We start from the raw sequence: 53,958 nt of genomic DNA, 5'->3' as shown, positions 1-53,958 counted from the left end.
TCGCCTGCGGTGGTGGCGGTGCCGACGGCGGGGAGCTCGACGTAGACGACGTCACCGAGCTGCTCGGCGGCGTGGTCGGTGATGCCGACGGTGACGGTGTCGCCCTCGACGAGCAGCCACTCGTGGTCGGCCGTGTACTGGAGTGCGGTCTGGTCGGTCATGGGATCAGCCTTTCGAGGCGCGGCGGTAGAAGGGGAACGCGGAGACGGTGCTGGGGACGGCCGTCCCGCGGACGTCGATGTGGAGGACCTGTGCCCCGTCCAATACGGCGGCGAGCGCGGCCGGGTCGACGAAGGCCATCGCGACGGGGTGTCCGAGCGTCGGCGAGAGCGCACCAGAGGTCACGGTGCCGACGACCGTGCCGTCGAGCACGACGTCGTAGCCGGCCCGTGGAGCACGGCGACCCTCGGTCACCAGGCCGACGAGCACGCGGGCGTCCGCGGACGGGGTGACGCCGGCCGCACCGACGAAGTCGCCGTCCTTCGCGACGACGCGGCCGAGGCCGGCCTGGGCCGGACGGACGTCGGTGCCGAGCTCGTGCCCGTAGAGGGGCATGCCGGCCTCGAGCCGCAGGGTGTCGCGGGCCGCGAGCCCGGCGGGGACGACCCCTCGGTCGGCGCCGGCCTCGAGCAGGGCGTCCCAGAGGACCGGGGCGGTGTCCGGGTCGAGGTAGACCTCGAAGCCGTCCTCGCCGGTGTACCCGGTGCGCGCGACGAGCACGTCGGCGCCGTCGAACAGGGCGTGCAGGACGCGGTAGTAGCCGAGCTCGTCGAGCGGGGTCTCGGGCTGCAGACGGTCGGCGACGACGAGGGCGTCGAGCGTGCCGGCCGCCGCGGGTCCCTGGATCGCGACGAGGGCGGTGGTGTCGGAGTCGTCGGAGACCTCGACGTCGAAGCCCGCGGCCCGGGTGGTCAGCGCGTCGACCGCCACGTCACGGTTGGACGCGTTGGCGACGACGAGGAAGACGTCGTCGTCGGTGCGGTACACGACGAGGTCGTCGAGGATCCCGCCGTCCTCGGCGAGCAGCAGCGAGTACTTGGCGCGGCCGACGGGCATCGCACCGAACGAGCCGGCGAGCGCGTGGTCGAGGAAGGCGACGGCGTCGGTGCCGGTCACCCCGATCTCGGCCATGTGCGACAGGTCGAAGACGCCGGCGGCCTGGCGCACGGCGTGGTGCTCGGCCAGGTCGGACGAGTAGCGCACGGGCATGCGGTAGCCGGCGAAGTCGGTGAAGGTGGCACCGGCTGCTTCGTGAGCAGACTCGAGTGGGGACGAACGCATGGCGGAGTTCTCCTGGCATCGGCAGGGCCCGGCGACGATCGCCGGGTGGAACTCCCCCTCTGTCATGGGCCTGAGAGTTTCACCGCGGCCCGTGAGGTCCGGCGGCTTTCACCGTGGGCGAGACGACCGAGCGTCTGCTTTTCAGAGTGGCCTGTCCGCTGCGGTGTGGGACCTGAGAGATTGACGGGGGGATTGCTCCTTCGGTGCCGTGCGTGCGCCCGGGGGCACGACGTACCCGGGGGCACGTGCACGGCGTCTCCCGCGACGGATGAGCGGCCGGTGTGTTCAGTTGTCCGCCCAGAGCATACCGAGGCCGCGTTACGAGCGTGTGTCGTGGCCCGGTCTTCGACATCTCGTAGAATGCGGGGATGGCCGGACAACGATCGCGCCCCAGGGGGCAGCTGGAACAGGCGGTGCTCGAGGCACTCCGCTCCGCCGACGCCGGGCTCACCGCACGCCAGGTGCTCGACGCGTTCCCCGAGCCCCGCCCCGCACTGACGACCGTCCTCACCGTGCTCGACCGCCTCGGCCGCAAGGGCCAGGTGGAACGGGAGCAGCACGACGACGCTCCCCTGACGTTCCGCGCCGTGCACAGTCGCGACGAGCAGACCGCGTCCCTGATGTCGAGCGCGCTGGCAGCCTCGTCCGATCGCGAGGCAGCGCTGCTGCAGTTCACCGGCTCGCTCGCCTCGGACGACCTCGAGGCCCTGCGCCGCGCCCTCGACGCCCGCGCCCGCTCCTGACCGGCTGCGCACCGTGGTCGTCGCCGGCATCGCGCTCATCGTCCTCGCACTCGCGGTGGTGGTGTTCGCGCCCCGGGTCCTGACCCGCTCCGCATGGACGATCGACCTGCCCCGCACCGCGCTGGTCTGCTGGTCGGTCGCGGTCCTGCTCGGCGTCGTGGGCTTCGTGGCCGGCATCACCCTGGTGGTGCTCGCCGACCGCCCGGTCACCGAGCTGTTCGGCGGTGACGGTTCCCCAACGCACGGGTTCAACGTCGGCGTCGCCCTGCTGGCCGTCATCGCGTTCGTCGTCGCCGTGCGCGTCCGCCCGGGCCCCGAGCACGAGGCCGTCCGTCAGGCGATGCGCTCCGGCGTCGCACCGCACCGGGAGATCGACGGCACCCCCGTCGCCGTCGTCGAGGCCGACCACGCGCTGGCGTGCGCCGTGCCGGGGCGGAGCGGTGGCGTCCTCGTCAGCACTGGCTTGGCAGACCGGTTGCGCACCGACGAACTGGAGGCCGTGGTCGCCCACGAACGCGCCCACCTGACCCAGCACCACGCGGCTGCGGTCGCGGTCGCCGAATCGATCGAGCGTGCGGTCCCGTGGGTGCCCGGGGCGCGCGCCATGGCGCGGTCGACGCGCGTGCTCGTGGAGTTCGCCGCGGACGACGCGGCGGCCCGTCGTGTCGGACGCGACGCCCTGCGCCGGGCGGTGCTGGTGGCGGACGGGAGCAGCGCGCTCGGGGCGATCCGCGCCTCCAGGCTGTCGTAGCGCCCCTGTCGGAGGCGAGGAATAGGGTGTCAGCACCGTGAAGCCACTGACCGAAGCCGACATCCGATCGTCGTTCGTGAACGCCACCCCCGACGAACTCGCCCAGCTGCCGATCCCCGGCCTGCACGAGATGCTCTGGGACGAACGCGAGTTCCTGGGCTGGCGCGACCCGCAGGCCGCCCGCCGCGGGTACATCGTGTCCTGGATCGACGAGCGCCCGGTGGGCATCGTCGTCCGCTCCGCCGGTGGTTCCCTGCGCCCGGGCATCGCCGCGATGTGCTCGTTCTGCCACTCGCCGCAGCCCGCGACCCAGGTCCGCCTGTTCTCGGCCGCGCGTGCCGGTGAGTCCGGCCGCAACGGCAACACGATCGGCACGTACATCTGCGAGGACCTCGGGTGCTCGATGCTCATCCGCACCGCGCCGCCGCACCTCAACCCACCGGCGACCATCGCGATGCGCGGCGCCGCCCTGCTCCAGCGCGTGCAGAACTTCACCGCGGACATCATGAAGTCGGCGTGAGCCGGTTCGGCACCGCTCGCTGGGCCGTGGTCGAGGAACTGGGCGACGGCCGGTGGCGGCTCACCCTGCGTGACGAGGCCGACGACGAACTCGGCGCGTTCGGGCTGGGCGTCGAGGGGCCGTGGGACCCGGACGTCGAACCGCACGTCGGGTTCGTGCTCGTGCAACTCGGGTTGACACTGCGGGGCGCACGGCCGTGGCGGATCGACGAGCTCGGTGACCACCGGGCGCCCGTCCTGTCGCTCGGCTGAGCGGGATCGTCCAGCCGACGTCGGTCCGCTCGGTCAGTCCGCGGTGACGAAGTTCCGCAGGATCTCACGGTCGTCATCGGCGCGCATCGCCCAGGCGAGTTCGCTCCGGTGCGTGCTGCTCTCGAGCGGCAGCAGAACGACGGCGTCCGGGGCGGCGAGCGCCGCGCTCTCCGGCACCACCGTCACGCCGAGACCGACGCCGACCAGGTGCAGCACGGTCGCCCAGGTCGTGGCCTCCTGCACGATGACGGGTCGGCGCCCACCGGCGGTGACCGGTGCGAGGTTGCGCTCGGTCGCCAGTGCCCCCGCGACCGACGGGAAGAACACGAACGGCTCGTCGACCAGCTCGGTCCCCCGGATGTGCTCGCGGTCGGCCAGACGGTGCCCGCGCGGGACGGCGGCGACGAAGGCCTCGGAGCGGAACGGCAGCAGGCGCACGGCGGGGTCCGGGTCGGCGTCGCGCACCACCGCCAGGTCGAGTTCACCGCGGACGATCCGGGCGAGCAGCGTCGACGAGTACCCCTCGGTCAGTTCCACCCGGACCAGGGGGTAGCGCTCCCGGAACGCCTGCACCCGTTCGATCGGACCGAGGGGCAGCGCGGAGACGACGAACCCGACGTCGAGCCGACCGACCTCGCCCCGACCGACCCGCACCGTCTCGTCGAGGTCCCGTCGCACCTGGCCGAGCAGCGAGCGAGCACGACCCTGCAGTACCCGGCCGGCGGGGGTCAGCGCGACGCTCCGGCTCGTCCGGACGAACAGCTCGACACCGAGCGAGCGCTCCGTACGGCGGATCTGCTGGGACAGTGCGGGCTGGGCGATCCGCAGCTGTTCGGCCGCTCGCCCGAAGTGCAGCTCGTCGGCGACGGCCAGGAACGCCCGCAGCTGCCGGAGGTCGACGTCGGATTCTCGATCCATGCACACAGCGTATCGATCAGCGCGAACGAGTATTGGACGTGACTGCATCGACAGCCGACGATGGATGCATGCCCGAAGCGACCTCCACCGTCACCATCACCGACCTCGCCACCCCCGCGGACGCCGAGGCGTTCCGCACGCTCAACGAAGCCTGGATCACCCGGTACTTCACCCTGGAGGACGAGGACCGCGTGTTCCTCGGCGACCCCGTCGGCCGCGTGGTGGAGCGGGGTGGCGCCGTCCTGGTGGCCCGGCTCGACGGCCGGGTCATCGGGTGCATCGGGGTCGTGCCCACCACCCCGGGCGTGTTCGAGCTCGTGAAGATGGCCGTCTCCCCCGACCACCAGGGGCACGGCACCGGACGGAAGCTCATCGCCGCGGCGCTCGACCGGGCGCGCGAACTCGGCGCCCACCGGGTCGACCTGGAGAGCAACGCGCAGCTCACCAGCGCCGTGCACCTGTACGAGGCGTTCGGCTTCCGGCACCTGCGCGAGGACGAGATCGCCCCGAGCCCGTACGTGCGGGCCGACGTGCACATGACGCTCGACCTGCACTGATGCTCGACCTGCACTGACGGCGGCCCGGTCCCGGTACGCTCGCGGCATGGCGACGTACGAGGTGCAGGCGGTCCGCGAGGCCGGCGCGTGGCAGGTGTTCATCGACGGCTTCATGGTGACCGAGGTGTCCCGGTGGCCGTCTGTCGGGTTCGTGGCCCGAGAGCTCCTCGCGATGGACCGTGACGACGACCTGCGCATCCGCGTCGTCGGTCGCAACCAGTACGTGGCCTGACCCCGGCGGGCTCGAGTGAGCAGAAGACATCGAGTGCGTGCCGCCGACCCGACGTCTTGTACTCACTCGGTGCCGCGTAGCCGGCAAACGACGCCGCTCCGCAGGTCACGCGACGTGCCAGACCAGCCCCTCCTGCGCACTCGACGGGTACGCCGAGGCGATCCGGAACACGGCCTCGCGCAGGGTCTCCGGTGAGCACGCCAGGTTGAGCCGGACGAACCCGCGCCCCTCGGACCCGAACCCCAGACCGGAGTTCAGTGCGACGTAGGCGTTCTCGCGCAGCGGCACCGCCGGGTCGTCCCCGAGGCCGATCCCGCGGAAGTCGAGCCACGCCAGGTACCCGGCGCGCGGCCGGGTGTAGACGACTCCGGGCAGGTGCTCGGCGAGCAGCTTGGCGAGGAGTCGGTCGTTCGCCACGATGCGTGCCACGACGTCGTCGAGCCAGTCGGTCGCAAGGGTGAACGCCGCCAGATTCGCGTGCAGCCCGAGGATGCTCGTGCGGCAGGCGACCTCTTCCCACAGCGTGTCGAGCAGCGCGGCGGTCCGGGGATCCCCGGCGACGATGACCGAGCACTTGACGCCGGCGAGGTTCCACCCCTTGCTCGCCGAGGTCACGCACACGCTCCGGACACCGAGCGGTTCGGCGACGGCGGCGAACGGGGTGAACTGCACACCCGGGTGGGTCAGGGGGGCGTGGATCTCGTCGCTGATGACGAGGACGTCGTACTTCGCGGCCAGTTCGGCGATCGCGACGAGGTCGGCCCGGTCGTGCACGAGTCCGACGGGGTTGTGCGGGTTGCAGAGCAGGAAGACGCCGACCCCGTCGGCGAACGCCCGCTCGAGGCCCTCCAGGTCGAGCCGGTACTGCCCCCACTGCTCGAGCAGCGGGACCTCCTCGACCTGACATCGAGCCTCTTCGACGAGCTCGAAGAACGGCGGGTACACCGGCGGTGTGATCGCGACGCGACCGCCGTCGGGCAGCGCGAGCCGGAGCGACTCGACGATCCCGACGCTGACGTCGGTGGCCAGGTGGATCCGCGACGGGTCGATCTCCCAGCCCCAGCGGTCCAGCGCGAACTGCGCGAAGGCGGGAGCGAGCGGACCGGGGCCGTCGAGGTACCCGAGGTCGGACTGCGAGACCCGTTCGATCAGGGCCTGCCGGATCGCCGGCGCGACGTCGTGGTCCATCTCGGCGACGAACAGGGGCAGCACGTCGGGCGCGTACCGCGTCCACTTGATGCTCGTCCGGACCCCGCGGAGCGTGCCGACCGGGTCCTGCTCGTCGCTCGCCATGCGTCCCAGCATGCCCCTGCCCGGAGGCCCGGCGCGACTCCCGACGTCATCCCGCGTCGTCTTCGGCTGGGCTCGCGGCCGGGGGCCGCCCCGTCGGCCTACGCTCGGCCGCATGAGTACGAGCACCGCCGACAAGGCCGTCACCCTCAAGCAGCTGCACGAAGCCCCCGAGATCCTGCGGGTCGTGAACGTGTGGGACGCGATCACCGCCAAGGTCGTCAGCGACCTGCCCGGCACGAAGGCGATCGCCACCGCCGGGCACTCGATCGCTGCGTCGTACGGGTACGAGGACGGCGGCATGCCCCTCGACCTCGCCCTGTCCGGGGCAGCGGTCGTCGCCGCCGCCACGGACCTGCCGGTCACCGCCGACCTGGACGACGGCTACGAGGACCCCGCCGAGACGATCCGCCGCGCCATCGGCTCGGGCATCGTGGGTGCCAACGTCGAGGACCGGCTGCGGCCCTTCGACGAGGCCGTCGCCCGCGTCGCCGCGATCACCGCTGCGGCACAGGCCGAGGGCGTCGACTTCCAGCTGAACGCCCGCACCGACGCGATCGTGCGCGGCGGCGAGCGCCCGATCGACGAGAGCATCGAGGACGCGATCACCCGCGGCACGGCGTTCCTGGACAACGGCGCCGCCCTGGTCTTCGTGCCCGGCGCGATCGAGCGTTCCGTGGTCGAGCGGCTCGTCGCCGGTCTCGGCCGCGGCAAGCTCTCGGTCATCGGGCTGCCCGGCGCCCTGCCCGCCGCCGAGTACGAGGCGCTCGGCGTCGCCCGCATCTCGTACGGCCCCCTCACGCAGCGGGTCGCGCTGCGCGCGCTCCGCGACCTGGCGACCGATCTGTACGCCGACGGCGTCGTACCGGAGGACACCCCGGTCCTGAACTGACGGAGCGGACGGACGGGAGGCCCGGTGCCAGCTGACACCGGGCCTCCCGTCCGTCCTGTGGTCGCGATCGCGACCCGCTCAGCTCAGCCGAGCGCGGGGTACAGCGCGGGAGCGGTGCGCGCATGCGTCTCCTGCTCGAAGGCGTAGCCGAGGCCGATGACCGTGCTCTCGTCGAACGAGCGGCCGAGGAACTCCAGGTTCACGCCGGCACCGGTGATCGTGTTGTCGGCGGCGATCGCCTGGCCCATCGGGACGGTGACCGCCGGCATGCCGGTGTTCGGGCTGAGGCGCATGTTCGTCGACTGCGTGCCGTACGGCGTGCCCGACGGGTAGACGAGCGCGTCGAGGTCCTGGTCGTCGAGCATCTGCGTCACGAGCTGCTTGCCGGTGGCGAGCTGCGTCGTGTGCGACCCCGACGGCCCGGCCCACGCCTGGTACTGCGCGTCGGTGATCAGGTCGCGCGACTGGTAGGTGCTCTTGCGGCTCGGCACGTACTCGCCCGAGGCCAGGATGCCCTGCAGCGAACGCGCGGTGACGTCCGGGTCGAGGTGCTTCGCGACGTACTCGTCCAGGTCGTGCTTGAACTCGTTCGTGCTGCCGCTGCCCTCGGACAGGACCCGGTTGAAGGCCGTCGTCGCCGTGATCGGGACCACGGTGGCGCCGGCGGCCTGCAGCTTCGCGAGGGAGGCGTCGAACAGGCGCTTCGTCGTGGCGTTCGTGCCGACCATGCTCGTCACGTAGCCGAGGCGGGCGCCCTGCAGGGAGTCGACATCGAGCGACGACGTGTACGACGTCGGCACCTTGCCGGCCTGCGCACTCGTCGCCGGGTCCGCCGCGTCCACGCCGGTGACGGCGTCGAGCGCGACCGCCGCGTCGGTCACCGAGCGCGTGATCGGGCCGCCCGTGTCCTGCGACAGCGCGAGCGGGATGATCCCGTCACGGCTGGTCAGCCCGACCGTGGGCCGGATGCCGACGAGCTGGTTGTAGGTCGACGGCACGCGGATCGAGCCGCCGGTGTCGGTGCCGAAACCGATCCCAGCGAGGTTCGCAGAGATCGCCGCACCGGTGCCGCCGCTCGAGCCGCCGGCGGTCTGCGCCGTGTTGTACGGGCTGGCGACCAGGAGTGACGAGCCGGCGGGCTGCTTCGACGAGAACTCGGAGACGAAGCCGAAGGCGAACTCGTCGAGGCTGGCCTTCGCCAGGATCACGGCGCCGGCGTCGCGCAGACCGGTGACCATGGCGGCGTCGGTGTCGGTCTGGTTGTCGTCCCAGCAGCCGCAGCCACCGGTGGTCGGCATGTCCTTCGTGTCGTAGTTGTCCTTCACCGCGATCGGCACGCCGAGCAGCATGCTCGTCATCCCGTGCTCGGCACGCTCGGCGTCCGCGGTCTTCGCGGCGGCCAGGGCGTCGGCGTTGGTGGTGACGATCGAGTTGAGCGGGCGACCGGTCGACGCGGTGTCGACCTTCGCGCGGTCGTACGCGGCGATGCGGTCGAGGTAGTCCTCCGTGATCGCGACCGACGTGGTGACGCCGGCGTTCATCGCGGCCTGCATGTCGATGGTCGACGCCTCGACGAGCTGGAACGGGCCGTCGTCGTAGATCATCCGCTGGGAGAGGCCGGCCAGGTCGGCGACGGTGATGGTGCCGTCGGCGTCGGTGTCCGCGGCGCTGACCGTCGCCCAGTCGGTGCTCGTGGTCGTCGCACCGAGGTGGTCGGTGAGGACGGTCAGGTCGGCCTTCGTCACCTGGTCGTCGCCGGTCAGGTCGAGGTCCGTGTAGTACGGCGCGAGCATGGCGGCGGGGCTGGCGTCGACGGCCGCGGGTGCTGCGGTGGCCGTGATCGCGGGGGTCGCGGCGAGGACGGTGCTGACGAGGGCGATGAGCGATGCGCCGGCGACGGTGGTGCGCTTCTTGCTGGAGGCCCGCTTCGCGGTGGCCTGCTTGCCGGAGGTCTGCTTCGTGGCGGCCTGCTTCGTGGCGGTCATGCGGATGCTCCGGTGCGGTCGCGGCGGGCACGACGTGCCCGGAGGGTGATCAGGGTGCCGCCGGCTGCGAGCAGGGCGATGGACGCGGCGATCCACGGCGCGACGTCGGCGCCGGTCCAGGCGAGGTCGCCTCCGATCGGACGGTCGTCCCCACCGGCAGCGGCCACGGCGGTGGCGCCGCTGGTCGGGTCGGCGCCGGGCATGGTGGGGGCCGCGGGGTCGCCGGTGGCGCCGCCACCGCCACCGCCTCCGGGCGGCGTGGTCGCACCGGGGGTGGGTGTGGCCGTCGGGGCGGCGGTCGCGGCCGCGGCGACCACGACGGTGGTGCTCGCCGGGTCGTCGAGGGTCGTCCACGTGCCGTCGGAGCCGACGAGGGCGATGCTCGTGACGTCGAGGTCGACGCTGCCGACCGCCGTCGGGGTCAGCGAGATCGAGGTGGCCAGGTCGCCGTCGAGTGCCGGTGAGGTGCCGAGGCGGGTGTGCACGATCGTCAGGGTGTCGCCGTCCTGCTCGACGCTGTCGAAGCCACCGTCCGGGCCGGTGACGCTGTCGTCCCGGTACTGCACGGAGTCGGCCTCGAGCGTGATCTCGTACGCGTAGACGTCGGCGGTGTCCGGGATCGTCAGGTCGACGTCGAACGCCGTGCCGACGGTCGCGGTGGCCGGGGCGTCGATGGTTGCGGTGGTGGCGGTGGGCGCTGCCTGGGCCGGAGCGGCCGTCAGGACGGCGAGGCCGAACGCCCCGGCGGCGGCGAGCGTCGAGGAGACGATCGTCGCGCGGGGGCGCAGCCGTGGTCGGTGCTGCATGGGCGCAGTTCCTTCGGGTGGGGTGGAGGGGTGCTGAGCGGGTACTCAGTGAACCGAAAGCTAACGGGGCGCTGTTTCCGGTTCTGGCCCGGCACGTTTCCGCCCCGTTACGGCTCGCTCCTGCCGCTACTGTCGTGCCATGTCGGTCGACGTCGAAGCCCTGCTCACCCCGCCCTCCCCCGTCGCTGCGCGCGCGCTGGACGTCGTGCGGGCATGGTCATCCCCGGCCCTCGTCAACCACTGCCTACGGTCGTGGGCCTGGGCCGTCCTGCTCGCCCCGACGGTCGACCTCGAACCGGACCCCGAGCTGCTCTTCGTCGCGACGATGCTCCACGACCTCGGCGTGACCCCGTCGTTCGACGCCCACCGGGTGCCCTTCGAGGACGCCGGCGGCGCCGTGGGCTCGGTCTTCGCGCTCGGTGCCGGTTGGGATGCCGCACGTGCGCGTCGGGTCGGCGAGATCATCGAGCGGCACATGTGGACCACCGTCGACCCGGAGCTCGATGCCGAGGGGCACCTGCTCGAGGTCGCGACCTCGCTCGACGTCTCCGGTGCGGGCTTCGACAAGTGGTCGTCGGACGACCTGCGGGACGTCACGGCCGCGCTGCCCCGCCTGGACTTCTCGGCGACGTTCGACGGGCTGATCCACGAGCAGGCTGCGCGCAAGCCGTCATCCGCGGCCGCTCGTCTGGACGGCTCGGGCAACGTCGCCGCAGGCGGAGACCGCTGGGCGGCCTTCCTGGCGTCCTGACGCTCGGTCCGGTCGCTCGCTGGACTTCTCGGCGGGGTGGGCGTATAGTCTCTGGTTGGTGCACTGCAGCGAACCCATCTGACTCGCGCACACCAACCTCTCGACACCGACTCACCCGAGTCGCATTCCACTCGAGACACCGCTCGATCCGAACGGACGAGCTGCACGTTGAAACTCGACGTGCGCGCCCCGCACTCGATGCGTCGCGCTGGACTGAGACGTCCGCCGACACCGAGTCGCCCTGGCGCCGAATGACCAGGAAGTACAGCACCATGACCAGCAACGAACGAATCACCGTGTTCGGGACCGCACTCGCGGCCCCGACGATCACCCCCGACCGCATCGCCGAGTTCCCGGTGCGCGACGACCGCTCGCAGCGCGAGTACCTCGTGCGCATCGCGGCCGACGACCTCGGGACCTTCGTCACCCGGGGCACCCGGCTCGACGCCGTCGGCGAGGCCGGCTGGACCGTCCCGGGCCGCTCCTGGGCGGGCGAGGCCAGCCGCACCCTGCTGCAGGCACAGTCCGTGCAGGCGGGCGAGCTGGCCCTCGCGGCCTAGGTCCCACCAGCACCACCACGAAGCGCCGCCGAGTTCGCTCGGCGGCGCTTCGTCGTTCCCGGGCGGCCGTCTATAGTCGAGAGCTATAGGGGAGGTCGCCATGCGGGTCGAACGTGCTGCGGAGCTGATCCGCGCCGCCCGCGAAGACCTCGGCCTCTCGCAGACCGGTCTCGCTGCCGCCGCCGGCATGCAGCAGCCCACCATCTCGGCGTACGAGAGCGGGCGGAAGCGGCCGCGCCCGGAGTCGCTCCGGCGGATCCTCGAAGCGGCCCACACCCGCCCGAGCATCCCGCTCGCCATCTACGCCGACGCGATCCTCGACGAGGCGAAGCGCTTCCACCTCGACGACGTCCGCGTCTTCGGCTCCGCGGTGCGCGGGCAGGACACCGAACACAGTGACATCGACCTGCTGGTCCACCTGACCCCCGCGGCATCGCTGTTCGACCTCGGTGGATTCGCGCACGAGGTCGAGCGCATCACCGGTTTCGAGGTCGACGTCCTCACCGATGACCTCGAGGATGACGAGCACTTCGCCCACGTCCTCGACGAGGCCGTGCCACTGTGACGCCGACTCCCCGGTTCACGCCTCGGCCCCGCAACGACCGTGATCCTGCTGCCCTCGACGAGCGGTGGCCGTCGCTCCAGGCCAGCTTCCTCGACCTGCTCGCCGAGTGCTCCATGATCGTCGAGCACGGGCGGAGCGAGTTCGACGCGGCCCGCAGCCTCACCTACCGGGCAGCCGAAGCGGTCATCATCCACTTCGACGACCTGCTCGGTCGCATCCCCCAGGACCGGGAGGCACGGCTGCCGTCCGACCTGTCACTCGCGGCGGTCCGGAAGACCCGCAACATCCTGTCCCACGACTACCGGAAGGCGCGGAAGGAGATCGTCTGGGACGCGATCGAGCACCGCGTCCCAGCGGTGATCCGGGCGCTCGTCGACTGACCCTTCCGGGCGTCCCGACGACTCGAACCGCTCGCCTCAGTTCAGGCGCTCGAAGACCATCGTCGCCTGCACCCGATCCCCGCCGCCGAACCCAGTGCTGCCGGCCGAAGCCGTCGTGATCGTGTGCAGCCGGTACCCGAGCGCGGCCTGCGCGTTGATCGCCTTCTCGAGCTCGGTGAGGTTGCCCGAACCGGTGCCGAAGAACTTCTCCTTGAGCACCACCTGCAGCACGACGTAGCTCATGCCGTTCTGTGCCGGACGCGGCTGACCACCCGAAGCGGCTTCGGCCTGGATCCGGCCGATCACCCCACCGACGCCCGACGCCGCGGGCGCCTGCTGCTGCACCTGCTCCGTCCACGCGGAACCGTCCCACCACCGCATGGTGCCGGAGCCGTCGTCGTACCACCCTGCCTGTGCATTCGTCATGCGCTCATCCTGGCGCACGTCGAACCACGTCGGCAGGTCAGTCGTCGAAGCGGGAACCCAGAAAGCAGTTGCCGCGTCTTACGCTGAAAGCGTCTGAGAACAGCGCCTCGGGCCAGCGGATGGTGAGTCCACATGAAAGAAGCCCCGTGGCGGAGTGCTCCGGGGCTTCTTCAACGGGAGGACTACTGGGACAGTCGGAAGGACACGCTTGCGCTTGCGCTGCGAAGCGCGAGCGTTCCCAGGAGGTCAAGCTCAATTTCCGTGGGGAAAGCAATGTCAACGATCCCGAACAAGGGACCGCTCGATGCTTGCACCAAAGAGGATTCCAGCTCATTGCCGGCCTGGTCGCTGATCACGAACCGCTCTCCGCTCACCACCGGCACTTGCTGGCCATGGCGTCCGACCCACTCTGTCTGCGACGATCGGACTCGTATCGACAGCCAACCGTCGATGACTTCGGCGGACTGCACCTCCAGCGGAAGCCCGTCAGCGTGGATGGCCTGTGCTCGTCCTAGAAACATCCTGCTCCCTACTTCGAAATCCCTGAGGCCGTGTCGTAGTAGTCCACGCGACCCTCGTGAAGGAATGCCTCGACCTCCCAATGTTCACCTTTCACCGGGCAGATCGAGTTCGTCCGCGTCGACAAGTAGGTTTCGGTACCCGACGCTGAACCGCACTCGCTGAACGCGCCTCCGTTGACGCGGTACTCGCAGGTGAGCTTCTTCTGTGCCCGGGTGTTGTGTTGCGCGGTGGCAAGCCAACGAGCGAGACCAGGCGTGAGCGTGAGATGCGCAGTGACGGTCGGCGAGCTGGTGGCGCGAACCACGGCCTTGCTGGAGTTGGGGGCCACGAGATCATCTGTACCGTCGACGATGGCACCACTCGCGGGAGCATCGGGATTGGCACAGCGGAACTGCGCGTGAGCGATGAGCGCCTGCTGATCTTCGAGCGGGAGCACGGTCCCGTCTTCGGCGTTGAGGTTCACTGACTCGCCCGCGCACACCGTGACCACGCCACCCGCCGTCAATGGCGCTGGCGTTTCACTAGCGGCTGACGCGGTTTGTGCCCCCGCGAGAATCAACCCGGCAGCGAATGCTGCAACCACCACCATTGAGATTGACTTCTTCATTCGTTCCCCTCTTGTGTCCTGCCCACACATCACCGTCGCCTGTGCGCCGCTTCGATTCGGACGCTAACACTCACCTAGCACCCAAGCCCCGTCCTGTGCACCACTACAGCGGTGGCGAGCAGGCTTCAGGCAAAGGTGAAGCCTCTCGTCCCCCAAAGGGCGGACATGGCTGTGCGAAAGTGCCGACTTGGGCACCGTGTCGAAGGTCCCTGCTCCCGGCATCGACGGGGAGAGGGCGCGTCCATCATCGAAACGGACAGTCGAAGGGTCAGTGAACAGTGCCTAGGGTCAGCGGACGGTGAGTCCACACGAGGAAGACCCCGGAGTACTACCCTCGGGGGCTATCCCTCAGTCTCTTGGGCTGTGCCAGACCACGGTGCTAGATCGGCGTTGGTTCGACGATCTAGTTGTTGAAGCGGAACTAGCGTCCCTTGATTGCAACGCTCTGCACAGCGTTGCGATCCGCGGAAACTCGTGCGTGCGGTGGTTGCACGCGGTCGACTCGACCTGGCCCGATAGGTAGCTTTCGCGGACTCGCTGCGGACTCAGCGCCTGACTTTCTTGCGGCTGGGTGCAGCCCAAAGATCAACCGTGGGCGTCTCAAGTGCGCGCTTGACGTCTTCGAGCCAGAACCGCCAGCTTCGTCCAACTCTGACGCTCGGGATGGTCCCGTCCCGTGCGTACTGGTAGATGGTCTTGATTGACACCTGCAAGGCAGCCGCCAACTCGGCTGCCGTCAAAGCTACTTCGCCCATAGATGCACCGTATGGCCCAGGCGGTCGCTTCTTGGCCCTGCCGTCGACTTCCCCAAGGACTAGACGGGCAGCGTTTGCCTCCAGATCTGAAGGTAATACGTCAAATTTGACTATGGACGGTCCGCGGCCTGCCGGGTGAGCATAGAGACATGCACGAGCTCGAGCCATCCTGCACCGATCGACTCGCCTACTCGATCCCCAACTTTGCGAACGCCGTCGACCTTTCGGTTGACACGATCCGCAAAGCGATCGACAACGGCGATCTGATCCCGTCCTACCCCACGCGGGCGGGTAAGAAGCCGATCATCACGCATGAGGAAGGGCTGCGATGGCTGCGGTCGTTACCGCGGGAGTCTCCGCGTTACCGATGACGGTGGTTCCCGCACGCAGAAGGAGTTCGGGCGGTGGGCCAGGCCATGTCCGACCTGGCCCACCCGTGTGGCTACAGCACCGCTTGGGCCGTGAGGTCGTAGGCGGTCACCTGTCTTCGCGTTCAGGCTGGGCTGTTGACCGGCACGATCGGGTACGTGAACTCGGCGGCGAGTCCCAGCGCGGTGGCGTTCAGGACCCCGACCGCTCCGGTGCGCAGGCGGACCCGATCTCCGGTCGGGAGCGTCAGGTAGAACACCAGTGACATGGCCGTGACGCCGGCTGGCATGTCGAACGGGAACACAACGGGGCCGATGTCGTAAACCGCTGCGGCGTCCGCACGCCGGATTCCAACCGTTCGCTGCAACGCGGCGGCGATGGCCGCTCCGCTGTTCGCGTTCAGCACTGTCAGCCCCAACGACGCGGACCCGTCCGCGACGTGCGCCTCCCACCCGCCAGCGACGTCCTCGACCTGCACGTGCGCCGTGACGACGAGCCGGGTGCCAGCGGCTGGGGGTGTGACGGTCGGGATGGTGAATCGGCGAAACCCGCCCGCCGTGGTGGCGTCGAACTCCCACTGCGTCCAGCGGCCTGCGGGCAGTTCGCCGCTTGTGTCGACTGCAAACGAAGTTGTCACGCCCGTGTTGTTTCCGGTCAGCTCGAACCACGATGCTGCCGACGCTCGATTGCTGAGCGGGTCGTCCACAAGATTCGTCGCCGTCTTCCCCATGACGAGTCCCCGAGGTTTCCGAGAGGGGGATGCGTCGCGCATCTGCCGGGCGACCGCGGTCGCGATGACCTGGTGGCCGGCGTTGTTCGGGTGTGTGCCATCCCCGGAGTCGTAGCTCGACTTGAGGTATCCGTTGGTTGCGTCCACGAGGCCGGAGTGCGCATCGGCGAGCCGCGCCCCTAGAAGGGGGACGTGGATTCGCAGCCAGGTGTTGTATCCATCAGTGGCGGCAACGATCGCCGCCACTGTAGATGAACCCCGCGGCGGGACAGTGACGACGATCGTCGGGATCCCAGCCTTCCGCAGAGACGTGATGATCTGCGTTATGTTCGACGCGTACTGATCGATGGAGACACCCTGAGTGGCGTCGTTCGTGCCCGCGAGAAGCACGGCAGCGTCGATTCCGCTGGCGATGAACTGCGGCAGGCGGGCGAGCATCTGAGCGCTGGTCTGCCCCGATACACCCGCCTCCACAAATCCAGGCAGTGCGATCAGGTGGCCCGCCATCTGCACCGCCTGTGAGCTAAACGAGTAGGCGAAGTTGGATGCACTAGAACCATTTGTGATCGAATCGCCAAGGAAGCCGTAAGAGCGGCCTGCAAAAACTGAAGTCCGCTTCGGCTGAAGCGCTGATAGCGCGGTGCCTTCGACGGTGCTTGGATCAGAGAGATTCGCGGCCTGGACTGCCCTGACGGCGGCAGGCAGCTGCTTAGTGTCTGAATCAACAGAGACGAGAAGTGGTGAGCCCATGAGTGGCCTTCCTTTTGACCGACTGAGTAGTCGGCGAATCAACTAGCCTAATTTTACCTCGCGAATGCACAAAAACACCCCCTCTGGGGTGAATCAGAGGGGGTATTCGTGTTGGCCACTCATAGTCAACGCGGCAATCCTACCTCGCACTGGCGGAATCCGGAAGGCGCGGTGTCGGTGTGGACTGCTACAGTCCCCCCATCTTCCCACCGACCAAAGGAGACACGGTGAAGTACATCTACAAGATCAACGAGGGCGTTAGTGGATCTGGGTTCCACGCGGACATCGAGGCTGATCACTACAACCACTCAGAGGGCTACTTCGACTTTTACCAGGGCTTCGGGAGCAGCCGGGAGAAGGTGGAATCGGTCCGCGATGGGATCGTTTCTCGCATCACGCGTACGGAAAAGAAGTAGTCCGCGTGGTGGGCCAGGTTGGAGACGACCTGGCCCACCCGCGTTCCCTGCTGCAGGTGCAGGGAGTCAGCGTCCGCCGCGGATCTTCGTCCGGTAGGCGAACATCATCTCGTCGACGACCTTCGCGGGGTCGGTCGAACCAGCGAAGGTGTTGTTGAACGAAACGGAGCTGGGGCCTGAATCACCACTCCACCCCGGGAACGAGAACACAGGCGAGGCGGGCTGTGTCACCGGGACGTTGAAGCCGCCATCGGCGAACGCTTGCAGCCGCCGACCGGTTTCCTCCCAGATCGCCAGGGAACGAGTGCGCTTCGACGGCGCGAGCGGGATGTACGCCTCTCCGCCTGTTTCCGGTTCCGCCCACACGCGCATCGCTCCGGCCGGCGCGAACTGCGCGACGTGGTTCTCGTTCAGTCCGCCGTCGGCGTAGAAGTCCAGCACCGACCCATCACGGTTGTACGCAGCCTTCGCTGACCCCGGTGCCGCACCAGCCTTGACCGCCTCAGTAATGAGCTGCTGACGGACGGAGATCACACGGCCGTCGTTTCTCGTGATGAACGCATCGAGATCTGACTGCGCCTGCTTTGTGTTCGCGAGGATGTCGATTTCCTTCTCGGACGGCAGCTGGAACACACGGTCGGCGAGCTTCTTGACCTCGCCAGCGTTGAAGCCGGCTGCGGTCGCCGACTCGATGAACTTCCGCCGCTGCTCCGCCAGGGTGCTCGAGTACTTCTCGGCAGCGTCCTTCGAGCTCATAGTCGACTGGTCCACCTCGAGCTGCTTCGACGCGGCCTCCTGCGCCTTGCTGGCGAGGTCCGCAAGCATCGACGCGTTGCCCGCCCCGATGGCCGTGTTCTCTTTGAGAGACGTCGTGTAGCCGTCGGTGCTCTCCCGCTGCTGCGCCACCTGCTCATCGAGACCAGCGAGGGCTTCCTGATACGAGGCGTTCGCGCTGATGGCGTCCTGATTGGCATTGTTCACCTGCTCGAACTGAGCAATCAGGTCGGCCAGCTGGCCCGCAAGATCGGCGACCTGTGCCGACTCGGCCTGGTACTGCTCGGCAGCAGACGTAGCCGACTCACCAGACTCCGTGTTCGCTGCACTGAGATCCCCGAACGCCTCTTTGCCCTGCACCACTGAGCTGCGAACCTGATCGAGCGCGAGGCGGGACGTGTTCGCCTTGCCGGTGAACATGTTGAACCCGGCGGCGGCGGCGGTGAAGTCGTTACCGCCCAGCTTGTCTTTCACGGCGTCGTAAGCAGAACCGCCCTCGAGAATTGCGTCGGTGAGTTCCTTCTGACTGACCCCAGCGTTCTTCGCGGACTCGAAGAGCCCCTGATCGGACAGTTGCTTCGCGACCGCAGCCCGGCTGTACTTCGTGATGGCACCGGTCTGCTCGTCGAGCGTCTCGGTGAAAGCGTCCGCGTTGGCCTTCTGCTGCGCCATGAGCGAGAACGCCGCACTGATGGCGAAGGTCAGCGCCCCAAGTGCGAGCCCGGCGACACCTGCCGATGCGGCGGCACCGCGCATGCTGATGCCGAGCGTGGCTAGCTGCACCTTGAGTGCCGCCACCTTGGGGATGGCGACGAGCGCGCCGCCTCCAATGAGGGAGAGACCGGCCACGAGCGACGTAACCGCAACCCCTGCCGAGAGGACAGGCTGCGGAAGGTCGCTGATGCCGTCGACCAGGAACGTCGCCGTCTGCACAAGGTCACGGAGGCTGCCGTTAGCCGCGGAACCCGACTGGATCAGTGCGGTATCGAATGCGCCGCCCAGCTTCTCGACGTCGCCCTTCAGGTTGTCGAGCTTGATGCGGGCAGTTTCGGCCGCGTACCCGTTGTCATTGACCTTGCCCGTCCACTCAGCGATGCCCGACGCGCCTTCGCTGTAGAGCACGTTCGCGGCGCGCACCGCGTCGTTGCCGAAGATCGTCGCCAGAGCGGCGTTGCGCTGCTCATCCGACAGGCCGCCGAGCTTGTCCTGCAGCTGCGCCGCGATGCCACCGAACGACAGCATCTGACCCGACGAGTCGTACACGTCGATGCCGTACTGCTTCATCGTCGCCGCAGCGGTCGTAGACGGGTTCTGCAGGGCGATGATGGCGGTCTTGAGGGACGTACCCGCATCGGAGCCGAGCAGGCCCGCAGAAGCGAACGCAGCGAGGGTGCCCGTCGTCTCGTTGAGGCTGAACCCGGCCTGCGATGCGACCAGGCCGCCCTGGTTGAGGGCCTGCGACAGATCCTGCACGGACCCCTGAGCTTTACCTGCACCAGCCGCGAGCAGGTCGGCGATGTGCGGCACTTCCGAACCTCGAGCGTTGAACTGTGTCATCGCCGTCGCGGCGATCTGCGCAGCGTCCGCGACCTTCAGCTCGCCGGCCGATGCGAGGTCGAGTGCTCCCGATAAGCCGCCACCGAGAATGTCATTGGTGCTGACACCAGCCTTCGACAGTTCCTCGATCGCATTTGCCGCTTCCGTCGCGGTGAAGACCGTGCTGGAACCGGCCTCAATCGCCGCATCACGGAGATCGTTCATCTCCGACGTGGACGCATGAGTTGCGGCCTGAACCGACGACATGGCCGCGTCGAACTCCGCGTACCGAGCTACCGCGATTCCTACCGCAGCAGTGGCTGCAGCGCCGAACAGGACAAGCCCGCGGCCGACCTGCTCCATTGCCCGGTTCTGGTTCTCGAACCGCTTCTGCGCGTCATCCGCAGAACTACCAAGCTTCTTGTTCGCGCTTTCCGCCTGCGCAAAACCCTGAATGTAACCCGCGACCTGGGCCGTCAAGGTAACACTGGTAACTCTCTCCGTGGACATGGCGTTTCTCCAAAACGTCCGTTGCCCACGGATTCCTGCATTCCTATTCTAATGCATGAGGCGTGCATATAGGCCCGAAATAGGGAAAGCCCCCAGATCAACTAATGCTGATCTGGGGGCCGAGGTCGCGTCTAAAGAGGCAGGATGTCGGCGACCTGGTTACGCGACACCTGGTGGAAAAAAGTCGGGGAGAGATGTCGCCTAGCCCCGGAGGGCCACCGAGACTGCGCGTGGGGGACCTCCCCCACCGGGGCAACCAACGTGGAAGTTGGTTGCCCCGGCATGAGTCATCGCATGTTCGCCATCATCTGTGCGATGGATGCAGGCGAGTTCTTGCCGAGAACCTGATCGCGCTGCTGCAGCGACTGCTGCTGCCGCTCCGACTCGATGCGCTGCCAGCGGGCGTTGAACTCCGGACCGTCTGCGAGAGACAGGGCCAGGCCAGCGTGTTGCGCATCCCATGCGCTCATGCGCTGGTCGATGAGCTCGAGGAATTCCCACTGTTCGTACGTCGGGTCCGTGATGCGCAGCATCTGCAGCCGGCGGTCGTTGGGTGCGAACTGCGTCTGCATCGCGAGGATCGTCCACGATGCGGCGAGGTTGTGGATCAGCGAGTCCGCCTGCTTCGCCTCGGTCCACTGCTGGGCGGCGTCTCCACCCTGGGCGAGGATGGCGGCGGAGTCGTCCAGCCGGATCGGGCCGAGCTGCTTGGCCGTCCGTGCGATGGTCTGCACGGCAGCGTCGAACGGCTTCTGCCACGCCTTCACGATGGCGTTGGCGTTTCGGGCCACGGCCTGCAGCAGATCGTCGGTGACAATGGTTCGGAGGGCCTGCACCTGGTGCTCGTTTCCGATGAGCTGGGACGTGGCGATGCGCTGCACCTCGGGGTCTGCAGCGGGGTCGCGTCCCTCGTCGAGGGCAGTGAGGGTCGCGGCGTTGAGCTCGTGCACGTCGCGGTAGATCGTGGCGGCACCGGCCATGATCCGCTGGTACCGCTCGTGCGCCTTGGTGACGTCAGCCGGGACCTTCTGCCCCAGGTTCTCGGTAGTGGCGATGATCGACGCGATCTGGGTCACAGACGTGTTCAGCATCAGTTCCTCTTCCAGTTTTCGTTGAAGGCGGCGATTTGCGCCGCAAGGGTTTCGTTCGCTTGCTCTGCTCGAAGCTCGAGGTTCTCGAAGAAGTGGTGAAGCCCTGCCGCCGTGAGCGCTTCCACCAGCCCCTTCATCGACTCGTAGGGTGACCGGTCCGCATCGTCCATCGCCGAGTCAAGGACTGCGTCGAACTGGGTCCTGTTCCCCTCGGTCATGGCCTTCGCAAGAGCGTTCGATCGCTCGATGTCGACGCCGGTAACGCTCGGGACCATCGAACCGGCCTGGTCGTCGTCAGTCATCTGTCTTGTCCTTCCTCTGCGGCACGTAACCGCCATCGATCAACACGTCCGCCAAGCCGGCCATCAACCGGTCGAGCAACACGTTGTGCTTGTCCTGGATCTCGTCACGCTCAGCCTCAGCAGCCAAAGCGCGCTGCTGCCACTTGGCCGACGCCGAAGTCCTGCTCATCCGCTCTCCCATCACGCCGCAGCGGTGCGGTAGTGGTTGTGCTCGTCGTCCTGCCTCGGGCACCACGGCACAGGCGAGTCCGTGGGGATGCCAGTCCCACAGACCACGCACGCCCGCGACCCCCAGGCAGCAGGGACGGGGTTCGAGTCCTCGTCCTTGACCTCGCCAGTTGCTTCGTTCACGTGCCAGTTCTCAGTCCCTTTGTCCTGAGCCTCGCCTTCGCCTGTGCCTTTGCCTACGTTCCCCATCACGTCACCCGTCTCGTAACGCGTTACGTCACGGTCAGAGTCGGTGAAGCCCACACGTTTGGCCTTCTTCTCGCGTTCCCGGTCGCGCCACCGCTGCTGACGTTCACGGGCGTTCGCCTTGTATGTCTCGACCTCGTTGGCCGTGGACTGGCCAAGCGGCCCTGACCAGCCCTGTAGTCGGTATCCGCTCGGTAGCTGCTCCCAGAGGCCCGCAGCGGCGAGCTCGGCGTTCGCGTCGGCCTTGATTCCGTCGGGGTGCAGCATCTTGAGGTAGCGCGTCGGTACGAAACCGTCGGTGCCGTTCTCGTTGCACCACATGAGGGCACTGGTGAAGACCCGCCATGCAGAGTCGGACAGGTCATCGAACCTCATGCTGTTCAACCACTCGCCGCGAAGCCTCGAGTCAGTCATGCGCGCACCTCCTTCCGTATGAAGTTGTGTGGGTGGATCAGGCTGCGGCCCGCTCGGAGTACTTGCCGTAGAAGTTGGGGAGCTTCAGCCGGCGACGGATGCGTGCGACTGTCTCGGAGCAGATGCCGATGTTCTGCGCGATCTGGTTGTCGGACAGCCCGTGGGCGACACCGTTGCGGACGTCGTTCTCCCGCTCCCAGATGGAAGTTCGGGCCGTGGACCGGTTGGTGTGCGTGGACCGCACCTTCCAGTCGGACATCAGTCCGCGCTCCTGGTGCCGCGGAACACGTCCTTCGTCGACATGTTGAGGGTCTCCATGAGCCGCATCATGTCCGGCATCATGATGCGGATCCCAAGCCAGGCGAGCAGCATGCGACCTGGGCGGATCTTCGCAGTACGCGCAAGCTTGATCGGACCGGTGTTGGCGTTGCGTGATGCGTTCCGGAAGTTCGACGCAATGACGCGCTGATCCTGTCTGGCGTGACGACGACGTTCGCTGATGTCGGTGGCGTTCGGCATGGTTGGCGTAGCGTTCTTCACGATCGTTCCTCCTGGTAGGGGTTCTGGTCACTGCCCTCGTCGAGTTGCACCTCGGCGGGGGCGTTCTTCTTTTCAGACGCACGCACCACGGCACGCGTGTACTTGGCGACGAACGCCGGGTTGGGGTTGATGCGACCGCTCTCGAGCATCTCGACCCATCGGTCACTGAGGTCAAACTGTGCAGCGACGTCCATGCGTGAGAGGTCGAAGCTCTCACGCAGCGTCTGCAGCGTCGTGCCGATCGCGCTCACGACGCCTCCTGGAAGGCGCTCTCGACCCACTCGGTCACGTCTGATTCCTTGAAGAACCGACGCCCCGCAAGAAGCGCGGAGCGCGGAGCTGTGCCCTTGTGGATCATGTAGCGGAGTGCGGCGGGTGTCCGCCGGATGCGTTCAGCTGTCTCGGTCAGCGTGAGTAGAACCACGACTGCAGCCATGCTCGGTACCTCTCGTAGTTGCGGTTTCGCAGGTTCCTGCGTACTCGCAACTATACACACATCGGCGCTCATGCAATAGGCTGCAGCAATGCAATCCAACGAGTGGACGGCCGAGCAGCGCTTCGGGTCGATGGTCCTCAGCAACCGCAAGGCGCTGGGGATGAGTCAGAAGGACCTGTCGGAACACCTCGCCGACGCAGGTCTCATCCTCGACAACTCCGCCGTCTCTCGGATCGAGAAAGGGACCCGTGCGCTCCGGCTGGGCGAGTCGATCGTGATCGCCCGCGTTCTGGGGTTCTCGCTGGCTGACTTCGAGGACTCCGTTCCGCCCGCCGAAGATTTCAAACGACGCGAGGCGACGGTCGACAACGCTCTTGGCAAGGCGCACAAGTCCCTCGTCTTCGCCGCGGAAGAGCTCGACGGCCTGGCGTTCATCGCCGAACTGCATCCCGAGGTTTTGCGAGACGTCCCGTCACCGAAGCCGATCACAAGCACACAGGAGTTCCTGCAGTGGAAGGTTCGTGAGTGGCATGAAAAGTTCATCTACGACGCTCTTGGTGCGCGCTTCGAAACGGCAGAGCTCCGCGACGGCGTCCGTGAACTGCTGACCACGGTCGCGACGTCCGCTGTCGACTCCTTTGTCGGCCCGATGGACAACCGATGAGCAGCATCAGACAGCGGCCGAACGGCAAGTGGCGAGCGCGGTATCGGGACGACGAGGGGCGGGAGCACTCTCGTCACTTCAATCGCAAGCGTGACGGGCAGGACTGGCTCAACGAGGTAGCCGCGCGCCGGCACGCTGGTACTTATGTGGCCCCGTCGCGCTCCACGACGACGTTGGCGAGCTACTACGCCGACTGGTCCCCACGCCAGATCTGGGAGCCGACGACGAAGGTCGCGATGGATCTCGCCGTCACGAAGTGCTCGTTCCTCGAGGTGCCGTTCGGGAAGCTGCGGCGTTCGCACGTCGAGGCGTGGGTGAAGTCGATGTCCGACGGCCTCGCGCCTTCGACCGTGCACACGCGGGTCAACAACGTCCGTGCAGCCCTGCGCGCCGCTGTGCGGGACCGGTACCTTGCCGAGGACCCCGCAGAGGGAGTCGTGCTTCCTCGGCGACGACGGGCCGACCAAGCGATGCGGTTACCCTCCCCCGAGGAAGTACGCGCGGTCATCGATGCCGCGGAGCCGTGGTTCAAGACGTACGTGCGTCTCGCCGCGTTCGCCGGCCTGCGTCTCGGCGAGGCATCTGGGGTGCAGGTCGACGACGTCGCGTGGCTCGATCGGACCCTTCGGGTGCGCCGGCAGATTCAGCGTGGGAGTGGCGGGCAGGCGGTTCGCATCTCAGCACCGAAGTACGGATCGGAGCGGACGGTGCCGATCCCTGATGAGCTCGCTCGGCACCTGTCCTGGCACGTGTCAGAGGTAGGCGTGCGCGGCGACGAGCAGTGGCTGTTCGTCGGGTCGAGTGGACAGCCGCCACACGGGAATACGGTCTACTACCACTGGACGAAGACGATCGAGGCAGCGGGCGTGGAGCCGTTCAAGCTGCACGACTGTCGGCACTTCTTCGCATCAGGTCTGATCGCGGCCGGATGCGACGTCGTCACGGTGCAGCGGGCCCTCGGTCACCGGTCCGCATCGGTGACGCTGAACACGTACAGCCACCTCTGGCCGAACGCTGACGACCGGACCCGGTCCGCAACTGCAGGGCTCATGCGGGAGGTCGCGGGCGATTCTGCGGACTCTTTGCGGACTGCGGCGGCCGAATAGCGCCGGATCGGCGTCGTTCCGGGCGGGTTAGTTGTTGAAGCGGAACTCCACCACGTCGCCGTCCTGCATGACGTAGTCCTTGCCCTCGATGCGGGCCTTGCCGGCAGCGCGGGCCTCGGCGATCGAGCCGGCTTCCATGAGGTCGTCGAACGAGATGACCTCGGCCTTGATGAAGCCCTTCTCGAAGTCGGTGTGGATGACGCCGGCAGCCTGGGGAGCCTTCCACCCCTTGCCGATCGTCCACGCACGGGCTTCCTTCGGACCGGCCGTCAGGTAGGTCTGCAGTCCGAGGGTGTCGAACCCGATGCGGGCGAGCTGGTCGAGGCCCGACTCGGTCTGACCGGTCGACTCGAGCAGTTCGGCGGCGTCGGCCGGGTCGAGGTCGATGAGCTCCGACTCGACCTGGGCGTCGAGGAACACGGCCTGCGCGGGTGCGACGAGCGCAGCCAGTTCGGCCTTGCGGGACTCGTCGGTCAGGATCGCCTCGTCGACGTTGAAGACGAAGATGAAGGGCTTGGCGCTGAGCAGGCCGAGCTCGGCGATCGGCGACAGGTCGATCTTGGTCGCCGACAGCAGCGTGCCCTGCTCGAGCGCGGCACGGGCCTCGCGAGCGGTCTCGAGCACGATCGGCTCGGTCTGCTTGAGCTTCACGGTCTTCTCGTACCGCGGGAGCGCCTTGTCGATGGTCTCCATGTCGGCGAGGATCAGCTCGGTGTTGATGACCTCGAGGTCGTCCTTCGGGGAGACCTTGTTCGCGACGTGCACGACGTCGTCGTCGGTGAAACCACGGACGACCTGCGCGATGGCGTCGGCCTCGCGGATGTTGGCGAGGAACTTGTTGCCGAGGCCTTCACCCTCGCTCGCGCCCTTGACGATGCCCGCGATGTCGACGAACGACACGGGCGCCGGCACGGTCTTCTCCGAGTGGAAGAGCTCAGCGAGCTTGTCGAGCCGCGAGTCGGGCAAGTTCACCACCCCGACGTTCGGCTCGATCGTCGCGAACGGGTAGTTCGCGGCGAGGACCTGGTTCTTGGTCAGGGCGTTGAACAGGGTCGACTTGCCGACGTTCGGGAGACCGACGATTCCGATGGTGAGAGCCACGGAAGAACAGCCTACCGGCGGCGGCCTGTCGGAGCTGACCCGGGCCTCCAGTCCGTCCGTCAGAACAGGGGACGCGACCCGCCCAGCGTGGCCAGCCACAGGATCGCGACGAGGAGGCCATTGGCCGACCCGGTGACCGCGATCGCGACAGCGGCGCCGACCGCGACGAGCGCTGTGGCCAAGCCGACGACTCGCCGCGTGGTGTGCGGCGCAGCGTCGACGCGCTCCGCCCGTGCCAGCAGCTCGTCCATGTCCTGCGGTTCCCCCATGCGCTGAGGGTAGCCACACGCAACGCCGACGGGAACGGAGGGCGATGTCGGAACCCCGTGCGACGATCGGGACCGTGCCGTTGAACTTCACCGCGATCGACTTCGAGACCGCCAACAGCTCGCCCGCCAGCGCCTGCTCCGTCGGGCTCGTGAAGGTCCGCGCCGGCCGGGTCGTCGATCGGGCGTCGTGGTTCATCCGCCCGCCGTTCGGGCACGACGCGTTCCTGGAGTGGAATACGCGGATCCACGGCATCGTCGCCGAGGACGTCACGCACGCCAAGACGTGGGAGCAGCAGTACCCCGACCTGGTGGCCTTCGCCGAGGGTGACGTGCTGGTGGCGCACAACGCCCGGTTCGACATGGGCGTCATCGCCGGTGGCTGCTCCGCGACGGGCATCGACCTGGCCGAGCACCACTCGCTGTGCTCCCTGGCGGTGGCCCGCAAGACCTACACGCTCGACTCGTACCGCCTGCCGGTCGCCGCGATGGCCGCCGGGTTCGAGGGGTTCCAGCACCACGACGCCGCCGCCGACGCCGAGGCCTGCGCTGCGATCGTCGTGCACGCCGCCGGGCACCACGGCGTCGAGACCGTCGAGGCGCTCGGCGCGGTCACCCGGGTGACGATCGCCCCGGTGCACGCTCGTGCCGAGAAGCCGAAGGCCGCGAACCAGCCGCGGCTGTCGAACCGGCCGATGGTCTTCGCCGACTGACGCTCTTCGCCGACTGACGCAACGCCCGTTGCACGCGGCCGGAGCGGCACATCCCCGGTGGTATTGTCACGACAATGCCGTCGGCACCGACGCCGGCATACCGCACGTGTGAAGGACCGCGATGACCAACGATGGCCAGCTGCCGTCCGACCTGTTCATGGACCTGGACCGGTCGGGTCCCATGCCCCTCTACTTCCAGGTCGCCTCGCGCATCGAGGAGTCGATCCGCTCCGGCGCGATGCCACCAGGCGCCCGGCTCGAGAACGAGATCGCCCTCGGCGAGCGACTGGGTCTGTCGCGGCCGACGATCCGCCGGGCGATCCAGGACCTCGTCGACAAGGGCCTGCTGGTGCGCCGCCGTGGCATCGGGACCCAGGTCGTGCACGGGCCGGTGACCCGCAAGGTCGAGTTGACGAGCCTGTACGACGACCTGGCGCAGGGTGCGCAGGCTCCGGCGACGAAGCTCCTGCAGCGGAACGACGTGCCGGCGTCCGACGAGGTCGCCGCAGCGCTCAGCCTCGAGCCCGGCACGACCGTCGCGCACATCCGCCGCGTGCGGTTCGCTGAGGACGTGCCGATGGCGATCCTCGAGAACTTCCTGCCGCCGGAGTTCCTCGACCTGACCGACGAGGACCTGCAAGCGCACGGGCTGTACCAGCTGCTCCGCGGCCGGGGCGTCACGATGCGGGTGGCGAAGCAGCGGATCGGTGCCCGTGCGGTCACCGACGAAGAGGCCAGCCTGCTCGAGATCGAGGACGGCGACCCGGTCCTCACGATGAGCCGCACCGCGTACGACGCCTCGGGCCGTGCGGTCGAGTACGGCGTGCACTGCTACCGGCCGGACCGGTACTCGTTCGAGGTCACGCTCGTCGACAAGTAGGCCGCTCGGTCAGGTTCTGTCGGCCGGGGCTGCCTGCCGAGTGGTCACGGCGTGCTGTCGGTGGTGCTCCGAGCGGTCACGAACTGTCGCCCGGACGCCCGGCAACCGACAGTCCGTGACCACTCGGCGGACCTGAGCGGGGTGTCGTGACCACCCCGCACCCGCACCCGCACCAGCACCCCCTCACCCGAGCGCGGGCACCCCGAGCTCGCCCGTGACGTACTGCGCGCGCCCGAAGCCGAACGACCAGTCCTGCGGCCCGTTCTCGACGTAGCCGATGAAGACGTCCTCGGACGCGACACCGATCGCGGCGAGGGCGTCGTGGATCGCCCGGTACAGCGCGGCCTTCGCCTCGTCGGTCCGCCCGCGCTGCGTGAACACCTGGATGACGATGACGCCCTCGGTGCGCTCGAACCCCAGGCCGGCGTCCTCGGCGATGATCTGCTGCGCGGGGTGCTCGGTGATCACCTGGAACCGGTCCCGCACCGGGATCCCGTACACGTCGACGATGGCCTGGTGGATGGCGTCGGCGATGCCACGGACGGCCTCCGGCGTGCGGCCGGTGGCGAGGTCGATACGGACGAGCGGCATGGTGCCTCCTGGTTGCTCGGACTTTGTCATTACATACTAACAAGGAGGCGCGGCCACGTGTCTAGAACCTCGGCGTCGGCGCCCCGTACGTCAGCGGCCCGTCGACACGAGCGACGTCGTGCCAAGCGCCGTCGACCAGCGAGGCCTCTGCCGCCTCGACGATCGACGCGGCAGCGAGGCCGTCGGCGACCGAGGGTGCGAGCTGCTCCCCGCGCTGCACGCTCGCGATGAACTGCGCCGCCTCGATCGTCTTCAGGTCGTCGTAGCCCATCGCGGTGCCGGCACCCGGCTGGAACCGTCCGAACTCGCCGTCGCCGGGGGCGACGTAGTGCGTCGCGTACCCGTCGACCTCTTGCCCGTCCAGGTACACCTCGAGCTCGTTGAGCCGTTGGAAGTCCCACCGGACCGAACCGCGGGTGCCGTAGATCTCGAGCGCGTACTCGGCGTGCGGCCCGCGCATCACCCGACTCGAGTCCATCGTGCCGACCGCACCGTCCTCGAACCGGAACAGCAGCGCGGCGTAGTCCTCGTTCTCGACGGCGCCCAGCTCGCCGGTCGCCGCCGCACTGCGGTCGACGATGCCGGCACCCGGGCGGGGACGCGACTCGATGAACGTCTCGGCGAGCGCACTGACCGAGGCGATCCGCCCGACCACGTACTGCGCCAGGTCGAGTCCGTGCGACAGCAGGTCGCCGAGCACACCGGATCCGGCGCGCTCACGCTCGAAGCGCCAGGTCAGCGGGGCCGCCGGGTCGGACGAGTAGTCGGCGAGCAACGAGCCGCGCACGTTCGTGATCCGGCCGAGCCGTCCGCTCCGGACGAGTTCACGGGCGCGCTCGATCGCCGGGGCGTGCCGGTAGTTGAAGCCGACGCTCGTGATGACTCCGGCGCGCTGCACCGCCTGGTGGATGGAGCGCGAGTCACTGGCGTACCGGCCCATCGGCTTCTCGATCCAGAACGGCTTGCCCGCCTCGGCCGCGGCGACGGCCATCTCGCGGTGCAGGAAGTTCGGGGAACAGATCGACACGACGTCGACCGCCGGGTCGGCGAGGACCTCGTGGTAGTCGGCGACGGCCCGCTCGTACCCGAGCCGTGTCACCGCCTGGTCGCGCGCCGCCCCGATCGGGTCGGCGGCGACGACGAGCCGCGGCTGGACCCCGAGCTCCGGGAAGTGGTCCGGCAACGCTCGGTAGGCACGGGAGTGCAGCCGCCCCATCCAGCCGACCGAGATCAGCCCGACGCCGATGCTGTCCATGGAGAACTCCTTCGTTCAGGTGACGCGCATTGGAGCGCGACAACGAGCGTAGCCGATGCGGCTGCGCTTTGTCAGTACATGACGCAACCGCCTGGAGGCCCGGTACCGGTCTCGGGGACCGGCACCGGGCCTCCAGGCTGGTGCGTCAGCGCGCGGGGCGCGACCCGTGGTTCCGACCGCGGATCGCGCCGCGCATCAGACCGCGTCTCAGACCGCGGGGACGATGATGTCGCGGACCAGTGCGTCGAGCTTCGCGTCGGCGTCCAGGAACTGCCGGAGCGTCGTCACGGTCGCACCGAAGCGGTCGAACTCGTCGATCGTCATCCCGTCCACGTCGTAGCCGCGGGCGAACTCGGGCGTCGCGGCCCGGAGCGCCTCGATGACGTGCACGGGGACCTCGTCGTCGATGGCGTGCGGCCGGAACGGGAACGCGTTGTCGTTGATGTCCTTCGTCCACTGGAACGGCGGCGAGACGACCAGGTCACCGCCCTGGAACTCGGACCACTGCAGTGCGTTGCGGAACGCGGCGACGAGCACCCGCGAGCGGAACCCGCGCTCCTGGAAGACGCGGTAGGCGTTCTTCACCGCGGCGACACCGGCCCACTCGAGGATCCCCGGGTCCACCATCACGTGGTCACGCTTCACGACGGTCTTCAGCCAGTCGTCGAAGCGGCCGGCCATCAGGGTGACGACGTGGCCGAACTCCTGCTCCGGCAGGCCCTCGGCAGCACGGCGGTCGAGTGCCCGCTCGATGGCCTCACCCACGGCGACGACCTGCGGCACCGTGAACGACACCGTGGCGTTGATCGAGACGCCGCGGTAGGCGGCTTCCTCGATCGCGGCGATGCCGACCTTGGTGGCGGGGATCTTCACGATGATGTTCGGCGCGAGCTGCGAGAACCGGACGGCCTGCTCGACGAGCGCGTCGGCATCGCGGTGGAACCGGGGGTCGGTCTGCATCGACAGTCGACCGTTCCGTCCGCCGGACGCCTCGAACGCGGGCAGCAGCTGCGCCGCGGCGGCGATCGAGAGCTCCTCGACGGCCTTCCAGCCGATCCAGGACTCCCCCGCCGTCGGGTGCTCGGCCGCGATCTCGCGGATGCGCGGAACCCAGGTCTCCGGGTCCTGCTGGATGCACGTGTACGCGATCACCGGGTTGCAGGTGGCACCGACGGCACCGTACTCGTGGATGGCGGTCGACAGCTCGCGCGGGTCGGCGGAGTCGTTCCACAGGGCGGTCGGGGTCTGCTCCGCGGCCTGCAGGGTGACGGGACGGGAGTCGGCGTCGGTGGATGCCTGGGTCTCGAGGGTGGTGGTCATCGGTGGAGTCCCTTCGTGATCGTGTCGAGTTGGAACCGCGACACCGCATCGGCGTTCTCGTCCTCGGCGAAGACGCTCGACACCGCGACGGTGTCCTCGCGCGCCGAGAATCCGACCCGGTCGAGCGCCGCCCAGAAGGCGTCGAAGTCGACGTCCGCCTGACCGACCGGCAGGTGCTGGTGCACCCGGACCGGGTTGCCGGGCGGGTTCGTGATGTAGCGCAGGCCGTGCGAGCGACGGTGGTCGTACGCGTCGGCGACGTGGACCAGCTGCAGCGAGTCACCGGCGGCGTCGATGATCTCGTCCATGTTGCCGCCGTAGTGGAACGTGTGGCAGGCGACGTAGACGAACCCGACGTGCTTCGAGTTCAGGCCGCGGATCACCCGGAGGGCCTCGAGTCCGTCCTCGACGAAGTCGTCGGGGTGCGGGTCGATGAGCACGCGGATGCCGGCGTCCTCGATGATCGGCAGCAGTTCCTCCATCGACCGGTAGAACTGGTCCTCGGACTCCTCGGCACGCTCGGGGCGGCCGGAGAACTCCGTGTTGATGGTGTCCACGCCGAGGCGCTTCGTGATCTCGATGACCCGCTTCCACTTCCGCACCGCAGCCTGTCGGGCGTCCTCGTCCGGGCCCGACCAGCGCAGGACGGGCAGGACGCTCGCCACCTGGACCCCGGCGTCACGACAGGCCGCGGCGAACGCGTCGACCAGGTCGTCGTCGGCCTTGGGGTGCCGGTAGAAGGGGATGAAGTCCTTGTGCGGGGTCAGCTGCAGGTACTCGTAGCCGAGCTCCGCCACCTTGGCCGGGAACTCGAGCAGCGACAGGTCGTGGTGGAACGGGGTCGGGTCGAGCGCGATCTTCGGCATCGATCAGGCCCCGGCGAGCGCGGCGGTCGCGTCGCTCGTTTCGTCGTAGAACGCCGGCTTCGTGACCGCGTACTCGACGGTCTCGTGCGCGCCGGACTGCTGGGCGCGGACGGCGACCTCGGCGACGACGGACGCGGTGTAGCCGTCCCATGCACTCGGCCCGTCGATGCCGCCGGTCCGGGCGGCATCGACCCAGCGCTGCACCTCTTCGTCGTAGGCGGCGGCGAACCGCTCCTTGAACGACGGCGTCACGCCCTGCGAGGTCGCCCCGGCTGCAGCGAGCGAGAGCGAGGTGTCGCGACCGATGTAGGCGACGCCCGACTCGAACACGGCGTCGGTGGTGACCTGGTAGCCGAACTGGGCGTTCACGTTGATCTCGACGATCGCCATGGTGCCGGACTCGGTGGTGAACAGGACGAACTGCGGCTCGGGCAGGTCGGCCGGCGCGAGGGAGTTCTTGCGCGGCTTCTTCACCTCGACGCTCGTGATCGCCTCACCGGTCAGGAACGGGATGATGTCGATCTCGTGGATCACCGAGTCGTGGATGAGCATCGACTCGCTGAAGTTCGGCGGGGTCGTCGGGTTGCGGTGCGCGTGGTGCAGGGCGAGCAGCGCACCGTTCGCCCCGGACTCGCGCAGGGCCTTGAGCTCCTGGTACCCGGCGTCGAACCGGCGCATGAAGCCGACCTGGATGACCGGTCGGGCTGCGTGCTGCTGCTCGAGCTCGACGATGCGCAGGGAGTCCGCGGCGCTGGTCGTCAGCGGCTTCTCGCACAGCACGGTCAGACCGCGTTCGAGGGCCGTGACGAGGATCGGCTCGTGCAGGAAGCCGGGCGTCGCGATGATGACGCCGTCGATCTCGGTCTGCGCGAGCGCCTCGTCGAAGGACGCGGCGGTGATCGCGCCGGGTGCCAGGGCTGCTGCCGCGTCGGCGCGGGCCTGGTCGGGCTCGACGACGGCGACGACGTCAGCGTTCGAGATCTTGGCGGTGATGCGGCGGACGTGGTCGGCGCCCATCATGCCGGCGCCGACGACGGCGACGCGGAGGTTCTGCGTGGTGGTCATGGTGGTGTTCTCCTGGGGTTGTTGACGCTGCGTGGACGGCGCGTCAGGAGGCTCGGGCGGCCGAGGTGGAGCCGAAGATGTGCTGGAAGGTGCGTTCGGCGATCGGGCCGGGGGCATCGACGGAGCAGCCGTACATGTCCTGCTCGACGATGCCGAAGATGTCCGGGTTGATCGCGGCGACGGCCTCGATGATCGGGGCGAGTTCGGGGGTGCCGTGCGGCGGCTCGGTCATGATGCCCTGCGACACAGCGGTGGCGAACGGCACGTCGTTCTTGAGCACGTCGAACAGCAGGTCGGTGTCGACCTGCTTGAGGTGCAGGTAGCCGATGCGCTCCGGGTGTGCGGCGATGAGCTTGAGGTTGTCGCCGCCGTAGTAGGCGAAGTGACCGGTGTCGAGACAGAGGTTCGTGTACTCGGGGTTCGTGACCTCGAGGAACCGCACGGTCTCCTTGTAGGTGCCGACGTGGCTGTCCGCGTGGGTGTGGAACTGCTGGTGGACGCCGAACTCCTCGAGCAGGGCCTTGCCGAGCTGGTCGTGGCCCGTGCCGAGTCGCTCCCACTGCTCGTCGGTGAGGGTGCGTGCCTCGAGCACCTCTTCGGTGGCGTCGGAGCGCCACAGGTCGGGGATCGTCACCAGGTGCTCGGCGCCGAGCTTCGCTGCCAGGCCCGCGACCGCGACGGCCTGGTCCCACGCACGCTGGAACTGGTCCTCGCCCTTGTGGAACCCGGTGAAGACCGTGCCCGCGGACAGCTTGAGCCCGCGGGACTCGAGCTCGTCGGACAGCTGCGACGGGTCGGTCGGCAGGTACCCGTACGGCCCGAGCTCGATCCACTCGTACCCGGCGGCGGATGCCTCGTCGAGGAAGCGCTGCCACGGCACCTGCTTCGGGTCGTCCGGGAACCAGACGCCCCACGAGTCCGGGGCGGTGCCGATGCGGATCGAGGCGGGCGCCGCGTCGGTCGCGGGGCTGCCGATGGGGGTGGCGGTGTCGGTCATGACGTCGCTGTCGCTTTCTGTCTCGTGAACGGTTCAGCCGAGCAGCGGACGCTGCGTAGCGACCTGCTGCTCGTACTCGGCGCGGGCGGCCTGCGTGCTGGGGAGGGTGGAGGTCTGCGCGACCGGCACGTCCCACCAGCCGTCGCCCTCGGGGGCGTAGACCAGCGGGTCGGAGTTGATGTGCACCAGGGTCGTGTGGTCGTTCGCCTTCGCTTGACGCAGTGCGGCCTTGAGGTCCTCGATGCTGTCCGGACCGGGCTGCACCTCGATGACGTCGACGCCGTACGAGCGGGCGTTGGCGGCGAGGTCGACGGGCAGCGGGTCGCCGTTGTCGAACGACTGGGTCTCGTCGAGGTAGCGGTACCGGGTGCCGTAACGCTCGGAACCGACGGTCTCGGACAGGTGCCCGATCGACGCGTACCCGTGGTTCTGGATGAGCACCACGATGATCTTGATGCCCTCGGCCACGGCGGTGACGAGTTCGGTGTGCAGCATGAGGTAGCTGCCGTCACCGACCATCACGATCGCGTCGCGGTCCGGTGCCCCGCGGCGGACACCGATACCGCCGGCGATCTCGTAGCCCATGCACGAGAACGCGTACTCGACGTGGTACCCGAGCTCGTCGCGCACCCGCCAGAGCTTGTGCAGGTCGCCGGGCAGCGAGCCCGCGGCCTGGATCACGACGTCGCGCGGGTCGGAGACCGACTGCACGGCCCCGATGATCTCCGGCTGGCCGGGCAGGTCGGCGCCGGACGGCGCGAAGGCGCCGTCGACGGCAGCGTCCCACGCCGCCTTCAGCGAGGCGATCTCGGATGCGTACCCGGGGTCGACGACGTACGCCTCGTCCGAGGTGAGCGACTCGGTCAGCGCGACCAGGGCCTCTCGCGCGTCCGCGATCAGCGGCAGCTGCGAACCGTGCTTGTAGGCGTCGAACGCGGCCACGTTGACGTTGACGAACGTGACGTCCGGGTTCTGGAACGCGGTGCGCGACGCCGTCGTGAAGTCGCTGTAGCGGGTGCCGATGCCGATGACGACGTCGGCCTGGGCGGCGATCGCGTTGGCGGCCGCGGTGCCGGTCGCACCGATCCCACCGAGGTACTGCGGGTGGTCCCAGACCAGGGCCCCGCCGCCGGCCTGCGACGTGCCGACCGGGATCCCGGTGGCCTCGACGAAGGCGCGGAGCTCGTCGGCGGCGTCGGAGTACAGCACGCCGCCGCCGGCCACGATCACCGGACGCTCGCCGGCGCGGATCGCGGCCACGGCACGCTCGAGCGGTCCGCGCTCGGGCAGCGGGCGGCGGATGTGCCACTCGCGCGGCTGCAGGAACGCGACCGGCACGTCGAACTCCTCGGCCTGGACGTCCTCGGGCAGCGCGATCGTCACCGCACCGGTCTCGGCCGGGTCGGTCAGGACCCGCATCGCGGCGAGGGCGATCGAGAACAGCTGCTCCGGACGCTCCACACGGTCGAAGTAGCGCGACAGCGGACGGAACGCGTCGGTGACCTGCAACGACGTGTCGTGCGGCAGCTCGATCTGCTGGAGCACCGGGTCCGTGGTGCGTGTCGCGAAGGTGTCCGACGGAAGCAGCAGCGCCGGCAGCCGGTTCGTCGTCGCGAGCGCAGCTGCGGTCAGCATGTTCGCGGCACCCGGGCCGACCGACGCGGTCGACGCGTAGGTCGCACGGCGGCGGTGCATGCGGGCGAAGCCGACGGCCTCGTGCACCATCGCCTGCTCGTTGCGGGCCTGGTGGTAGGGCAGCAGGCCGGGCTGCTCGACGTGGAGCTGCTTGATGGCCTGACCGACGCCCGCGACGTTGCCGTGCCCGAAGATGCCGAAGATCCCCGGGATGGTGCGCTCGCGGACGTCGCCGTCGACGGTCCACTGGTTGGCCAGGAACTCGACGAGTGCCTGGCCGACGGTCATCCGACGCGTCTCGCTCATCGGGAGGACTCCTTCTGGTAGGGCAGGCGCGGGTCGAGCTGCTCGCTCGCCCACGCCCGGCGGACCCAGCCGTGGGCCGGGTCGTCGGTGATGTTCCAGACGCGCTCCGGGTCGGGCCCGGCCATCACGTTCAGGTAGTACATGTCGTAGCCCGGCGCGGCGACGGCGGGGCCGTGCCAGCCGTACGGCACCAGGGCGATGTCACCGGTCCGCACCTGGCGGAACTCGTCGATCGCGCGGTCGTCCGAGGCGTACGTGCGGTGCAGCGCGAACGGGTCGGCCGGTTCGGGGGCGATCTGCTCGAGCCCGCGGGACACCGCCGACTCGTAGTAGTAGATCTCCTCGAGGTTGGACTCGGAGCCGGGCACGTTCGTGTCGTGCTTGTGCGGCGGGTACGACGACCAGTTGCCGGCCGGCGTGATCACTTCGCACACGATGAACTTGACGGCGTCGAGCGCGGCCGGGGTGCCGAAGTTGTGCACCTGGCGGCTCGACTGCCCGGCGCCGCGGAGCTCCACCGGCACGTCCGGCCGGGCCACGTACGTGGTCGGCTTGACGGTGTCGGTGGGCGCCTCGGCGACGGCGAACCGACCGTTGCCGGTGATGCTCGCCGCGGAGCCCGAGCCCAGGTACAGCACGTCGGTCGGGCCGTCGAAGACGCTCCCCCGCCCCTGCAGGGCTTGCTCGCCGTCACCGGCGGCGCCCGAGTGGGTCACGTGGAACGACCCGGCGAGCGGCACGACGATGCGCTCCACGGCGTCGGCCGGGAGGCGCAGCTCGCCCCCGTCGGTCAGCGCGCCGGTCCGGAGACCGGTGTGCGCCCACCCCTCGATGCGACCGTCGACCACGTCGGTCCAGCCCGCCTCGGGCCGGGAGCCCGCCGGGATGAACCACTGGTCGTGCTGGTGCTGTTCGTTCGCCATGCTGCGCGTCAGTTGTTCGACGGGAAGCCGAGGTTGATGCCACCGTGCGACGGGTCGAGCCAGCGGCTCGTGATCGCCTTCTGGCGGGTGAAGAAGCTCACGCCGTCGGCCCCGTACGCCTTGTGGTCGCCGAACAGCGAGTTCTTCCAGCCACCGAACGAGTAGTAGGCGACGGGCACCGGGATCGGGACGTTGATGCCGATCATGCCGACCTGCACGTCGCGCTGGAACCGTCGGGCGGCGCCACCGTCGTTCGTGAAGATGGCGGTGCCGTTGCCGTACGCGCCGGAGTTGATGAGCTCGAGGCCCTCTTCGTAGGTGGCGACACGGACGACGCTCAGCACCGGACCGAAGATCTCCTCGGTGTAGACGCGGCTGGTCGTGGGCACCTGGTCGATCAGCGTCGGGCCCAGCCAGAAGCCGTTCTCGTCGCCGTCGGGTCGGACGGTGCGGCCGTCCACCACAACCACCGCACCGTCCTGCTCTGCGACCTCGATGTACGAGGCGACCTTGTCACGGTGCTGCTTCGTGACGAGCGGGCCCATGTCGCACCCGCGACGACCGTCGCCGATGCGCAGGGTCGCCGCGCGGTCCTTGATCTTCTGGATGAGCTCGTCCGCCACCGGCTCGACGGCGACGACGACCGAGATCGCCATGCAGCGCTCACCGGCCGAACCGAAGCCGGCGTTGATCGCGTTGTCGGCGACCAGGTCGAGGTCGGCGTCCGGCAGGACGAGCATGTGGTTCTTCGCGCCGCCGAGGGCCTGCACGCGCTTGCCGTGCTTCGTGCCGGTCTCGTAGACGTACTGCGCGATGGGCGTGGAGCCGACGAACGAGATCGACTCGACGTCGTCGCTGGTGAGCAGACCGTCGACGGACAGCTTGTCGCCGTTGAGCACGTTGAAGACGCCGTCGGGCAGGCCGGCCTCCTTGAACTTCTCGGCGAGCCAGATGGCGGCCGACGGGTCCTTCTCGCTCGGCTTCAGCACGACGGTGTTGCCCGCGGCGATCGCGATCGGCAGGAACCAGAGCGGCACCATCGCCGGGAAGTTGAAGGGGCTGATGATGCCCACGACGCCGAGCGGCTGGCGGATCGAGTAGACGTCGATGCCGGTCGAGACCTGGTCGGAGAACTCGCCCTTCATCAGGCTCGGGATGTTGGTGGCGAGCTCCACGACCTCTTGCCCACGGGCGATCTCACCCAGGGCATCGTCGATGACCTTGCCGTGCTCGCTCGTGATGATCTCGGCCAGCTCGGCCTTGTCGCGGTTCAGGATCTCGCGGAACGAGAACAGGATCGCCTGGCGCTTGGCCAGGGACAGGTTGCTCCACCCGGGGAACGCCGCTTTGGCGCTGCCGATGGCCGCCTGGATCTCGGACTCGTCGGCCAGCGCGACCTGCTTGGTCGCGACGCCGAGCGCCGGGTCGTACACGGGGGCGGTGTTGCCCGACGCCGAATCGACGCGCTTGCCGTCGATCCAGTGCCCGACGGTGGTGGTGGTCGTGTCGGTGAGCGTCATGCGTTGCTTCCTTCCGAGATGGACGAGTCCATGGTGGTGGCGCCCGCGAGCCGAGCGGCTGGGTCGTGGGCATCTGTGGAGAACCCGCCCCGGGCCTCCTGGCTGTGGACGAGGCCGGCGGCCACGTCCACGGCGGCGGCGACGTCGCCGTCCGAGGGGTAGAGCAGGGTGCGTCCGACGACCAGGCCGCGGACGCCGGGCAGGGCGAGGGCGTCAGCCCACTTCGCGTACGTCTCCAGCGGGCGCGAAGCCGGGTCGCCGCCGAGCAGCAGCGTCGGCAGCGTCGTCGCGGCCATCACGCGCTCCATGTCGTCGACCACGGGGATCTTGAGCCAGCTGTAGGCGCTGGACTCGCCGAGACCGGCGGCGATCGCCATCGAGGTGATCACGGCGTCGGCAGACAGGTCGTTGACGACCCGGCCGTCCCGCCACTCGGACATGAACGGCTCGAGCATGATCGGCAGCTGCAGCGCCGCGGCCTCGCTGACGGCGCGGGCCGTGGCCTCGAGCGTCGGCGCGGTGCCCGAGTCCTCCAGGGCGATGCGCACCAGCAGCTTGGCGAAGTCGAGCCCGGAGTCCTTGATGGCCCCCGCCGAGTACGCCGTGTACCGGTCGTCCATCTCGAATGTGGCACCGCGCAGCCCGCCGCGGTTCATCGACCCGACGACGACCTTGCCGTCGAGGGCGCCGAGCAGCGCGAGGTCCTCGAGGATGTCGGGCGTCCCGAGCACCCCGTCGACCCCCGGCCGACCGAGGGCGGTGACGAGCCGCTCGAGCAGGTCGTAGCGGTCCGCCATCGCGGACTCGTCGTCCCGCACCGCCAGCGCCCCACGTGCGGGGTGGTCGGCGGCGACGATGAAGAGCTTGCCGTCGTCGGCGAGCAAGGGTCGCTTGCGGCGGGCGTCGAGCGTGGCCCGCACCAGGTCGGGCTGGCCGGCACGGATGTCCCGGAGGCGCTGGAAGTCAGCGGGGCTGAGCTCAGGCATGGGTCTTCTCCTCGGTGTGCGTCTCACCCGTGTGCGTCGTGCCCTCGGCCGGGTTGTCGGTCAGGAACTGCTCGATCTCGTCGCTCGTCGGCATCGCCGTCGAGCACTCGAACCGCGTCGCGACGATCGCACCGGCTGCGTTGCAGAACGCCAGGATCCGCTCGAGGGTCCAGCCCTGCAGCAGGCCGTGGGTCAGCGCCCCGCCGAAGCCGTCGCCCGAGCCGAGCCCGTTCACGACGTCGATGTGGTGCGGACGGAACTCGACGAACTCGTCGCGGGTCTTCGCCAGCACGCCCTTCGGCCCCTGCTTGACGATCGCGATCTCGACACCGCGGTCGAGCAGGGCGTCGGCGGCGCGGACCGGGTCGGTCTCACCGACCGCCACCTCGCACTCCTCGCGGTTGCCGACGGCGACGGTGGCGTGTTCGAGGGCGATCGCGACTTCGCGCGTCGCGGCCTCGGGGCTCGACCAGAACATCGACCGGTAGTCCAGGTCCAAGACGGTGTGGGTCTTCGTGCTGTTCTGCGCGGCGGACCGGGCTTCGTACGCCACGTGGTGCGCCTGTCGGCTCGGCTCCTCGCTGAGGCCGGTCACCGTGGTCCAGAAGATCTTCGCGCGCTCGATCTCGTGCAGCGGCAGGGACTTCGCCGTGATCATCAGGTCCGGCGCCTTCGGGGCCCGGTAGAAGTAGAGCGGGAAGTCGTCCGGCGGGAAGATCTCGCAGAAGGCGACGGGGGTGTTCAGTCCCTCCACCGTCTCGACGAAGGCGTTCGCGACGCCGTACTCGGGCAGCGTGCGGGCGATGTACCGGCCGAAGGGGTCGTTGCCCGTCCGGGTGATGACCGCGGCGTCCGCGCCGTGCCGAGCAGCCGCGATGGCGACGTTCGTGGCGCTGCCGCCGACGGACTTCGAGAAGGTCGAGACGTCTTCGAGCGGGCCGGTCTGCTGCGGGTAGATGTCGACGCTGACGCGTCCCATCGTGATCACGTCGTAGGCGTGGGGAGCTTGGTTCGTCATGCGACGCGGTGGACCTTCCGTGCGGCTTCATCGGCGGACGATCACGACTGTACACCCTGTTTGCCCTAATGTCATGACATGGATTGACCGGTCCGCCAGGTGGTCGACGAAGCGGCCTGGAGGCGCGGTGTCGGTGGGTTCTGCCAGGGTCGCGACATGCAGATCCTCGCCCTGGTCATCGGTCTCGTGATGGGCATCGCCGTCGGTGCGGTCGTCGCCTGGTCGCTCGCCCGCTCGCGCGCCGGCGTCGACGCCGCCTCGGCCCGTGCGACGGCCGAGGCGCTCCGCGGCCAGCTCGGAGCGGCCCGACGCGACGCCGAGGAACGCCTCGACGCCCAGGACACCCAGTACCGCCGCCAGGTCGACTCGCTCGAACGGCGCTCCGCCGAGCTCGAGCACCTGGTGCAGCGCATGCACGGCGTCGACGCTGCGCGCAACCAGAACGAGTCCAAGGTGCTCTCCGCGCTCAGCCCCGTGGCGCAGACCCTCGACGTGATGCGCACGAAGATCGCCGAGCTCGAGCAGTCGCGGAGCGAGCAGTACGGCGCGCTGTCGGCGCAGCTCCGCTCGGCCGCCGAGTCGGAAGAGCGACTGCGCGCCACCGCCGACACCCTGGCCAGTGCCCTGTCGTCGAACAGCACGCGCGGCGTCTGGGGCGAGACGCAGCTGCGCAACGTGGTCGAGGCCGCCGGGCTGCTCGAACGGGTCGACTTCGACGTCCAGTCCTCCGTCACCACCGCCGTCGGCTCCGCGCGCCCGGACATGGTCGTGCACCTGCCCGGCGGCAAGACCATCGCCGTCGACGCCAAGGTGCCGTTGAGCGCCTACCTGCAGGCCGCCGAGATCCCGGCGACCGCCACCGGTGCCGAGGCAGCCCGGCGCGACCAGCTCATCGCCCAGCACGTGAAGGCCCTCCGCGCGCACGTCGACGCCCTGGCCGCACGGGAGTACTGGACCGGCTACGACGCCTCCCCCGAGCTCACCGTCGCGTTCATCCCGTCCGAGTCGCTCATCTCGAGCGCCCTCGCCGCCGACCCCGGGCTGCTCGACCACGCCTTCCGCAAGCGGATCGCACTCGCCTCACCCGTGACCCTGTGGTCCGTGCTCAAGACCGTGGCGTTCTCGTGGCAGCAGGACGTCGTCTCGCAAGAGGCGCACGAACTCTTCAAGGTCTCCCGCGAGCTCTACGGCCGGCTGTCGACGATGGCCGGGCACGTCGACAAGCTCGGCCGTTCGATCCGGGGCTCCGTCGTCGACTACAACCGCTTCGTGGGGTCCCTCGAACGCCAGGTGCTGCCCAGCGCCCGTCGGCTGTCCCTGCTCGACGAGTCGAAGGTCATCGCCGACCCGTCCTCGATCGAGGACGAGCCGCGGCTGCTCACGGCCCCGGAGCTCGTCGGCGCCGTCGACGAGGACTAGCCGCCCCGGGGCGTGTCACGCCCCGCCGCCCGTGCAGCGCCGACCCCGCGCACAGCGAAAACCCGTCCGCACCACGCGATCACGTGGTTCGGACGGGTTTCGGTGGTTCAGCGCGAACGCACGCCGATCAGGACCGCCTGCGGATCAGAACCACTTCTCCGCACGGTGGTCCGCCTGGATGCGGCGGATCGTGTTCGAGCGCGAGCGGAGCACGAGCGAGTCGGTGTGGATGACGCCGCGCGAACGACGGACACCGTCGACCAGGACGCCGTCGGTGACGCCGGTGGCGACGAAGAACGTGTTGTCACCCGTGACCAGGTCGTCCTGGTCGAGCACCTTGTCCAGGTCGTGGCCGGCGGCGAGGGCGCGCTCGCGCTCCTCGTCGTCCTTCGGCTGGAGCTTGCCGAGGATCACACCGCCGAGCGCCTTGATCGCGCACGCCGTGATGATGCCCTCGGGCGTGCCGCCGACGCCGACGCACATGTCGATCGTCGAACCGGGCAGGGCGGCGGCGATGCCACCGGCGACGTCACCGTCGAGCAGCAGTCGCGTGCCGGCACCGGTCGCGCGGATGGCGCGGATGAGTTCGTCGTGGCGGGGGCGGTCGAGCACGGCCACGACCATGTCCTCGAGGTCCTTGCCCTTGGCCTTCGCCAGGGCGCGGATGTTGTCACCGATCGGCTTCTCGAGGTCGAGGACCCCACGGCCCTCGGGCCCGGCGGCGATCTTGTCCATGTAGAAGACGGCGGAGGGGTCGTACATCGAGCCGCGGTCCGAGACGGCCATGACGGAGATGGCGTTCTGGCGGCCGGCGGCGGTGAGCGAGGTGCCGTCGATCGGGTCGACCGCGATGTCGCAGGCCGGACCGTGACCGTTGCCGACGTGCTCGCCGTTGTAGAGCATCGGGGCGTTGTCCTTCTCGCCCTCACCGATGACGACGACGCCGTCGAAGTTCACCGTGCCGAGGAACTTGCGCATCGCGTCGACCGCGGCGCCGTCGGCGAGGTTCTTCTCGCCCCGTCCGACCCACGGCTGCGCACGGATCGCGGCGGCCTCCGTCGCACGCACGAGCTCGAGCGCGAGGTTGCGGTCGGGCTGGAGGAACAGGGAGCCGGTTTCCGTAGTGGGAGTCACGACCCGAGCCTACCGACCGGCGGCCGACCCGCGGTCCGGACAACGGGCCCGTGCACGCATGTGCACGCCGGACGTGAGCCGACCGCGTAACCCGGACCGCGCCTCTCCCAACCGGCACGGCCGGTCCGCCGCTGACGCGTCGCACCGGAACCGGCGGTCGGGTCCCAGAGGTTCTGACTACGATCGGCGGGGACATCACCGAAGTCGAAGGAGATCCACGTGCCCATCGCAACGCCGGAACAGTACGCCGAGATGATCGAACGCGCGAAGGCGGGCAAGTTCGCGTACCCCGCGGTCAACGTCTCCTCCTCGCAGACCATCAACGCGGTCCTCCAGGGCCTGCAGGAAGCCGGTTCCGACGGCATCCTCCAGGTCACGACGGGCGGTGCCGACTACTTCGCCGGCCACACCATCAAGAACCGCGCAGCGGGCGCCCTCGCGATGGCGAAGTTCGCCCACGAGGTCGCCAAGAACTACGACATCACGGTCGCCCTGCACACCGACCACTGCCCGAAGGACGCCCTCGACGGCTTCGTCCTGCCGCTCATCGCCGCGAGCGAGGAAGAGGTCCGGCAGGGTCGCAACCCGATCTTCCAGTCGCACATGTGGGACGGTTCGGCCGTGCCGCTCGACGAGAACATCGAGATCGCGAAGACGATGATCGAGAAGACGCGGAACATCAACGCCATCCTCGAGGTCGAGATCGGCGTCGTCGGCGGCGAAGAGGACGGCGTCCAGCACGAGGGCACCAACGACGCGCTCTACACCACCCCGAACGACGTCGAGAAGGTCGTCGACGCGCTCGGCCTGGGCGACAGGGGTCGCTGGATCGCGGCGCTCACCTTCGGCAACGTGCACGGCGTCTACAAGCCGGGCAACGTCAAGCTCCGCCCCGAGCTCCTCGGCGAGATCCAGGCGTCGGTCGCGGCGAAGCACGGCACCGGCGAGAACCCGCTCGACCTCGTGTTCCACGGCGGCTCCGGCTCGACCGACGACGAGATCCACGAGGCCGTCCGCAACGGCGTCATCAAGATGAACATCGACACGGACACGCAGTACGCGTTCACCCGCTCGATCGCGGACTCGATGTTCCGGGGCTACGAGGGTGTCCTGAAGATCGACGGCGAGGTCGGCAACAAGAAGCAGTACGACCCCCGCGCCTGGGGCAAGGTCGCCGAGACGGCCATGGCGGCTCGCGTCGTCGAGGCCGCGAAGGTCCTCGGCTCGGCCGGTCACGCCAAGGGCTGAGCAGGTCGGTCCGGTCGGGTCCACCGGCCTGGAGGAACGGGGTGCGTCCGACGGACGTGCCCCGTTCTGCGTCTGGTCACCTCCACCGCGTGCCACGATGGGCGGGTGACCGTCGACGCCATCGCCTCCGAGTTCGCCCAGTTCGTCACCGAGTCGCCCACCGCGTTCCACGCGGCAGCGGCCGCCCGCGACCGGCTCGTCGCAGCCGGGTTCACCGAGCTGTCCGAGCTCGACGCCTGGCCGACCGAGCCCGGCGCCTACGTGGTCGTCCGCGACGGTGCCGTCATCGCGTGGCGGCTGCCCGACGGTGCCGGACCGACGACCCCGTTCCGGATCCTCGGTGCCCACACCGACTCCCCCGGCTTCCGCGTGAAGCCGAACCCCGGTGTCCGCACCGGCGGCTGGGAGCAGCTGGGCGTCGAGGTCTACGGCGGTGCCCTCCTGTCGACCTGGTTCGACCGCGACCTGCGGATCGCCGGGCGGGTCGTCGACGCCGACGGCACCGTCCGGCTGGTCAGCACCGACGCCGTCGCCCGGATCCCGAACCTCGCCATCCACCTGGACCGCGGGGTCAACGACGGCAAGGAGATCGACCGCCAGCGCCACACGCTGCCGATCGTCGGGGTGGACGGCGACGCCGGCGGGACCTCCGTCGTGGAGTGGCTGCGTGCCCGACTCGGCGACGGTGCGGTGTCGTGGGACCTGTTCCTCGCCGACACCCAGACGCCGGCCCGGATCGGCATCGAGCGGGAGTTCCTCGCGTCCGGCCGGATGGACAACCTGACGAGCGTGCACGCCGGACTCCGGGGCATCGTGGACGCTCCGACCGACGGTGACCACATCCCGGTGTTCGCGGCGTTCGACCACGAGGAGATCGGGTCGTCGACGCCGTCCGGTGCCGGAGGTCCGTTCCTCGAGGACGTCCTCGGCCGTGTGCAGGAGGGCCTCGGCGCCACCCGCTCCGAGGCCGCCCGGGCGTTCCGTGCGTCGTGGCTGCTGTCGAGCGACGCCGGGCACCTGGTGCACCCGAACCAGCCGGAGAAGCACGACCCGACGAACCGTCCGCGCCCCGGAGCCGGACCGCTGCTGAAGATCAGCGCGAACCAGCGCTACATGACCGAGGCGAAGGGCGAGGCCGTCTGGGCAGCCGCGTGCGAGACCGCCGGTGTGCCGTGGCAGCCGTTCGTGAACGTGAACACGATCCCCGGCGGCTCGACCATCGGCCCGATCGCGGCGACCCGGCTCGGGATCCCGACGATCGACATCGGTGTCGGGCTGCTGTCGATGCACTCGATCCGGGAGCTCGTGCACGTCGACGACCTGGCCGCCCTGCACGGAGCGGTCGCCGCCTTCCTGGCCAGCTGACCTCCGGCCGCTGGCTGGGGTGGTCACGACTCCCCGCGCGCACCCGCCGAGTGGTCACGAGCTGTCGTTCGCGCCGAAGCCGGACGACACTTCGTGACCACTCGGCGATGGGCTCGCGGCGTGTTGCGACCACTCGGCATGCGGCACCCGACGACGCCTACAGCCGGGCGGCCAAGCGTCAGGCTCCGGACTGGCGCAGCACGAAGTCGACGAAGGCCGGGTCCTGCGTCACGACGACGACGAACGCGATCGTGCTCACGAGCGTGGCGACGACCGCACCGAGCAGCGGCACCCAGAACGTGCGCTTCCGTGCGCGGAGCCGCCGGATCGACCACCAGGCCACCAGGGCGAAGACCACGACGTTCGTGATGGCGGCGACCGCGGCGGCCCCGCTCAGGGCGCTCGGGTCGTTCAGCGCCGTGTACTGGGTCTCGAGGGTCTGCCGGACGGTCGAGGCGACCTGACTGACGGACAGCGACTGCACCACCGAGACGAGCCCGAAGGCGAGCAGCCCGACGGTGAGCACGAAGTCGCCGGGCGTGCGACCGAACCGGCTGCGCGGCACCGACCGCTGGCCGCCGGCGACACCACCGGACGGGGCACCACCAGAGGGAACGCCCCCGGAGCGCATGCCGCCAGCAGCGTTGCCTGGAGCACCGTCCCGCCTCCCCTGGGCGGCAGCCTGCTCACGGAGCTCCCGAGCCTGTTGCTCCCGCTCCTGGCGTTCCTGCTCGACGAGGACCGGGTTCACCCACCCCTCTGGCGCGTACTCGCCGTACCCGGGGGCGGGACGGCCCTGGGGCCGACCTTTCGCGTTGCCGGCGGCCGACGTCGGGGACGCACCCCGGGCCTCCTGGCCGGCACCGGCCCCGTCGTCGTGGTGCGCCGGGTCGCGACGCGGGACCGAGGACCAGCCGTCCGCCCCGCTCATGCCCGGCGCCCGCCGAGCGCGCGCGTCGGGTTGCCCGAGGCGTCGGTGCGGAGCTCCTTGGGGAGCGAGAACATCAGGTCTTCGTGCGCGGTGACGACTTCTTCGACGGCGGCGTACCCGGCGTCGGCGAGCTGCTCGAGCACCTCGGCCACGAGCTCTTCCGGCACGGACGCACCGCTCGTGACGCCGATGGTCTCGACGCCGTCGAGCCACTCCTGCTGGATCTCTTCCGCGTAGTCGACGCGGTGGGCGGCGCGGGCACCGTGCTCGAGCGCGACCTCGACCAGGCGGACGCTGTTCGACGAGTTCGCGGAGCCGACCACGATCACCAGGTCGGCACCGGGGGCGACCTTCTTGATCGCGACCTGGCGGTTCTGCGTGGCGTAGCAGATGTCGTCCGACGGCGGGTCCTGGATGGCGGGGAACTTCTCACGGAGCAGCCGCACGGTCTCCATCGTCTCGTCGACGCTCAGCGTGGTCTGCGACAGCCAGACGAGGTTGTCCGGATCGGCGACCTCGAGCGCGGCGACGTCGGCCGGGCCGTTGACCAGGATGGTGCGTTCCGGGGCGTGCCCCATCGTGCCCTCCACCTCTTCGTGACCGGCGTGCCCGATCAGGATGATGGTGCGCTCGGCCTTGGCGAACCGGGTGGCTTCGCGGTGGACCTTCGTGACGAGGGGGCAGGTGGCGTCGATGGCGTGCAGGTCGCGCTCGGCCGCACCGGCGACGACGGCCGGGGAGACGCCGTGTGCGCTGAAGACGACGTGCGAACCTCGGGGTACCTCGGCCACGTCGTCGACGAAGACGGCACCGCGCTGTTCGAGCGTCGACACCACGTGCACGTTGTGGACGATCTGCTTGCGGACGTAGACGGGCTCGCCGTACTGCTCCAGTGCCTTCTCGACCGCGACGACCGCTCGATCCACCCCGGCGCAGTAGCCACGGGGCGCCGCGAGCAGCACCTTCTTGGGCCCGGCGACCGGTTCGTCACGCAGTCGGCCCCGTGCCGCGTGCACACGCGGCGGGGCGAGCGGGACCGTGTGGCCGTTGGTGATCGTCACGTCCCCGATGATAGGTGAGCAGCACGCACGCGACCTGGGCGCGCGGGGGACCTGTGGAGAACACGACGGCCGTCCCCTGTCACCGGTCTCGGGCACGATGGACGTCTCAGCAGGACAAGGAGCGACATGGCGATCGAACAGGGCCCGCCGACGGCCGACAACCCGTGGCCGGTGGCGCTCCTCGGCGCGAAGCTCCGCGACTGGATCGACCGGCTCGGCACCGCCTGGGTCGAGGGCGAGATCACGCAGTGGAACGTCGCCGGCGGCAACGTGTACGGCAAGCTCAAGGACGTCGAGGTCGACGCCACCGTGTCGTTCTCCATCTGGTCGAGCGTGCGCTCCCGGGTGCCCGCGGACATCAAGCAGGGCGACCGGGTCGTCGCCGCGCTCAAGCCGAACTACTGGGTCAAGGGCGGCTCGCTGACCATGCAGGTCGTCGAGATGAAGCACGTCGGGCTCGGTGACCTGCTCGAACGCCTCGAGCGGCTCCGTCGCACCCTCGCCGAGGAAGGGCTGTTCGACCCGTCCCGCAAGAAGCGCCTGCCCTTCCTGCCGCACCGCATCGGCCTGATCACCGGCAAGGACTCCGACGCCGAGAAGGACGTCAAGCGGAACGCCCAGCTGCGGTGGCCCCAGGTGGAGTTCCGCACCGTGCACACCGCGGTGCAGGGCGAACGGACCGTGGGCGAGGTCACGGCGGCGATCCTCGAGCTCGATGCCGACCCCGAGGTCGACGTCATCATCATCGCCCGCGGCGGCGGCGACTTCCAGAACCTGCTCGGCTTCAGCGACGAGGGGCTCGTCCGTGCTGCGGCGTCCGCGTCGACCCCGATCGTGTCGGCGATCGGGCACGAGGCCGACCGGCCGATCCTCGACGAGGTCGCCGACCTGCGCGCCTCGACCCCGACGGATGCCGCCAAGCGGGTCGTGCCCGACGTCGCCGAGGAACTCGCCAACGTCCGGGCGGCCCGTGCGCGACTCGGGCTCCGGCTCTCGCACACCCTGTCGGTGGAGGCCGACCGGCTCGCCGCGCTGCGGTCCCGGCCGGCCCTGGCGTCGACCGCGTGGCTCGTCGACACCCGCGCGGAAGAGGTCGCCCGTGACCTGTCCCGTGCCCGCGAGCTGCTCGACCGCCGACTCGAGCGCGGGCACTCCGAGGTCGGGCACCTGACCGCCCGGCTCCGGGCGCTCTCGCCGCGCGACACCCTGCGCCGCGGGTACGCCATCGTGCAGCGGGCCGACGGCGGCGTCGTCCGGGGCACCGACGACCTGTCCGGAGTGACACCCGTGCACGTCACGCTCGGTGCCGGTACGGCCACCGGCACGCTCGAACCGGACGGTCCCGGCCCGGACGGCTCCTGACCACGGGTGTTCTCCACAGCCTGGGTCCGGGCGGCGGATCGTCGGTGGACGCTCGGTAGGATCGACCCGTGCCATCCCAGCAAGAACCCGAGCAGACCGACGTCCAGTCGCTGAGCTACGAAGCGGCCCGCGACGAACTCGTCCGCGTCGTGAGCGAGCTCGAACAGGGCTCCGCGACCCTCGAGCGTTCGCTCGCGCTGTGGGAGCGGGGCGAAGCCCTCGCCGCCCGGTGCGAAGAGTGGCTCGTCGGTGCCCGCGCGCGGCTCGACGCGGCACGTGCAGCCAGCGACGCCCAGGACGGCTCCGGCCGATGACCGACCCGAACGGCCGGCCGATCGTCGCCGAGCTCGGTCGCGCCGAGACGCCGGAGGAGACCTGGGCCCGCAAGGACGCCGCCCGCACCGCCCGCCGGCAGCACCAGACCGCGTTCAACCTGGTCCTCGCGCTCATCGCCTCGCTCGGCATCGTGCTGTTCCTGGTGGCCGTCGTGGTCCGACCCGACACCGCCGTGGACCGCACGGTCGACTACCAGCAGATCGCGGCGAAGGCGCAGGTCGACGACGTCACGCTGGTGGCTCCGCCGCTGCCCGACGGCTACAGCGCGAACCGTGCCGACTTCGCGAGCAAGACCAACGACGGTGTGGACGTCTGGACCGTCGGCTTCGTGACGCCGGACAAGCAGTACCTCGGCCTGCAGCAGGGCATCGACGCCAACGCCTCGTGGGTGTCGAACCAGCTCGACCAGCGCCCGTCCACCGGTGACCGCACCATCGGCGACACGGAGTGGACCGTCTACGACCGCCGTGCCGAGGGCACCGACGCCGGCAACCACGCGTACTCGCTCGTCTCGACCTTCGGCAAGAACACGATCGTGCTCTCCGGCACCGCCGACGACAAGGCGTTCCGGACCGTCGCGACCGCCGTCGCCCGACAACTGACCGAGTAGCCGACGGCGACGGGAACCGACCCGCCGCACCCGTCCCCACCGCACCTGCCCGCTACCGCATCTGCCCCGACCGCGTCCCATCCGAACCGAGGAGTCCCATGCCCGACCGCGCCGCCTCCACCCCGTCCGACGCCCTGCGCCTGCTCGTCGACGGCAACGCCCGCTTCGCCGCCGACAAGCGCCGGATGGGCCGCGTGGACCCGGACCGCCGTACCGAGCTGGAGGGCTCGCAGTCGCCGTTCGCGACCGTCCTCGGCTGCTCGGACTCACGGGTGCCGTTCGAGCACGTCTTCGACGCCGGCATCGGTGACCTGTTCGCCATCCGCAACGCCGGCCAGATCGTCGAAGACGTCGTGCTCGGCTCGATCGAGTTCGCCGTCGTCGCCCTGGGCACGCCCCTGGTCGTCGTGCTCCGCCACACCGGCTGCGGCGCCGTCGCGGCCGCGCGCTCCGGTGAGCCCGTCCCCGCCCCGCACCTGCAGGCCCTCGTCGACGCCATCGCCCCGAGCGTCGAGAAGGTCCGGCTCACGGACGCCGAGCTCCCGCAGGAAGCCGTCGGCGCCGCGCACCTCGAGGCCACCCTCCGCCAGGTGATCGAGCGCTCCGGCGCGGTCTCCGACGCGATCGCCGAGGGTAGATTGGCCGTCGTCGGGGCGACCTACGACCTCGCCACCGGAGAGGTCACCATCGACACCGTCGTCGGCCAGGTCTGACCGACCCGACGACGACCGATCCAGACGACGACCAACCCGACGAAGACCGACCCCGACGACGACCGCCCCGGCGACCCCGGGGCGCAGGCACGGGCCGGCGCGACCGCGACCGCGACCGGCGAGCATCCTAGGAAGGACCACGACGACGTGACCGACACCACCCCGACCGAGTTCCGCATCGAGCACGACACCATGGGCGAGGTCCGGGTGCCGAAGTCGGCGCTCTACCGTGCCCAGACCCAGCGCGCCGTCGAGAACTTCCCCATCTCGGGCACCGGGCTCGAGTCGGCGCAGATCGTGGCGCTCGCACGCATCAAGCGCGCGGCGGCGATCGTGAACGGCGAACTCGGCATCGTCGAGCCCGCCGTCGCCGACGCCATCGCCGGCGCGGCCGACCTGATCATCGGCGGTCAGCACCACGACCAGTTCCCGGTCGACGTGTACCAGACCGGCAGCGGCACCTCGTCGAACATGAACATGAACGAGGTGCTCGCGACACTGGCGTCCGACATCGCGGGCTCGGCGGTGCACCCGAACGACCACGTCAACGCTTCGCAGTCGTCGAACGACGTCTTCCCCACCTCGGTGCACGTCGCCGTCACCGAAGCGCTCCTCCGCACCCTCGTGCCCGCGCTCGAGCACCTGGCCGAGTCGCTCGAGGCGAAGGCCACGCTCTGGGCGGACGCCGTGAAGTCCGGCCGCACGCACCTGATGGACGCCACCCCGGTCACCCTCGGCCAGGAGTTCGGCGGCTACGCCCGCCAGATCCGCCTCGGCATCGAGCGTGTGCAGGCCACGCTCCCCCGCGTCGCCGAGGTCCCGCTCGGTGGCACCGCGGTCGGCACCGGCATCAACACCCCGAAGGGCTTCCCGCAGCGGGTCATCGCCCAGCTCGCGAGCGACACCGACCTGCCGATCACCGAGGCCGTCGACCACTTCGAGGCGCAGGGCGCGCGCGATGCCCTGGTCGAGGCGTCCGGTGCCCTCAAGGTGCTCGCCGTCAGCCTGACGAAGATCAACAACGACCTGCGCTGGATGGGGTCCGGCCCGAACACCGGCCTGGGCGAGCTGCACATCCCCGACCTGCAGCCCGGTTCCTCGATCATGCCCGGCAAGGTGAACCCGGTGATCCCCGAGGCCACCCTGATGGTCGGCGCGCGGGTCATCGGCAACGACGCCACCATCGCCTGGGCCGGTGCCTCTGGCGCGTTCGAGCTCAACGTCGCCATCCCGGTGATGGGCACGGCGCTGCTCGAGTCGATCCGCCTGCTGGCGAACAGCTCGCGCGTGCTCGCGGACAAGACCATCGACGGGCTGCAGGCGAACCTCGAGCGTGCCCGCGCGTTCGCCGAGTCGTCGCCGTCGATCGTCACCCCGCTCAACCGCGTCATCGGGTACGAGGCCGCCGCCAAGGTCGCGAAGTACGCCGTCGCCGAGGGGATCACCGTCCGCGAAGCCGTCGTCGCCCTCGGCCACGTCGAGCGCGGCGAGGTGACCGAGGCGCAGCTCGACGAGGCCCTCGACGTCCTCAGCATGACCCACCCGAACTAGCGCGACGCTCCTGACGCACCCCCAGGACGGACGGGAGGCCCGGTGCCAGCTGGCACCGGGCCTCCCGTCCGTCAGATGGCGGCTCGACCCGCCTCACGCGCTGAGCGACAGGTCACGCGCCCCCGAGCGCGTGACCTGTCGCTGAACGCGAAACCCGACAGTGCCCGCTACACCAGGTCGGGCGAGTCCAGCAGGTCCGTGACCAGGGCGGCGATCGCGGAGCGCTCGGAGCGCGTCAGCGTGACGTGCGCGAACAGCGGGTGCCCCTTGAGCCGCTCGATGACCGACGCGATCCCGTCGTGCCGGCCGACTCGCAGGTTGTCGCGCTGTGCGACGTCGTGGGTGAGCACCACCCGCGAGTTCTGGCCGATGCGCGAGAGCATCGTGAGCAGGACGTTCCGCTCGAGCGACTGCGCCTCGTCGACGATCACGAAGGCGTCGTGCAGGGAGCGCCCGCGGATGTGTGTGAGCGGGAGCACCTCGATCAGGCCGCGCTCGATGACCTCGTCGAGCACGTTGTCGGAGACGACCGAGCCGAGGGTGTCGTAGACGGCCTGCGCCCACGGGTTCATCTTCTCGCCGGCGTCACCGGGCAGGAAGCCGAGGTCCTGCCCGCCCACGGCGTACAGCGGCCGGAACACCATGATCTTCTTGTGCTGCTGCCGTTCGAGCACCGCCTCGAGTCCGGCGCACAGGGCGAGCGCAGACTTGCCCGTACCGGCGCTGCCGCCGAGCGAGACGATGCCGATCTCGGAGTCGAGCAGGGCGTCGATGGCGAGCCGCTGCTCGGCCGAGCGGCCGCGGAGCCCGAAGACCTCGCGGTCGCCGCGGACGAGGGCGACGGCTCCGGCGACGTGCACACGACCGAGGGCTGATCCGCGCTCGGAGTGGATGACGACCCCGGTGTTCACCGGCACGCCGTCGAGCTTCGCGGATCGGATCTCCTCTTTCTCGTAGAGATCGGCCATCTGCTCACCGGAGACCTGCAGGTCGGCGATGCCGGTGTAGCCGGAGTCGACCGCGAGTTCGGCGCGGTACTCCTCGGCCGCCATGCCGATCGAGGACGCCTTGACCCGCAGCGGCAGGTCCTTCGAGACGACGACGACGTCGAGCCCGTCGTTCTTCAGGTTGGACGCGACCGCGAGGATGCGGGAGTCGTTGTCGCCGAGCTGCAGTCCCGACGGCAGGACGGACTGGTTGGAGTGGTTCAGTTCGACGCGGAACGAGCCGCCGTCGCCGATCGCGATCGGGAAGTCGAGTCGCTCGTGCTCGATGCGCATCTCGTCGAGCAGCCGGAGGGCCTGCCGGGCGAAGTACCCGATCTCCGGGTCGTTGCGCTTCGACTCGAGTTCGCTGACCACCACCACGGGCAGGACCACGGCGTGTTCGGCGAAGCGGAACAAGGCCCGCGGATCGCTGAGGAGCACCGATGTGTCGAGCACGTACGTGCGCTGGGCGACCGATGTGGACGAGTCCGCGGTGTGCTGGTGCTGTGTTCCGCGAGAGACGTTCTGAGAGGTCACGACCACTCCATCCCCGGGCCGCGACGGGCCCGGTCCTGTCCTCGAACGCGGCCACGGAGCGGGTCCCGAAGCACCGACTGTGGCCGCTTCGATCGGGCGCGGTGCCCGATGGGGACAACGTACGTCCGGCCCCCGACACCCCGACAGCGACACGCGGTTTCCGGAGTTACGTTCGCGTGAACAACGCGGCGCGGCTCGCGCCGCTCGCCGCGGTGACGCGTCGGCTGGTCACGAACCGTCGGCGGCGACGGCTCCGGTAGACAGGTGGTGACCACTCGGCGGACCTGAGCGGGGTGTGGTGGCCGCTCGCCGGCCCCGGACGGGAGGCCCGTGGCGGCCTGACACCGCGCCTCCAGTCCGTCCGTCGGTCACGACTCGTCGCGCGGGTGACGCCGAGCGGTCACGAACCGTCGGCGGCG

Annotated in this window: 61 protein-coding genes and 2 riboswitches (1 of these 63 only partly in view); of the genes, 25 read left to right on the top strand and 36 right to left on the bottom strand. The window is 69.4% G+C overall.

The window, feature by feature from the left end; translation table 11 throughout:
• Positions 1-161, bottom strand: partial view of a glycine cleavage system protein GcvH gene (gene gcvH / locus KK087_RS11250; protein ID WP_214544075.1) — the beginning only. 217 nt of this gene lie to the left of the window's left edge; only the first 161 of its 378 coding nucleotides appear in the window; its start codon is at positions 159-161; its stop codon lies beyond the left edge, outside the window.
• Positions 162-165: 4 nt separating this feature from the next.
• A complete protein-coding gene (gcvT, locus tag KK087_RS11245) occupies positions 166-1,281 on the bottom strand; it encodes a glycine cleavage system aminomethyltransferase GcvT (protein WP_250901029.1) in 1,116 nt (371 codons plus the stop codon).
• A 49-nt stretch (positions 1,282-1,330) separates the two neighbouring features.
• A riboswitch (glycine riboswitch) is annotated at positions 1,331-1,432 on the bottom strand.
• Positions 1,433-1,553: riboswitch (glycine riboswitch) on the bottom strand.
• A gap of 96 nt (positions 1,554-1,649) precedes the next feature.
• Here gcvT and KK087_RS11240 point away from each other — a divergent pair.
• Genes KK087_RS11240 through KK087_RS11225 form a run of 4 tightly spaced genes read left to right on the top strand, consistent with a single transcriptional unit; the run spans position 1,650 to position 3,546 of the window.
• Positions 1,650-2,024, top strand: a complete 375-nt coding sequence (locus tag KK087_RS11240; protein WP_214529007.1) for a BlaI/MecI/CopY family transcriptional regulator — start codon at positions 1,650-1,652, stop codon at positions 2,022-2,024.
• A gap of 13 nt (positions 2,025-2,037) precedes the next feature.
• Positions 2,038-2,775 carry a M48 family metalloprotease gene (locus KK087_RS17935; protein WP_214529006.1) on the top strand — a complete coding sequence of 246 codons (738 nt, stop codon included), beginning with the start codon at positions 2,038-2,040 and terminating at the stop codon, positions 2,773-2,775.
• Positions 2,776-2,812: 37 nt separating this feature from the next.
• Positions 2,813-3,295, top strand: coding sequence for an FBP domain-containing protein (locus tag KK087_RS11230; protein ID WP_214529005.1), 483 nt, complete (start codon positions 2,813-2,815; stop codon positions 3,293-3,295).
• Positions 3,292-3,546, top strand: coding sequence for a hypothetical protein (locus tag KK087_RS11225; RefSeq protein WP_017887084.1), 255 nt, complete (start codon positions 3,292-3,294; stop codon positions 3,544-3,546). Before KK087_RS11230 ends, KK087_RS11225 begins: the two co-directional genes overlap by 4 nt.
• 33 nt (positions 3,547-3,579) lie before the next feature.
• Here the strand turns inward: KK087_RS11225 and KK087_RS11220 are convergent, their stop codons facing one another.
• Positions 3,580-4,464, bottom strand: coding sequence for a LysR substrate-binding domain-containing protein (locus KK087_RS11220; protein WP_214565332.1), 885 nt, complete (start codon positions 4,462-4,464; stop codon positions 3,580-3,582).
• Positions 4,465-4,532: 68 nt separating this feature from the next.
• On the opposite strand from KK087_RS11220, the gene KK087_RS11215 reads away from it, so the two are divergent.
• Together KK087_RS11215 and KK087_RS11210 are read left to right on the top strand one after the other, a co-directional pair.
• Positions 4,533-5,021 (top strand): GNAT family N-acetyltransferase, encoded by a 489-nt coding sequence (locus KK087_RS11215; protein WP_214529002.1) that lies wholly within the window; start codon positions 4,533-4,535, stop codon positions 5,019-5,021.
• A 46-nt stretch (positions 5,022-5,067) separates the two neighbouring features.
• Positions 5,068-5,253 (top strand): hypothetical protein, encoded by a 186-nt coding sequence (locus KK087_RS11210; RefSeq protein WP_017887087.1) that lies wholly within the window; start codon positions 5,068-5,070, stop codon positions 5,251-5,253.
• A gap of 105 nt (positions 5,254-5,358) precedes the next feature.
• Here KK087_RS11210 and KK087_RS11205 read toward each other — a convergent pair whose 3' ends face one another.
• Positions 5,359-6,546, bottom strand: a complete 1,188-nt coding sequence (locus tag KK087_RS11205) for a MalY/PatB family protein (protein ID WP_250901028.1) — start codon at positions 6,544-6,546, stop codon at positions 5,359-5,361.
• Positions 6,547-6,658: 112 nt separating this feature from the next.
• Here KK087_RS11205 and KK087_RS11200 point away from each other — a divergent pair, with 112 nt between their 5' ends.
• Entirely contained in the window at positions 6,659-7,435 is a 777-nt protein-coding gene (locus KK087_RS11200) for an isocitrate lyase/PEP mutase family protein (protein ID WP_214565328.1), read from the top strand.
• Between the two features lie 83 nt (positions 7,436-7,518).
• Here the strand turns inward: KK087_RS11200 and KK087_RS11195 are convergent, their stop codons facing one another.
• Positions 7,519-9,420, bottom strand: a complete 1,902-nt coding sequence (locus KK087_RS11195) for an amidase family protein (protein ID WP_214565326.1) — start codon at positions 9,418-9,420, stop codon at positions 7,519-7,521.
• Entirely contained in the window at positions 9,417-10,226 is an 810-nt protein-coding gene (locus KK087_RS11190) for a hypothetical protein (protein ID WP_214565324.1), read from the bottom strand. The genes KK087_RS11195 and KK087_RS11190 overlap by 4 nt, the downstream gene beginning before the upstream one ends.
• A gap of 139 nt (positions 10,227-10,365) precedes the next feature.
• Between KK087_RS11190 and KK087_RS11185 the strand changes: the two genes are divergently transcribed.
• From KK087_RS11185 to KK087_RS11170, 4 genes are all read left to right on the top strand, one after another.
• Positions 10,366-10,977: an HD domain-containing protein gene (locus tag KK087_RS11185; RefSeq protein ID WP_214528997.1), complete on the top strand. Its 612-nt coding sequence runs from the start codon at positions 10,366-10,368 to the stop codon at positions 10,975-10,977.
• A 272-nt stretch (positions 10,978-11,249) separates the two neighbouring features.
• Positions 11,250-11,537, top strand: coding sequence for a hypothetical protein (locus KK087_RS11180; protein ID WP_214565322.1), 288 nt, complete (start codon positions 11,250-11,252; stop codon positions 11,535-11,537).
• A gap of 100 nt (positions 11,538-11,637) precedes the next feature.
• A complete protein-coding gene (locus tag KK087_RS11175) occupies positions 11,638-12,102 on the top strand; it encodes a type II toxin-antitoxin system RelB family anti-toxin (RefSeq protein WP_173035822.1) in 465 nt (154 codons plus the stop codon).
• On the top strand, positions 12,099-12,482 hold the full coding sequence (locus KK087_RS11170) for a HepT-like ribonuclease domain-containing protein (RefSeq protein ID WP_214565320.1): 384 nt from the start codon (positions 12,099-12,101) through the stop codon (positions 12,480-12,482). The genes KK087_RS11175 and KK087_RS11170 overlap by 4 nt, the downstream gene beginning before the upstream one ends.
• Positions 12,483-12,518: 36 nt before the next feature.
• Here KK087_RS11170 and KK087_RS11165 read toward each other — a convergent pair whose 3' ends face one another.
• The 3 genes from KK087_RS11165 to KK087_RS18025 all read right to left on the bottom strand — a co-directional run bounded on the left by KK087_RS11165 (position 12,519) and on the right by KK087_RS18025 (position 14,792).
• Entirely contained in the window at positions 12,519-12,908 is a 390-nt protein-coding gene (locus KK087_RS11165; protein ID WP_214565318.1) for a DUF2510 domain-containing protein, read from the bottom strand.
• 529 nt (positions 12,909-13,437) lie between these two features.
• Positions 13,438-14,037 (bottom strand): hypothetical protein, encoded by a 600-nt coding sequence (locus KK087_RS11160; protein WP_214565316.1) that lies wholly within the window; start codon positions 14,035-14,037, stop codon positions 13,438-13,440.
• A 545-nt stretch (positions 14,038-14,582) separates the two neighbouring features.
• The gene (locus tag KK087_RS18025; RefSeq protein ID WP_214565314.1) at positions 14,583-14,792 is read right to left on the bottom strand and encodes a helix-turn-helix domain-containing protein; all 210 of its coding nucleotides are present in this window, start codon (positions 14,790-14,792) and stop codon (positions 14,583-14,585) included.
• Between the two features lie 149 nt (positions 14,793-14,941).
• Between KK087_RS18025 and KK087_RS11150 the strand changes: the two genes are divergently transcribed.
• Entirely contained in the window at positions 14,942-15,163 is a 222-nt protein-coding gene (locus tag KK087_RS11150) for a hypothetical protein (RefSeq protein WP_214565312.1), read from the top strand.
• A gap of 122 nt (positions 15,164-15,285) precedes the next feature.
• Here KK087_RS11150 and KK087_RS11145 read toward each other — a convergent pair whose 3' ends face one another.
• Positions 15,286-16,641, bottom strand: a complete 1,356-nt coding sequence (locus KK087_RS11145) for an SGNH/GDSL hydrolase family protein (protein WP_214565310.1) — start codon at positions 16,639-16,641, stop codon at positions 15,286-15,288.
• Between the two features lie 227 nt (positions 16,642-16,868).
• Between KK087_RS11145 and KK087_RS11140 the strand changes: the two genes are divergently transcribed.
• Positions 16,869-17,057, top strand: coding sequence for a hypothetical protein (locus KK087_RS11140; protein ID WP_214565308.1), 189 nt, complete (start codon positions 16,869-16,871; stop codon positions 17,055-17,057).
• Between the two features lie 66 nt (positions 17,058-17,123).
• Here KK087_RS11140 and KK087_RS11135 read toward each other — a convergent pair whose 3' ends face one another.
• The 9 genes from KK087_RS11135 to KK087_RS11095 all read right to left on the bottom strand — a co-directional run bounded on the left by KK087_RS11135 (position 17,124) and on the right by KK087_RS11095 (position 23,074).
• Positions 17,124-19,847 carry a phage tail tape measure protein gene (locus KK087_RS11135; RefSeq protein WP_214565306.1) on the bottom strand — a complete coding sequence of 908 codons (2,724 nt, stop codon included), beginning with the start codon at positions 19,845-19,847 and terminating at the stop codon, positions 17,124-17,126.
• 317 nt (positions 19,848-20,164) lie between these two features.
• Positions 20,165-20,968, bottom strand: a complete 804-nt coding sequence (locus tag KK087_RS11130; RefSeq protein ID WP_214565303.1) for a hypothetical protein — start codon at positions 20,966-20,968, stop codon at positions 20,165-20,167.
• Complete coding sequence (locus KK087_RS11125; RefSeq protein WP_214565301.1) at positions 20,968-21,270, bottom strand: hypothetical protein; 303 nt, start codon at positions 21,268-21,270, stop codon at positions 20,968-20,970. The genes KK087_RS11130 and KK087_RS11125 overlap by 1 nt, the downstream gene beginning before the upstream one ends.
• Positions 21,263-21,439 carry a hypothetical protein gene (locus KK087_RS11120; RefSeq protein WP_214565299.1) on the bottom strand — a complete coding sequence of 59 codons (177 nt, stop codon included), beginning with the start codon at positions 21,437-21,439 and terminating at the stop codon, positions 21,263-21,265. Before KK087_RS11120 ends, KK087_RS11125 begins: the two co-directional genes overlap by 8 nt.
• Positions 21,440-21,450: 11 nt before the next feature.
• Positions 21,451-22,098: a hypothetical protein gene (locus KK087_RS11115; protein WP_214565297.1), complete on the bottom strand. Its 648-nt coding sequence runs from the start codon at positions 22,096-22,098 to the stop codon at positions 21,451-21,453.
• Between the two features lie 37 nt (positions 22,099-22,135).
• Positions 22,136-22,357 (bottom strand): helix-turn-helix domain-containing protein, encoded by a 222-nt coding sequence (locus tag KK087_RS11110; RefSeq protein WP_214565295.1) that lies wholly within the window; start codon positions 22,355-22,357, stop codon positions 22,136-22,138.
• The gene (locus KK087_RS11105) at positions 22,357-22,638 is read right to left on the bottom strand and encodes a hypothetical protein (protein WP_214565293.1); all 282 of its coding nucleotides are present in this window, start codon (positions 22,636-22,638) and stop codon (positions 22,357-22,359) included. Before KK087_RS11105 ends, KK087_RS11110 begins: the two co-directional genes overlap by 1 nt.
• Complete coding sequence (locus KK087_RS11100) at positions 22,635-22,889, bottom strand: helix-turn-helix domain-containing protein (protein WP_214565291.1); 255 nt, start codon at positions 22,887-22,889, stop codon at positions 22,635-22,637. Before KK087_RS11100 ends, KK087_RS11105 begins: the two co-directional genes overlap by 4 nt.
• Positions 22,886-23,074, bottom strand: a complete 189-nt coding sequence (locus KK087_RS11095; RefSeq protein ID WP_214565283.1) for a helix-turn-helix transcriptional regulator — start codon at positions 23,072-23,074, stop codon at positions 22,886-22,888. The genes KK087_RS11100 and KK087_RS11095 overlap by 4 nt, the downstream gene beginning before the upstream one ends.
• Positions 23,075-23,162: 88 nt before the next feature.
• On the opposite strand from KK087_RS11095, the gene KK087_RS11090 reads away from it, so the two are divergent.
• Positions 23,163-23,738 carry a helix-turn-helix domain-containing protein gene (locus KK087_RS11090; RefSeq protein WP_214565275.1) on the top strand — a complete coding sequence of 192 codons (576 nt, stop codon included), beginning with the start codon at positions 23,163-23,165 and terminating at the stop codon, positions 23,736-23,738.
• Positions 23,735-24,844: a tyrosine-type recombinase/integrase gene (locus tag KK087_RS11085; RefSeq protein ID WP_250901027.1), complete on the top strand. Its 1,110-nt coding sequence runs from the start codon at positions 23,735-23,737 to the stop codon at positions 24,842-24,844. The genes KK087_RS11090 and KK087_RS11085 overlap by 4 nt, the downstream gene beginning before the upstream one ends.
• A gap of 27 nt (positions 24,845-24,871) precedes the next feature.
• Here the strand turns inward: KK087_RS11085 and ychF are convergent, their stop codons facing one another.
• Both ychF and KK087_RS11075 read right to left on the bottom strand, forming a co-directional pair.
• Positions 24,872-25,945: a redox-regulated ATPase YchF gene (gene ychF / locus KK087_RS11080; RefSeq protein ID WP_214565273.1), complete on the bottom strand. Its 1,074-nt coding sequence runs from the start codon at positions 25,943-25,945 to the stop codon at positions 24,872-24,874.
• Positions 25,946-26,004: 59 nt separating this feature from the next.
• Complete coding sequence (locus KK087_RS11075) at positions 26,005-26,214, bottom strand: hypothetical protein (protein ID WP_214565268.1); 210 nt, start codon at positions 26,212-26,214, stop codon at positions 26,005-26,007.
• A gap of 44 nt (positions 26,215-26,258) precedes the next feature.
• Between KK087_RS11075 and KK087_RS11070 the strand changes: the two genes are divergently transcribed.
• Both KK087_RS11070 and KK087_RS11065 read left to right on the top strand, forming a co-directional pair.
• Complete coding sequence (locus tag KK087_RS11070) at positions 26,259-26,924, top strand: exonuclease domain-containing protein (RefSeq protein ID WP_214565266.1); 666 nt, start codon at positions 26,259-26,261, stop codon at positions 26,922-26,924.
• Positions 26,925-27,045: 121 nt separating this feature from the next.
• Complete coding sequence (locus KK087_RS11065) at positions 27,046-27,804, top strand: GntR family transcriptional regulator (RefSeq protein WP_214528989.1); 759 nt, start codon at positions 27,046-27,048, stop codon at positions 27,802-27,804.
• Positions 27,805-27,987: 183 nt separating this feature from the next.
• Here KK087_RS11065 and KK087_RS11060 read toward each other — a convergent pair whose 3' ends face one another.
• The 11 genes from KK087_RS11060 to iolC all read right to left on the bottom strand — a co-directional run bounded on the left by KK087_RS11060 (position 27,988) and on the right by iolC (position 40,286).
• Complete coding sequence (locus tag KK087_RS11060; protein WP_071405737.1) at positions 27,988-28,395, bottom strand: tautomerase family protein; 408 nt, start codon at positions 28,393-28,395, stop codon at positions 27,988-27,990.
• 61 nt (positions 28,396-28,456) lie between these two features.
• A complete protein-coding gene (locus KK087_RS11055; protein WP_214565264.1) occupies positions 28,457-29,650 on the bottom strand; it encodes a Gfo/Idh/MocA family protein in 1,194 nt (397 codons plus the stop codon).
• A gap of 207 nt (positions 29,651-29,857) precedes the next feature.
• Positions 29,858-30,970 (bottom strand): transaldolase family protein, encoded by a 1,113-nt coding sequence (locus KK087_RS11050; protein WP_214528986.1) that lies wholly within the window; start codon positions 30,968-30,970, stop codon positions 29,858-29,860.
• Entirely contained in the window at positions 30,967-31,836 is an 870-nt protein-coding gene (locus tag KK087_RS11045; protein WP_214528985.1) for a sugar phosphate isomerase/epimerase family protein, read from the bottom strand. The genes KK087_RS11050 and KK087_RS11045 overlap by 4 nt, the downstream gene beginning before the upstream one ends.
• Positions 31,837-31,839: 3 nt before the next feature.
• Positions 31,840-32,901: a Gfo/Idh/MocA family protein gene (locus tag KK087_RS11040; protein WP_214528984.1), complete on the bottom strand. Its 1,062-nt coding sequence runs from the start codon at positions 32,899-32,901 to the stop codon at positions 31,840-31,842.
• Between the two features lie 43 nt (positions 32,902-32,944).
• Positions 32,945-33,898 (bottom strand): sugar phosphate isomerase/epimerase family protein, encoded by a 954-nt coding sequence (locus tag KK087_RS11035; protein ID WP_214528983.1) that lies wholly within the window; start codon positions 33,896-33,898, stop codon positions 32,945-32,947.
• 33 nt (positions 33,899-33,931) lie between these two features.
• Positions 33,932-35,839: a 3D-(3,5/4)-trihydroxycyclohexane-1,2-dione acylhydrolase (decyclizing) gene (gene iolD / locus KK087_RS11030; RefSeq protein WP_214565258.1), complete on the bottom strand. Its 1,908-nt coding sequence runs from the start codon at positions 35,837-35,839 to the stop codon at positions 33,932-33,934.
• The gene (gene iolB / locus KK087_RS11025) at positions 35,836-36,762 is read right to left on the bottom strand and encodes a 5-deoxy-glucuronate isomerase (RefSeq protein WP_214528981.1); all 927 of its coding nucleotides are present in this window, start codon (positions 36,760-36,762) and stop codon (positions 35,836-35,838) included. Before iolB ends, iolD begins: the two co-directional genes overlap by 4 nt.
• A gap of 8 nt (positions 36,763-36,770) precedes the next feature.
• A complete protein-coding gene (locus KK087_RS11020; RefSeq protein ID WP_214565256.1) occupies positions 36,771-38,282 on the bottom strand; it encodes a CoA-acylating methylmalonate-semialdehyde dehydrogenase in 1,512 nt (503 codons plus the stop codon).
• On the bottom strand, positions 38,279-39,268 hold the full coding sequence (locus KK087_RS11015) for a class I fructose-bisphosphate aldolase (RefSeq protein WP_214565254.1): 990 nt from the start codon (positions 39,266-39,268) through the stop codon (positions 38,279-38,281). Before KK087_RS11015 ends, KK087_RS11020 begins: the two co-directional genes overlap by 4 nt.
• The gene (gene iolC, locus KK087_RS11010) at positions 39,261-40,286 is read right to left on the bottom strand and encodes a 5-dehydro-2-deoxygluconokinase (protein ID WP_214565253.1); all 1,026 of its coding nucleotides are present in this window, start codon (positions 40,284-40,286) and stop codon (positions 39,261-39,263) included. The genes KK087_RS11015 and iolC overlap by 8 nt, the downstream gene beginning before the upstream one ends.
• Positions 40,287-40,442: 156 nt before the next feature.
• Between iolC and KK087_RS11005 the strand changes: the two genes are divergently transcribed.
• Complete coding sequence (locus KK087_RS11005) at positions 40,443-41,705, top strand: DNA recombination protein RmuC (protein WP_214565251.1); 1,263 nt, start codon at positions 40,443-40,445, stop codon at positions 41,703-41,705.
• Between the two features lie 144 nt (positions 41,706-41,849).
• Here KK087_RS11005 and glpX read toward each other — a convergent pair whose 3' ends face one another.
• The gene (glpX, locus tag KK087_RS11000) at positions 41,850-42,839 is read right to left on the bottom strand and encodes a class II fructose-bisphosphatase (protein ID WP_214528977.1); all 990 of its coding nucleotides are present in this window, start codon (positions 42,837-42,839) and stop codon (positions 41,850-41,852) included.
• Between the two features lie 219 nt (positions 42,840-43,058).
• Between glpX and fbaA the strand changes: the two genes are divergently transcribed.
• Together fbaA and KK087_RS10990 are read left to right on the top strand one after the other, a co-directional pair.
• Positions 43,059-44,087, top strand: a complete 1,029-nt coding sequence (fbaA, locus tag KK087_RS10995; RefSeq protein WP_214565249.1) for a class II fructose-bisphosphate aldolase — start codon at positions 43,059-43,061, stop codon at positions 44,085-44,087.
• A gap of 105 nt (positions 44,088-44,192) precedes the next feature.
• A complete protein-coding gene (locus KK087_RS10990) occupies positions 44,193-45,452 on the top strand; it encodes a M18 family aminopeptidase (RefSeq protein ID WP_214565247.1) in 1,260 nt (419 codons plus the stop codon).
• Positions 45,453-45,630: 178 nt separating this feature from the next.
• On the opposite strand, the gene KK087_RS10985 is transcribed toward KK087_RS10990, so the two are convergent.
• Positions 45,631-46,383 carry a DUF6264 family protein gene (locus KK087_RS10985; protein ID WP_214565245.1) on the bottom strand — a complete coding sequence of 251 codons (753 nt, stop codon included), beginning with the start codon at positions 46,381-46,383 and terminating at the stop codon, positions 45,631-45,633.
• Positions 46,380-47,444, bottom strand: a complete 1,065-nt coding sequence (locus tag KK087_RS10980) for a 4-hydroxy-3-methylbut-2-enyl diphosphate reductase (protein WP_439647693.1) — start codon at positions 47,442-47,444, stop codon at positions 46,380-46,382. Before KK087_RS10980 ends, KK087_RS10985 begins: the two co-directional genes overlap by 4 nt.
• A 126-nt stretch (positions 47,445-47,570) precedes the next feature.
• On the opposite strand from KK087_RS10980, the gene xseA reads away from it, so the two are divergent.
• The 5 genes from xseA (at position 47,571) to KK087_RS10955 (ending at position 52,016) form a co-directional block, all read left to right on the top strand.
• Positions 47,571-48,806: an exodeoxyribonuclease VII large subunit gene (gene xseA / locus KK087_RS10975; protein ID WP_214528973.1), complete on the top strand. Its 1,236-nt coding sequence runs from the start codon at positions 47,571-47,573 to the stop codon at positions 48,804-48,806.
• Between the two features lie 68 nt (positions 48,807-48,874).
• Entirely contained in the window at positions 48,875-49,120 is a 246-nt protein-coding gene (locus KK087_RS10970) for an exodeoxyribonuclease VII small subunit (RefSeq protein WP_017886728.1), read from the top strand.
• A complete protein-coding gene (locus tag KK087_RS10965; protein WP_214528972.1) occupies positions 49,117-49,752 on the top strand; it encodes a DUF4245 domain-containing protein in 636 nt (211 codons plus the stop codon). The genes KK087_RS10970 and KK087_RS10965 overlap by 4 nt, the downstream gene beginning before the upstream one ends.
• A 98-nt stretch (positions 49,753-49,850) precedes the next feature.
• On the top strand, positions 49,851-50,465 hold the full coding sequence (locus KK087_RS10960) for a carbonic anhydrase (protein ID WP_214528971.1): 615 nt from the start codon (positions 49,851-49,853) through the stop codon (positions 50,463-50,465).
• Between the two features lie 147 nt (positions 50,466-50,612).
• A complete protein-coding gene (locus tag KK087_RS10955; RefSeq protein WP_111055644.1) occupies positions 50,613-52,016 on the top strand; it encodes a class II fumarate hydratase in 1,404 nt (467 codons plus the stop codon).
• 167 nt (positions 52,017-52,183) lie between these two features.
• Here the strand turns inward: KK087_RS10955 and phoH2 are convergent, their stop codons facing one another.
• A complete protein-coding gene (phoH2, locus tag KK087_RS10950) occupies positions 52,184-53,545 on the bottom strand; it encodes an RNA 5'-3' helicase PhoH2 (RefSeq protein WP_214528970.1) in 1,362 nt (453 codons plus the stop codon).
• Positions 53,546-53,958 lie beyond the last annotated feature (413 nt).

Origin of the sequence: Curtobacterium aurantiacum (assembly GCF_018598555.1) — a bacterium.
Lineage (GTDB): Bacteria > Actinomycetota > Actinomycetes > Actinomycetales > Microbacteriaceae > Curtobacterium > Curtobacterium aurantiacum.
The sequence above is the reverse complement of the archived record's forward strand: the minus strand, read 5'-3'. Positions and strand labels throughout refer to the sequence as shown.

What these genes read in the sequence shown, in the direction of transcription:
- gcvT (WP_250901029.1), bottom strand. Translation starts at nt 1,281, where the DNA reads ATGCGTTCGTCCCCACTCGAGTCTGCTCACGAAGCAGCCGGTGCCACC.
- KK087_RS11240 (WP_214529007.1), top strand. Translation starts at nt 1,650, where the DNA reads ATGGCCGGACAACGATCGCGCCCCAGGGGGCAGCTGGAACAGGCGGTG.
- KK087_RS11220 (WP_214565332.1), bottom strand. Translation starts at nt 4,464, where the DNA reads ATGGATCGAGAATCCGACGTCGACCTCCGGCAGCTGCGGGCGTTCCTG.
- KK087_RS11215 (WP_214529002.1), top strand. Translation starts at nt 4,533, where the DNA reads ATGCCCGAAGCGACCTCCACCGTCACCATCACCGACCTCGCCACCCCC.
- KK087_RS11210 (WP_017887087.1), top strand. Translation starts at nt 5,068, where the DNA reads ATGGCGACGTACGAGGTGCAGGCGGTCCGCGAGGCCGGCGCGTGGCAG.
- KK087_RS11205 (WP_250901028.1), bottom strand. Translation starts at nt 6,546, where the DNA reads ATGGCGAGCGACGAGCAGGACCCGGTCGGCACGCTCCGCGGGGTCCGG.
- KK087_RS11200 (WP_214565328.1), top strand. Translation starts at nt 6,659, where the DNA reads ATGAGTACGAGCACCGCCGACAAGGCCGTCACCCTCAAGCAGCTGCAC.
- KK087_RS11195 (WP_214565326.1), bottom strand. Translation starts at nt 9,420, where the DNA reads ATGACCGCCACGAAGCAGGCCGCCACGAAGCAGACCTCCGGCAAGCAG.
- KK087_RS11190 (WP_214565324.1), bottom strand. Translation starts at nt 10,226, where the DNA reads ATGCAGCACCGACCACGGCTGCGCCCCCGCGCGACGATCGTCTCCTCG.
- KK087_RS11185 (WP_214528997.1), top strand. Translation starts at nt 10,366, where the DNA reads ATGTCGGTCGACGTCGAAGCCCTGCTCACCCCGCCCTCCCCCGTCGCT.
- KK087_RS11180 (WP_214565322.1), top strand. Translation starts at nt 11,250, where the DNA reads ATGACCAGCAACGAACGAATCACCGTGTTCGGGACCGCACTCGCGGCC.
- KK087_RS11175 (WP_173035822.1), top strand. Translation starts at nt 11,638, where the DNA reads ATGCGGGTCGAACGTGCTGCGGAGCTGATCCGCGCCGCCCGCGAAGAC.
- KK087_RS11165 (WP_214565318.1), bottom strand. Translation starts at nt 12,908, where the DNA reads ATGACGAATGCACAGGCAGGGTGGTACGACGACGGCTCCGGCACCATG.
- KK087_RS11160 (WP_214565316.1), bottom strand. Translation starts at nt 14,037, where the DNA reads ATGAAGAAGTCAATCTCAATGGTGGTGGTTGCAGCATTCGCTGCCGGG.
- KK087_RS18025 (WP_214565314.1), bottom strand. Translation starts at nt 14,792, where the DNA reads ATGGGCGAAGTAGCTTTGACGGCAGCCGAGTTGGCGGCTGCCTTGCAG.
- KK087_RS11150 (WP_214565312.1), top strand. Translation starts at nt 14,942, where the DNA reads ATGCACGAGCTCGAGCCATCCTGCACCGATCGACTCGCCTACTCGATC.
- KK087_RS11145 (WP_214565310.1), bottom strand. Translation starts at nt 16,641, where the DNA reads ATGGGCTCACCACTTCTCGTCTCTGTTGATTCAGACACTAAGCAGCTG.
- KK087_RS11130 (WP_214565303.1), bottom strand. Translation starts at nt 20,968, where the DNA reads ATGCTGAACACGTCTGTGACCCAGATCGCGTCGATCATCGCCACTACC.
- KK087_RS11125 (WP_214565301.1), bottom strand. Translation starts at nt 21,270, where the DNA reads ATGACTGACGACGACCAGGCCGGTTCGATGGTCCCGAGCGTTACCGGC.
- KK087_RS11120 (WP_214565299.1), bottom strand. Translation starts at nt 21,439, where the DNA reads ATGAGCAGGACTTCGGCGTCGGCCAAGTGGCAGCAGCGCGCTTTGGCT.
- KK087_RS11115 (WP_214565297.1), bottom strand. Translation starts at nt 22,098, where the DNA reads ATGACTGACTCGAGGCTTCGCGGCGAGTGGTTGAACAGCATGAGGTTC.
- KK087_RS11110 (WP_214565295.1), bottom strand. Translation starts at nt 22,357, where the DNA reads ATGTCCGACTGGAAGGTGCGGTCCACGCACACCAACCGGTCCACGGCC.
- KK087_RS11095 (WP_214565283.1), bottom strand. Translation starts at nt 23,074, where the DNA reads ATGGCTGCAGTCGTGGTTCTACTCACGCTGACCGAGACAGCTGAACGC.
- KK087_RS11090 (WP_214565275.1), top strand. Translation starts at nt 23,163, where the DNA reads ATGCAATCCAACGAGTGGACGGCCGAGCAGCGCTTCGGGTCGATGGTC.
- KK087_RS11085 (WP_250901027.1), top strand. Translation starts at nt 23,735, where the DNA reads ATGAGCAGCATCAGACAGCGGCCGAACGGCAAGTGGCGAGCGCGGTAT.
- KK087_RS11075 (WP_214565268.1), bottom strand. Translation starts at nt 26,214, where the DNA reads ATGGGGGAACCGCAGGACATGGACGAGCTGCTGGCACGGGCGGAGCGC.
- KK087_RS11070 (WP_214565266.1), top strand. Translation starts at nt 26,259, where the DNA reads ATGTCGGAACCCCGTGCGACGATCGGGACCGTGCCGTTGAACTTCACC.
- KK087_RS11065 (WP_214528989.1), top strand. Translation starts at nt 27,046, where the DNA reads ATGACCAACGATGGCCAGCTGCCGTCCGACCTGTTCATGGACCTGGAC.
- KK087_RS11060 (WP_071405737.1), bottom strand. Translation starts at nt 28,395, where the DNA reads ATGCCGCTCGTCCGTATCGACCTCGCCACCGGCCGCACGCCGGAGGCC.
- KK087_RS11055 (WP_214565264.1), bottom strand. Translation starts at nt 29,650, where the DNA reads ATGGACAGCATCGGCGTCGGGCTGATCTCGGTCGGCTGGATGGGGCGG.
- KK087_RS11050 (WP_214528986.1), bottom strand. Translation starts at nt 30,970, where the DNA reads ATGACCACCACCCTCGAGACCCAGGCATCCACCGACGCCGACTCCCGT.
- KK087_RS11045 (WP_214528985.1), bottom strand. Translation starts at nt 31,836, where the DNA reads ATGCCGAAGATCGCGCTCGACCCGACCCCGTTCCACCACGACCTGTCG.
- KK087_RS11040 (WP_214528984.1), bottom strand. Translation starts at nt 32,901, where the DNA reads ATGACCACCACGCAGAACCTCCGCGTCGCCGTCGTCGGCGCCGGCATG.
- KK087_RS11035 (WP_214528983.1), bottom strand. Translation starts at nt 33,898, where the DNA reads ATGACCGACACCGCCACCCCCATCGGCAGCCCCGCGACCGACGCGGCG.
- iolD (WP_214565258.1), bottom strand. Translation starts at nt 35,839, where the DNA reads ATGAGCGAGACGCGTCGGATGACCGTCGGCCAGGCACTCGTCGAGTTC.
- iolB (WP_214528981.1), bottom strand. Translation starts at nt 36,762, where the DNA reads ATGGCGAACGAACAGCACCAGCACGACCAGTGGTTCATCCCGGCGGGC.
- KK087_RS11020 (WP_214565256.1), bottom strand. Translation starts at nt 38,282, where the DNA reads ATGACGCTCACCGACACGACCACCACCACCGTCGGGCACTGGATCGAC.
- KK087_RS11015 (WP_214565254.1), bottom strand. Translation starts at nt 39,268, where the DNA reads ATGCCTGAGCTCAGCCCCGCTGACTTCCAGCGCCTCCGGGACATCCGT.
- iolC (WP_214565253.1), bottom strand. Translation starts at nt 40,286, where the DNA reads ATGACGAACCAAGCTCCCCACGCCTACGACGTGATCACGATGGGACGC.
- KK087_RS11005 (WP_214565251.1), top strand. Translation starts at nt 40,443, where the DNA reads ATGCAGATCCTCGCCCTGGTCATCGGTCTCGTGATGGGCATCGCCGTC.
- KK087_RS10985 (WP_214565245.1), bottom strand. Translation starts at nt 46,383, where the DNA reads ATGAGCGGGGCGGACGGCTGGTCCTCGGTCCCGCGTCGCGACCCGGCG.
- xseA (WP_214528973.1), top strand. Translation starts at nt 47,571, where the DNA reads ATGGCGATCGAACAGGGCCCGCCGACGGCCGACAACCCGTGGCCGGTG.
- KK087_RS10965 (WP_214528972.1), top strand. Translation starts at nt 49,117, where the DNA reads ATGACCGACCCGAACGGCCGGCCGATCGTCGCCGAGCTCGGTCGCGCC.
- KK087_RS10960 (WP_214528971.1), top strand. Translation starts at nt 49,851, where the DNA reads ATGCCCGACCGCGCCGCCTCCACCCCGTCCGACGCCCTGCGCCTGCTC.